At 70.1% G+C, this 51,416-nt stretch carries 45 protein-coding genes and 1 pseudogene (1 of these 46 cut by a window edge); 9 read left to right on the top strand and 37 right to left on the bottom strand.

Going from position 1 to position 51,416, the window contains the following annotated elements:
- From ABD793_RS28225 to ABD793_RS28215, 3 genes and pseudogenes are all read right to left on the bottom strand, one after another.
- Positions 1 to 233 (bottom strand): hypothetical protein (locus tag ABD793_RS28225; protein ID WP_344865362.1); only part of this gene is annotated, 233 nt, incomplete at its 3' end.
- Positions 234 to 448: 215 nt separating this feature from the next.
- Positions 449 to 1,127: pseudogene (locus tag ABD793_RS28220) on the bottom strand (transposase family protein); the annotation flags it as partial.
- On the bottom strand, positions 1,124 to 2,551 hold the full coding sequence (locus ABD793_RS28215) for a DHA2 family efflux MFS transporter permease subunit (RefSeq protein ID WP_344865360.1): 1,428 nt from the start codon (positions 2,549 to 2,551) through the stop codon (positions 1,124 to 1,126). The pseudogene ABD793_RS28220 and the gene ABD793_RS28215, both read right to left, overlap by 4 nt.
- 38 nt (positions 2,552 to 2,589) lie before the next feature.
- Here ABD793_RS28215 and ABD793_RS28210 point away from each other — a divergent pair, with 38 nt between their 5' ends.
- The gene (locus ABD793_RS28210) at positions 2,590 to 3,186 is read left to right on the top strand and encodes a TetR/AcrR family transcriptional regulator (protein WP_344865358.1); all 597 of its coding nucleotides are present in this window, start codon (positions 2,590 to 2,592) and stop codon (positions 3,184 to 3,186) included.
- 504 nt (positions 3,187 to 3,690) lie between these two features.
- Here the strand turns inward: ABD793_RS28210 and ABD793_RS28205 are convergent.
- From ABD793_RS28205 to ABD793_RS28180, 6 genes are all read right to left on the bottom strand, one after another.
- Entirely contained in the window at positions 3,691 to 3,909 is a 219-nt protein-coding gene (locus ABD793_RS28205) for a GNAT family N-acetyltransferase (RefSeq protein WP_344865356.1), read from the bottom strand.
- Positions 3,910 to 5,186: 1,277 nt separating this feature from the next.
- Positions 5,187 to 6,371, bottom strand: coding sequence for an NAD(P)/FAD-dependent oxidoreductase (locus ABD793_RS28200; protein WP_344865354.1), 1,185 nt, complete (start codon positions 6,369 to 6,371; stop codon positions 5,187 to 5,189).
- Between the two features lie 39 nt (positions 6,372 to 6,410).
- Positions 6,411 to 7,595 (bottom strand): MalY/PatB family protein, encoded by a 1,185-nt coding sequence (locus tag ABD793_RS28195; protein ID WP_344865353.1) that lies wholly within the window; start codon positions 7,593 to 7,595, stop codon positions 6,411 to 6,413.
- Positions 7,595 to 8,365, bottom strand: coding sequence for an amino acid ABC transporter ATP-binding protein (locus ABD793_RS28190; RefSeq protein ID WP_344865352.1), 771 nt, complete (start codon positions 8,363 to 8,365; stop codon positions 7,595 to 7,597). Before ABD793_RS28190 ends, ABD793_RS28195 begins: the two co-directional genes overlap by 1 nt.
- The gene (locus ABD793_RS28185; protein WP_344865350.1) at positions 8,358 to 9,296 is read right to left on the bottom strand and encodes an amino acid ABC transporter permease; all 939 of its coding nucleotides are present in this window, start codon (positions 9,294 to 9,296) and stop codon (positions 8,358 to 8,360) included. The genes ABD793_RS28190 and ABD793_RS28185 overlap by 8 nt, the downstream gene beginning before the upstream one ends.
- Entirely contained in the window at positions 9,283 to 10,218 is a 936-nt protein-coding gene (locus ABD793_RS28180; RefSeq protein WP_344865348.1) for an ABC transporter substrate-binding protein, read from the bottom strand. The genes ABD793_RS28185 and ABD793_RS28180 overlap by 14 nt, the downstream gene beginning before the upstream one ends.
- Positions 10,219 to 10,378: 160 nt before the next feature.
- Here ABD793_RS28180 and ABD793_RS28175 point away from each other — a divergent pair, with 160 nt between their 5' ends.
- Positions 10,379 to 11,275, top strand: a complete 897-nt coding sequence (locus ABD793_RS28175) for a LysR family transcriptional regulator (RefSeq protein ID WP_344865346.1) — start codon at positions 10,379 to 10,381, stop codon at positions 11,273 to 11,275.
- 118 nt (positions 11,276 to 11,393) lie between these two features.
- Here ABD793_RS28175 and ABD793_RS28170 read toward each other — a convergent pair whose 3' ends face one another.
- A complete protein-coding gene (locus ABD793_RS28170) occupies positions 11,394 to 12,482 on the bottom strand; it encodes an isopenicillin N synthase family dioxygenase (protein WP_344865343.1) in 1,089 nt (362 codons plus the stop codon).
- A 226-nt stretch (positions 12,483 to 12,708) separates the two neighbouring features.
- Between ABD793_RS28170 and ABD793_RS28165 the strand changes: the two genes are divergently transcribed.
- Positions 12,709 to 13,197, top strand: coding sequence for a beta-class carbonic anhydrase (locus ABD793_RS28165; protein WP_344865341.1), 489 nt, complete (start codon positions 12,709 to 12,711; stop codon positions 13,195 to 13,197).
- Between the two features lie 102 nt (positions 13,198 to 13,299).
- Here ABD793_RS28165 and ABD793_RS28160 read toward each other — a convergent pair whose 3' ends face one another.
- A complete protein-coding gene (locus tag ABD793_RS28160) occupies positions 13,300 to 13,869 on the bottom strand; it encodes a TetR/AcrR family transcriptional regulator (protein WP_344865339.1) in 570 nt (189 codons plus the stop codon).
- 59 nt (positions 13,870 to 13,928) lie between these two features.
- Between ABD793_RS28160 and ABD793_RS28155 the strand changes: the two genes are divergently transcribed.
- Entirely contained in the window at positions 13,929 to 14,786 is an 858-nt protein-coding gene (locus tag ABD793_RS28155) for an NAD(P)H-binding protein (protein WP_344865338.1), read from the top strand.
- Positions 14,787 to 14,850: 64 nt separating this feature from the next.
- Complete coding sequence (locus ABD793_RS28150; RefSeq protein WP_344865336.1) at positions 14,851 to 16,053, top strand: trans-sulfuration enzyme family protein; 1,203 nt, start codon at positions 14,851 to 14,853, stop codon at positions 16,051 to 16,053.
- A gap of 36 nt (positions 16,054 to 16,089) precedes the next feature.
- Here the strand turns inward: ABD793_RS28150 and ABD793_RS28145 are convergent, their stop codons facing one another.
- Genes ABD793_RS28145 through ABD793_RS28110 form a run of 8 tightly spaced genes read right to left on the bottom strand, consistent with a single transcriptional unit; the run spans position 16,090 to position 23,614 of the window.
- On the bottom strand, positions 16,090 to 17,022 hold the full coding sequence (locus ABD793_RS28145; protein ID WP_344865334.1) for an ABC transporter substrate-binding protein: 933 nt from the start codon (positions 17,020 to 17,022) through the stop codon (positions 16,090 to 16,092).
- A 12-nt stretch (positions 17,023 to 17,034) separates the two neighbouring features.
- Positions 17,035 to 17,742, bottom strand: coding sequence for a class II aldolase/adducin family protein (locus ABD793_RS28140; protein ID WP_344865332.1), 708 nt, complete (start codon positions 17,740 to 17,742; stop codon positions 17,035 to 17,037).
- 13 nt (positions 17,743 to 17,755) lie between these two features.
- Entirely contained in the window at positions 17,756 to 18,925 is a 1,170-nt protein-coding gene (locus tag ABD793_RS28135) for an LLM class flavin-dependent oxidoreductase (RefSeq protein WP_344865330.1), read from the bottom strand.
- Positions 18,922 to 19,962 (bottom strand): LLM class flavin-dependent oxidoreductase, encoded by a 1,041-nt coding sequence (locus ABD793_RS28130; RefSeq protein ID WP_344865328.1) that lies wholly within the window; start codon positions 19,960 to 19,962, stop codon positions 18,922 to 18,924. Before ABD793_RS28130 ends, ABD793_RS28135 begins: the two co-directional genes overlap by 4 nt.
- Positions 19,959 to 20,993, bottom strand: a complete 1,035-nt coding sequence (locus tag ABD793_RS28125; RefSeq protein ID WP_344865326.1) for an ABC transporter substrate-binding protein — start codon at positions 20,991 to 20,993, stop codon at positions 19,959 to 19,961. The genes ABD793_RS28130 and ABD793_RS28125 overlap by 4 nt, the downstream gene beginning before the upstream one ends.
- Complete coding sequence (locus ABD793_RS28120) at positions 20,977 to 21,723, bottom strand: ABC transporter ATP-binding protein (RefSeq protein WP_344865324.1); 747 nt, start codon at positions 21,721 to 21,723, stop codon at positions 20,977 to 20,979. Before ABD793_RS28120 ends, ABD793_RS28125 begins: the two co-directional genes overlap by 17 nt.
- On the bottom strand, positions 21,720 to 22,592 hold the full coding sequence (locus ABD793_RS28115; RefSeq protein ID WP_344865322.1) for an ABC transporter permease: 873 nt from the start codon (positions 22,590 to 22,592) through the stop codon (positions 21,720 to 21,722). The genes ABD793_RS28120 and ABD793_RS28115 overlap by 4 nt, the downstream gene beginning before the upstream one ends.
- Positions 22,589 to 23,614, bottom strand: a complete 1,026-nt coding sequence (locus ABD793_RS28110; protein ID WP_344865320.1) for an NrtA/SsuA/CpmA family ABC transporter substrate-binding protein — start codon at positions 23,612 to 23,614, stop codon at positions 22,589 to 22,591. Before ABD793_RS28110 ends, ABD793_RS28115 begins: the two co-directional genes overlap by 4 nt.
- Positions 23,615 to 23,812: 198 nt before the next feature.
- On the opposite strand from ABD793_RS28110, the gene ABD793_RS28105 reads away from it, so the two are divergent.
- Complete coding sequence (locus tag ABD793_RS28105) at positions 23,813 to 24,571, top strand: IclR family transcriptional regulator (RefSeq protein ID WP_344865318.1); 759 nt, start codon at positions 23,813 to 23,815, stop codon at positions 24,569 to 24,571.
- Between the two features lie 54 nt (positions 24,572 to 24,625).
- On the opposite strand, the gene ABD793_RS28100 is transcribed toward ABD793_RS28105, so the two are convergent.
- The 14 genes from ABD793_RS28100 to ABD793_RS28035 form a co-directional block, all read right to left on the bottom strand.
- A complete protein-coding gene (locus ABD793_RS28100) occupies positions 24,626 to 25,918 on the bottom strand; it encodes an NtaA/DmoA family FMN-dependent monooxygenase (protein ID WP_344865316.1) in 1,293 nt (430 codons plus the stop codon).
- Between the two features lie 22 nt (positions 25,919 to 25,940).
- On the bottom strand, positions 25,941 to 26,804 hold the full coding sequence (locus tag ABD793_RS28095; RefSeq protein WP_344865314.1) for an LLM class oxidoreductase: 864 nt from the start codon (positions 26,802 to 26,804) through the stop codon (positions 25,941 to 25,943).
- A 15-nt stretch (positions 26,805 to 26,819) separates the two neighbouring features.
- Positions 26,820 to 28,070: an acyl-CoA dehydrogenase family protein gene (locus ABD793_RS28090; protein ID WP_344865312.1), complete on the bottom strand. Its 1,251-nt coding sequence runs from the start codon at positions 28,068 to 28,070 to the stop codon at positions 26,820 to 26,822.
- A complete protein-coding gene (locus ABD793_RS28085) occupies positions 28,067 to 29,728 on the bottom strand; it encodes an ATP-binding cassette domain-containing protein (RefSeq protein WP_344865310.1) in 1,662 nt (553 codons plus the stop codon). Before ABD793_RS28085 ends, ABD793_RS28090 begins: the two co-directional genes overlap by 4 nt.
- 17 nt (positions 29,729 to 29,745) lie before the next feature.
- Complete coding sequence (locus ABD793_RS28080) at positions 29,746 to 30,603, bottom strand: ABC transporter permease (RefSeq protein WP_344865308.1); 858 nt, start codon at positions 30,601 to 30,603, stop codon at positions 29,746 to 29,748.
- Positions 30,600 to 31,556, bottom strand: a complete 957-nt coding sequence (locus ABD793_RS28075; RefSeq protein ID WP_344865306.1) for an ABC transporter permease — start codon at positions 31,554 to 31,556, stop codon at positions 30,600 to 30,602. Before ABD793_RS28075 ends, ABD793_RS28080 begins: the two co-directional genes overlap by 4 nt.
- A gap of 1 nt (position 31,557) precedes the next feature.
- Positions 31,558 to 33,150 carry an ABC transporter substrate-binding protein gene (locus tag ABD793_RS28070; RefSeq protein ID WP_344865304.1) on the bottom strand — a complete coding sequence of 531 codons (1,593 nt, stop codon included), beginning with the start codon at positions 33,148 to 33,150 and terminating at the stop codon, positions 31,558 to 31,560.
- A gap of 139 nt (positions 33,151 to 33,289) precedes the next feature.
- Complete coding sequence (locus ABD793_RS28065; protein ID WP_344865302.1) at positions 33,290 to 34,594, bottom strand: NtaA/DmoA family FMN-dependent monooxygenase; 1,305 nt, start codon at positions 34,592 to 34,594, stop codon at positions 33,290 to 33,292.
- 17 nt (positions 34,595 to 34,611) lie between these two features.
- Entirely contained in the window at positions 34,612 to 35,823 is a 1,212-nt protein-coding gene (locus tag ABD793_RS28060; protein WP_344865300.1) for a GNAT family N-acetyltransferase, read from the bottom strand.
- Positions 35,820 to 36,947, bottom strand: coding sequence for an LLM class flavin-dependent oxidoreductase (locus tag ABD793_RS28055; protein WP_344865298.1), 1,128 nt, complete (start codon positions 36,945 to 36,947; stop codon positions 35,820 to 35,822). Before ABD793_RS28055 ends, ABD793_RS28060 begins: the two co-directional genes overlap by 4 nt.
- Before the next feature lie 21 nt (positions 36,948 to 36,968).
- On the bottom strand, positions 36,969 to 38,474 hold the full coding sequence (locus tag ABD793_RS28050; protein WP_344865296.1) for an APC family permease: 1,506 nt from the start codon (positions 38,472 to 38,474) through the stop codon (positions 36,969 to 36,971).
- A gap of 627 nt (positions 38,475 to 39,101) precedes the next feature.
- The gene (locus tag ABD793_RS28045) at positions 39,102 to 39,917 is read right to left on the bottom strand and encodes an ABC transporter permease (RefSeq protein WP_344865294.1); all 816 of its coding nucleotides are present in this window, start codon (positions 39,915 to 39,917) and stop codon (positions 39,102 to 39,104) included.
- Positions 39,907 to 40,806, bottom strand: a complete 900-nt coding sequence (locus ABD793_RS28040) for an ABC transporter ATP-binding protein (protein WP_344865292.1) — start codon at positions 40,804 to 40,806, stop codon at positions 39,907 to 39,909. Before ABD793_RS28040 ends, ABD793_RS28045 begins: the two co-directional genes overlap by 11 nt.
- Positions 40,803 to 41,354, bottom strand: a complete 552-nt coding sequence (locus ABD793_RS28035; protein WP_344865290.1) for a hypothetical protein — start codon at positions 41,352 to 41,354, stop codon at positions 40,803 to 40,805. The genes ABD793_RS28040 and ABD793_RS28035 overlap by 4 nt, the downstream gene beginning before the upstream one ends.
- Positions 41,355 to 41,475: 121 nt before the next feature.
- Here ABD793_RS28035 and ABD793_RS28030 point away from each other — a divergent pair, with 121 nt between their 5' ends.
- Both ABD793_RS28030 and ABD793_RS28025 read left to right on the top strand, forming a co-directional pair.
- The gene (locus tag ABD793_RS28030; RefSeq protein WP_344865288.1) at positions 41,476 to 43,329 is read left to right on the top strand and encodes a S9 family peptidase; all 1,854 of its coding nucleotides are present in this window, start codon (positions 41,476 to 41,478) and stop codon (positions 43,327 to 43,329) included.
- A 307-nt stretch (positions 43,330 to 43,636) separates the two neighbouring features.
- Positions 43,637 to 44,362: a hypothetical protein gene (locus ABD793_RS28025; protein ID WP_344865286.1), complete on the top strand. Its 726-nt coding sequence runs from the start codon at positions 43,637 to 43,639 to the stop codon at positions 44,360 to 44,362.
- Between the two features lie 6 nt (positions 44,363 to 44,368).
- Here ABD793_RS28025 and ABD793_RS28020 read toward each other — a convergent pair whose 3' ends face one another.
- Positions 44,369 to 47,992 (bottom strand): discoidin domain-containing protein, encoded by a 3,624-nt coding sequence (locus tag ABD793_RS28020; protein ID WP_344865284.1) that lies wholly within the window; start codon positions 47,990 to 47,992, stop codon positions 44,369 to 44,371.
- Positions 47,993 to 48,170: 178 nt separating this feature from the next.
- Complete coding sequence (locus ABD793_RS28015) at positions 48,171 to 49,079, bottom strand: LysR family transcriptional regulator (RefSeq protein WP_344865282.1); 909 nt, start codon at positions 49,077 to 49,079, stop codon at positions 48,171 to 48,173.
- 74 nt (positions 49,080 to 49,153) lie between these two features.
- Here ABD793_RS28015 and ABD793_RS28010 point away from each other — a divergent pair, with 74 nt between their 5' ends.
- Positions 49,154 to 50,071: a DMT family transporter gene (locus ABD793_RS28010; protein ID WP_344865280.1), complete on the top strand. Its 918-nt coding sequence runs from the start codon at positions 49,154 to 49,156 to the stop codon at positions 50,069 to 50,071.
- Between the two features lie 95 nt (positions 50,072 to 50,166).
- On the opposite strand, the gene ABD793_RS28005 is transcribed toward ABD793_RS28010, so the two are convergent.
- Complete coding sequence (locus ABD793_RS28005) at positions 50,167 to 51,297, bottom strand: hypothetical protein (RefSeq protein WP_344865278.1); 1,131 nt, start codon at positions 51,295 to 51,297, stop codon at positions 50,167 to 50,169.
- Between the two features lie 54 nt (positions 51,298 to 51,351).
- Positions 51,352 to 51,416, bottom strand: partial view of an alpha/beta fold hydrolase gene (locus ABD793_RS28000; protein ID WP_344865276.1) — the end only. 805 nt of this gene lie beyond the right edge of the window; 65 of the gene's 870 nt are visible here — the last part of the coding sequence; the start codon falls outside the window, past its right edge; the stop codon is at positions 51,352 to 51,354.

Here is a 51,416-nt window from a genome sequence, read left to right as displayed (position 1 = left end):
ATGTCGTCGTCGATCAATCGCCGGGTCAATGGCCGGCCCAGGCCGTTGCTGGCCTCGATCGCCCAGCAGATGCCCGGAAACCGTCGTGCCAGACGACGCAGCTCACGATAGCCGCAGCGGCCTGCCGCCCCCCTGAGTTCTTCGAGCAGCCCATGACGACGCGATGGTCCATGCCGGTCAGATTTCCCTTCGCTCAACGGAAAAAGCGAGGAGTGCAGCCTGACGTCCCGCATCGCAGACCTCTCTTGAGCCACTCCACGCAGCCAGACCACGGCGGGCGCAAGCTATCAAGGAGCCAACCACCAGGCGGCAAGTAGTAGTCGAGCGAACCCAGCCGCGGTCTCTTGACCCCAGACTGCAGCACCGAGGCCCGCCCCACACCACCACGTCAGTTGTAGTGCACGTTCCACACCATCAATGCCTCGTTGCGGTGTTGTTCGCCGGTTCAGGTGCGGGCGTAGACGAATTCCTCGGCCAGGATGCGGTTATAGCGTTCGATTCTCCCATTGTGGCGCGGGGTGCAGGGCGTGATGTGTTGGTGGCGGGCGCCGCGCAGGACGGAGCCCGGCCAAACGCGTCGGCGCGGCAGCAGGCACCGTTGTCGGTGACGAGTTTCTCGATATGGGTGATTCCGTGCGCGGCGAACCAGGCGCGGGGTCGGTGCATGAACGCGACTGCTGTCGCAGCCTTCTCATCCGGCAATGCTCCGTCTTGGTTTGTGATCGTTCCGCGCCGCGGGCTTGTTCGGAGTCGCTGCCGTGGGCGCGCCAGCCGCCGCCGTCGGGGATGCGCCCGACCTTCTTCACATCGACGTGGACCAGGTGGCCGGGCCGTTTGGCGACGATCACGCGGGGAGCGCGGTTGGAGTCGCCGTCCGGGTCAATGAAGCGACGACGGTTCAAGCCTATTTGCGCCAACAATCGCGTGACCGTTCGACGGTCGATCATGGCTCCGGTTTCGTTGAGTTCGAACGCAATCCGTGATGTGGACCACTTGTGCTCGCGCCGCATCATCTCGATTTGCTGGACGATATCCAGTGGTGTCGCGGCCGGCTGACCGCGGGTCCGGCAACGTCCGACAAGGCGTCCCCGACCTTTGACGTTGAGCGGCGCGTTGCGGTGGGTCATCGCAAATCCGCTCGTTCGGCGGCCGTGGGCTTTGTACTGGGTCGTGCGGGGATCCCAAGACATGGAATGAGAGCCACCACGGTCAGACCGATGCTCCAGAAGAATGCAGCGTGGAAACCGTCTACGCCTGCTGCTCCGGCTGCAACACTCGCGAACAGCGCAGTGCCTGCGGCTCCGCCGAGCTGCTGGATGAGACGGATGATGGCTGAGCCAGCGGGGATCTGCTGATGGGTGAGATTCGCGAAGGCTCCGACGGTAATGGCGATGTTGACCGCGCTGAGCGCACCGCCACGCACGATCAGGGCCGCGCCTAAGAGAACCCAGTCGGTTCGCGTGGTCGCGAGTGCGAACGGAACGGTGGCTGCGGCACACACAACAACGCCGGTGACAGCGATCGAGCGGGCTCCGATGCGATCGACGACGCTGCCGACCCATCGCGTCAGCAACGAGCCGACGCCCTGCAAAGCGAGCACCGCACCCGCGGCCAAAGCGGTGAGGCCGCGTTGTTGCTGAAAGTAGAGCGGTATCAGAAACAGCGCCCCATAGAGGGCGAGGCCGGTAAGGAACAAGGTGGCGGTGGCTGAGCCGAACGTCTTCTGCGCAAGAAGCGCCACCGAGATCGCCGCATGCGTCTTGCGCGCCAGACTCCACGCTACGAATCCCGTCATAAGGGCTGCGCCACAGATCAGTGGCATCCAGATGTGCACGGCAGCGTTGCCATCCCGAATCGAGGCGTTACTGAGGGCGTACAGCCAGGCCGCGGTTCCGATTCCGAGTAGGAGTACGCCGGGGAGATCGAGGCGCTTCGCGATCTGTGGAGAGGTCCGGGGTACGAAGCGCGTGGCGAGAAGGATCGCGGCGGCGCAGATGGGGAGGTTGATCACGAAGACCCATCGCCAGCTGCCTGCGTCCACGATTGCGCCACCGACGAGCGGACCAGCGATCGGCGCAATAGTCGTGACCAGCATCACGACTGTGAGCACGCGACCGGTCCTGGCCGGCCCGGCCGCCCGAACAAGGATCGTCTGCAGGACCGGCAGCATGATCCCCGCCCCGGCCCCTTGCAGCGCACGGAACGTGACAAGCGATCCGAAGCCCCATGCCAGGGCGCACAGGCTAGAGCCGGTCAGGAACAGTGCGAGTCCGGCAATCCATAGACGCTTTGCTCCGAAACGGTCCGAGGCCCACGCAGTGATGGGCACCGTGACGGCCAAGGCGAGCAAATATGCGGTCGTCACCCACTGAATCGCCGCTGTCCCGGCATGGAGCTCGGTACTCATCCTGGGCAGTGCGACATTGATCACCGTGGTGTCCACTAAGGGGGCTACACCACCAACAACCATCACCAGGGCTAGCCGGATCAGTGGCCAGCCCAACGGCTCCAGCTTCCCTGTGTCCTTCAACCCGAACTCCTTAAGATACATGCGTCTCTTAAGGTAAGATACACGTGTACCCTCAGCGTATGGAAACGCAGAGTGAAGCCGGCCAGGATCACCCATCCCGGCGTCGCCGCGGAGCCGAGCTCGACGATGCTCTGCTCACGGCAGCATGGGAGCAGCTCCAGCGCGACGGCTATGCGGCTTTCACCATCGACGGCGTAGCCCGAGCTGCGGGAACCAGCCGAGCAGTGATATACCGCCGCTGGCCCGGCCGCGCCGCTCTCGTACATGCGGCCGTGCGTGCTCACACAGGCACGGTCATTGAGCACGTGCCCAACACTGGGAGTCTCGCCGGTGACGTGCTCGCTCTCATACACGACCTCGCCAACCGGATCGAGCAGATCGGCATCGACGTCGCGATCGGGTTGCTCGGCGAGCTCGACGACATCCCCGAGGACGCAAAAGCAATCGTCCCCACAGCCTTCCGGGAGGTGACCGACCACGCGCGAGCCCGTGGGGAGCTCGGCGACTCACCGATCCCGGACGCCGTGCTCTCGATGCCCGGCACACTGATCCGATACAACATGATCACCGAGCGGATAGCACCCTCCGACCAGATGCTCGACGACATCACCAATCAGCTGTTCCTACCCCTCGTTCGCTACCACGCGTCGCGCTGACCGGTGGACTCGACGAGACTCCACACTGTCAGCAACGTCCTTACCCGCAACAGCAGCAGCCTTGGGGGACCAACGGTCGCGACTCGGTCGCACTGCCCTGGAATGTCCAGCGTTGGCTCCCGTGGACCACCACAAGCCTCAGTGGTCGCTACAGCAGGAACCGCATCCAAGTCGGCAACCTCACCACGTCACCAACCCTCCGGTGATCCGAGGACTTCCTCACCACAGAAGGACGCGCAGTTGCGCTGTCGCCAAACAGTGCACGAGCCCTGCAAAGCTGACAACAAGACCCTACGTGGAAGCATCTTCGTTCAGTGCAGGTATTACCCTGCGAAGCTCAGATGCAATATATTTGATACCTTGCCTCGTGTTTCGGTAGTCAAACCGCATATATTGCAACCTGGAAATCCTGGCAACGTCGACTGGCAAGTTGCCCGAATCCATGCGCGATACCCCCGACAGCAAGATCGGTACCACTGCGATTTTTTTTATCTAGCGCCTTGACTATCTCAGCGTGCCGACGGCTTTGCCGTCGACCTCGGCCACGAACGTCGCCCGGCGTGGCGCTTCCATGGCGTACCACTGAGCAAACTGTTCCTCGAAGACGTCGTCCTCGAGTGGATGTCCCGCCTGCTCTTCTGACCACGCTCGCCGCAAGGTCGGCAGTCCCGTGACGTCGTGCTCGTCAGCCCGCCGTATCGACACCGTGCATGGAGATGTCATGGTCGGCTCCTCCTCGTTGTCTTGGTGCTGATGGCTGTTTCAGCGGCGGTGCGGACGCCGAGGTTACGGGCGAGGATCACGGCGGGAACTTCGAGGGCCAGTTGGAGGAGCGCGGTGCTGCGGGCCTGGCCGGACCGGATTCCGAGGTTGTTCTGCCGGTGGGTCAGTTGTGTGGTGCTGATCGGCCGTCCGGGTCGGCCGCCGGGAAGCAGCAAGGTCGAGGGCGCCGAGGCGCCAATGTAGAGCAGAAGAAGCAGTCCGGCGACGCAGTCCTCGGGTTTGACGCCGTCGTCGTGGAGGAGTCGGTGCTCGTGCTGGCGAGTGCCGACAGATTGTTGCGGTGTGGCGGGTCGGCTGTTGGTGCGGGTGCGCCAGGGGCTGAGCTTGGGGCAGTTCGTCGAGGCCTTCGTGGGTGAGCGGCAGGCGGCCGGTAGTCAGGACGGGGCTCCCGGGAGCACAGGTGGCATCCGACGGATCAAGCTGAATCTGGGCGCGGCCCACCGTGCCGAGCTCATCGTCACCGGTGTCGAAAAGCTTCGCGCGGTTCCAGAAACGATCAGGTGGCCGGTACTCAGGACACCGAACCGAGTGGCTGCACCGGAGGACAGCGGCGTGGACTAGGTTCCGGTTCACCGGTGCCGCCTGTCGCTCAAGTCCCGTCGTCTCGCCCTGCCACGGGATCGAGCGGCCTTTCGCGCCGACGATCTCCAGCGGCCGGTCGGGATGGCGCCCGACCCGCGGGCCACCTGCTGACCTCCCACGTGTGGCGCCAGGATCACTGGTCGTCGACGGGAACTGAGCACATGCGTGGCGTGGGGACGGGAGCTCGCCGGCAGAAGCACGGTTTCCGGCAGCTCGGTGGCCGTTACCCGGGGCGGACCCGGTCAGTTCGCGGGCCGCGTTTCTCGACGGCCATTGGACTCGCTCACCGGCATCGTGTACCGGCTGATGGGCGTGCAGGCGAAGGTGAAGTGAGCCAGCTGCACGATCTGACCGCGGTGGAACAGCGCCGGGCGGTGCAGCGCCGGGAGACAACCCAGCCGTGCTGTGCACAGGGCCGGCCGAGCCGGTAGCCGTCGCAGGCAACGGCTACCGGCTCGCTGAAGCAGGCGCGTTTCCCGCGTCCGTCCAGGACGTCCGGGCGGCGGTGCGCCGGCTGCGCGCAAGAGCGGCAGCCGCGGGCCGCACCTGCTGGTGCTCGGCCCCGGCGGGCAGACGGCGGTTGTCACCGACAACGTGCTGCTGATCCGCCGGGGCGGAGGCCGGCGCGCCGCGGGCTACTGCGCTGCCGGGAAATGCAAGGTCGCGAACTTCGGGAAATCGTTGATGGTCTTGCCGATCAGCCGGTCCGGTGCGTAGTCCGCCAGCAGCGGGGAACGGGTTCCCGCCAGCAGTTCCCCGCTGACCAGCTTGCCCAGCAGCGGAGCCAGCGTGATCCCGCTGTGGGTGGCCACCAGGTACACGCGAGCCGGGTCGGTGACGAACCCGACGGCGGGCAGGCCGTCGGCGGGCCGTGCGCGCTGGCCGACCTTGATCTTCTCCATCTTCGCGCCCGCGGTGTTGTCGAACAGGCGATTGAGCCTGCGCAGCATCTCCTCGCCGATCAGCGCGGTGGTGTCCGCGTGGTAGGCGGGGTCGGCCCGGTGGTCGAGATCCGGGGTTTGCAGCAGGAGCCTGCCGCCGCCGTCCGGGCGCACGTTCATCTCCGGCGTGATGAGGTTCGAGCTCACCTGGACGTACTGCGGGTCGGTATAGCCGAGGAAGCCGCACGCGAACTTGTTCGGCTGGTCCGGATCGATCATCGCGAACTGTTTGCCCAGCACCTTCATGACCGATTCGCTCCAGCGGCCGACGGCGCTGACGACGTAATCACCACGCCAGCTCTCGCCGGTGCTCAGCTCGAGCGTGACCCCGCTGCCGTCTTCAGTGATGTCGAGGACGTCCACCGGCACCCGCAACCGCGCACCGTTGGCGGCGGCCTCCGACCACAGCCGGGCGAGCAGCACGCTGGGCACGACGTAGCCCTCGCTCGGGAAGTGGACGATCTCCGAGGAACGCGGGTGCACGCGCAGCTCCGGGATCCGCGTCCGCAGCTCCTCGGCCGTCACCTTGCGGACCGGGTAGCCGAGGTCGGTCAGCCGCTGGACCCGCGCCTGCAGCCGTTCCTCCACCGCCGGATTCGTGGTCCATTCGTAGGTGCCGGTCTGCTGGTACCAGTGCGCCTCGCCGGCCGAGGTCCGTTGCAGCTGCTCGTGTTCCCGCATCCCGGCCAGGTTCAGCTCGTAGTAGGAGTCCGGCGACTTGCCGTTCGAGTTGACCCACGCGAACGTGCCGGAGCTGGTGCCGGCTCCGATCCGGTCGCGTTCGAAGATCGTGACCTCGGCGCCTGCCGCCGACAGGGAGCGGGCGACGGACAGGCCCACGACCCCGGCCCCGATGACGGCGATCGACGGTCGGCTCATGGTGGTACTCGCTTTCTCGTTGGTAGTGGTGCTGCGGGCTCAGGAAAGTGCCCACGCCTTGCCCATTGCGACGAGCAGGGTTTCGAGAATGTGCGCCGGCGTCGCGAAGTTGAGGCGCACGAAGCCTTCGCCCGCCGCGCCGCAGAGCGCGCCTTCGGCGACCGAGACCCCCGCTTGTTCGAGGAAGTACTCCCCCGGCGGAGTTCTCCGGCCGAGTTCCCGGCAGTCGAGCCACGCCAGATACGTGCCTTCGGGCGGGCCGAAGCGCACTCCGGGCAGGTGCTCGTCGACGAGCTTTCCGAGCAGGCGGCGGTTGCTTTCCAGGTACCGCAGTACTTCCGCCAGCCACGGTCCGCCTTCGCGATACGCTGCGATCGTCGCCTCCGCACCGAGGTTCGAGGCGCCTCGGGACGCGCTGTGCCGGACCTGCTGCCAGGTCCGGTGATCCTCGCTGCCGAGGATCAGCTGAGCGCATTTCAGACCGGGGATGTTCCACGCTTTCGACGCCGAAGTGGCCGTGATCGCGTGCCGGTCGGTGTCCTCGCCGAGTGCCGCATAACACTGATGCCGGGCACCGGGGTAGATCAGCGGTGCGTGGATCTCGTCCGCGAAAACCCTGGCCCCGTACCGTTCCACGACCTCGGCGAGCGCGCGCAGCTCCGAGTGCCGGTACACTTTCCCGACGGGGTTGTGCGGGTTGCACAGCACCACGAGACCGGCCCCGGCGGCGAGAGCTTCGCCGATCCCGTCCAGGTCGAGCTGCCAGCCGTCGGCTTCTTCCCGCATCGCCACCTCGATCACGCGACGGCCCAGCCGGACGGGTGCGGTCAAGAACGGCATGTACGCGGGAGTCGGCACGACGATCGGCGAGCCGGCGGCGGTGAACCGCTCGATCACCGTCTCCAGCCCCACGATGACGTCGCCGACCGCCTCGACCCGCTCCGGGGAGACCGGCCAGCCGTAGTGTTCGGCCTGGTAGTCCGCACAGGCCTGGCCGAGGCGCCGCACGAGACCGGGCGGGTGATAGCCGAACTCGGCCTCCCGGACCGCAGCGGCCAGCCGGTCGGTGATCACCGGCGCCAGGCCGAAGTCCATTTCCGCGACCGAAGCGCCGAGCGCGCCGGGCACCCGGCACCACTTCGCGCTGCCGCGCCGGGTCAGTTCGGCCGGTGTGAGGCCACTGAGCCTTTCCTTGTCCAGCAAGGCAATCCCGTTCCCCCGCATCAGCGGCTCACGCTCGCGAAGAACTTCTGGGCCCGCTCCGTCGCGGGGTGGAGCAGGATCCGCTCCGGCGGGCCCGACTCGATGATCCTGCCGTTGTCCATCATCACCACCTCGTCCGCGATGTCGCGGGCGAAGGCCAGCTCGTGAGTCACGATCAGCATCGTGTAGCCCTCGCGCGCCAGCTCCTGGATGACGGCGAGCACTTCGGCAACCAGCTCCGCGTCGAGCGCACTGGTGGGCTCGTCGAACAACAGGACACTCGGCTTCATCGCCAGCGCCCTGGCAATCGCGACCCGCTGCTGCTGCCCGCCGGAAAGCTCGGCGGGATAGTGGTCGAACCGGTCGGCGAGCCCGACCCTGGTCAGCAGCTCGTGCGCCTGTTCGCCGGCTGCGGTCCGGTCCGCGCCGAGCACCTGGACCGGCCCGAGCATCACGTTCTCGGTCGCGGTCAGGTGCGGAATCAGGTTGAAGCTCTGGAACACCATGCCGAAGTTCGCTGCCTGGCGGCGCGCCGCCTTCTTCCGGACCGGTCGGCGATGGTCGCCGTTGACGGTGAAGCCGAGCATCTCACCGCGCAGGTAGATCCCGCCGCCGTCGATCGGCTCGAGCAGGTTGACCGTGCGCAGCAGGGTGCTCTTGCCGGAGCCGGAGGGACCGACGAGACAGGTCACGCTTCCGGCCCGCAGGGTCAGGCTGACACCGTTCAGCGCGACGAACTCCCCGAAGCGCTTCTCGACCTCCTGCAGCCGCAGCAGTGGTTCCTCAGACATGCCGCGCCTCCTGTTCCGGGATTTCGCCGGCATCCGGGACCTGGACGACGCGGCGGGCGAACCCGCGGCCGAACCGCTTCTCCAGTTTCGACTGCCCGAACATCGCCAGGCTGGTCAGCACCAGGTACCACACCACCGCGACGGTCAGCATCGGGATCGTCTTGAAGTTCTGCGAGTAGACGAGCTGTACGGTGGTCAGCAGTTCCACGTAACCGATGACCGACACCAGCGAGGTGTTCTTGAACATCGTCACGACCTCGTTGGCCAGCGACGGGGTGATCACGCGGACGATCTGCGGACCCACGACTTTCGTGTAGGTCCGCCAGGTCGACATGCCGAGCGAGTGGCACGCCTCGAACTGTCCGGGGTGGATGGACAGCACGCCACCGCGGAAGATCTCCGCGGAGTAGGCGCCGAGATAGGCGGAGAGTCCGATGACGGCCGCCGAGAATTGCGAGATGACGTGGTTGGTCGGCACTTCCACGAAGGGGTCCGCGAACGGCAGGCCGAGGCTCAGCGTCGGGACGAGAGCGGCGAAGAAGTAGACGAACAGGATGAGCACGAGTCCTGGCGTGGCGCGGATGACCCACACGTACGCGGCCGCCATCGTGCGCAGCACCTTCAGCTGGGAGAGCCGGAAGGCAGCGACGACCAGTCCCAGCAGCAGACCGGCCACAGTGGACACGATGGTGATCAGGACGGTGTTCAGCAGTCCGGAAAGGACACGCCGGCTGAAGAGCCACGCCCCGACCGTCGACCACTCCCAGTGCGGGTTGAAGACGAAGAACCGCACCGCAACCGCGAGCACGACCAGCCCGAGAACGTAGCTGGCCCAATGGGCGAATCTCTTCGGATTCCGGATCGGCTTCTCGTGCGGCGCGCCGCCGGCCGGCGCGCCGGTCACGGGACGGACAGCGTCATTCAGAGTCATCGGCAGGCCCCGTGTTCAACGGCATTTCCGCGAGTGTGTAGTCGGTGAGCCCGTAGTCCTCCAGCAGCCGCCGGTAGATGCCCTCCCGCACGCACTTGACCAGAGCGGCGCGCAGGGCGTCCCGCAATGCGTGCTGCTGTTTGTTGACGCCGACCCCGTAGGGTCCGGAGATCTCCCGGTACAGCACCTTGTAGCCGGTGGGGTTCTTCTCGGCGTTGTACGAGATCGACGGCGCGTCTCCCCACGCGGTGTCCATCTGTCCGCTTTGGACAGCCAGGATGGCCGCGTTGATGTCCTGGAAGGCCGATCCGGACACCGGCTTGCCACCGGCTTTGACACAGGTGCGGCTGGCGGCGGCGACGAGGTTCTGCTGCACGTTGCCCCGGACGTAACCGACCGAGAGCCCGCACAGCGTCTCCGGGGTGAGCTTGTCCTGCGGCAGCTTGGCGGAACCGAGGATGGCAGTACCAGTCTGGAGGTAGTCGATGAAGTCGGTCTTCTCCCGGCGCGAGGCGAGGTCGTTGATGGACAGGATGACGTCGAAACGGCCGGCTTCGAGGCCGGGGATCAGCGCGTCGAACGACGTCTGCTGCATCGTGACGTCCAGTCCCATCATCTTGCCCGCGGCCGACACCAGCTGAGGCGTGAACCCGGTGATCCGGCCGTTGCCGTCGATGAACTTCACCGGGGGCGAGGACGGGTTCACCGCCGCCGTGATCGAACCCCGCCGCGCGAGGTCGGCAGGGACCATCGCGGCGATCGCCGGGTCGCGGACCACCCCGGAAAGGAGGTCCTGGGTGTGCTGGCCGACGGAGCCTTCGGCACCGTCGTCCGGGTTGGCGCACGCGGTGACCAAGCACGCGCACACCACGCCGACGGCCAGTGTTCGCCGTGCCGGCGCGGGTCGCAGCGGTGTTCTCATCGAAATGCCTCCTGCCTGGTGAAGAGGAACTCGGGTCAGCCGTTGTCCTTTCGGGATGTCTCGATCGGCGGCTCGGTCCGCCTGGTGTCCCCACAGCTTCGGCGAGCGACGAGCATTTCGGTAGGCCGAATCCTGCTACCGCTGGCGTTAGCCTGTAGCTATGCCTACGTCGCAGCTGGAGACAATGGACCTCGAGGTGTTCGCCGCGATCGCCCGGCTCGGCAGCTTCAGCGCCGCAGCCGCTGAGCTGCGGCTCGCCGCCCCGTCGGTGAGCAACCGGATAGCCGGGCTGGAACGCCGGCTGGGCACGACGCTGTTCGTGCGCGGTGCGCGCGGCAGCAAGCTCACCCCCGCGGGACAGCGACTGGCGGGTTACGCACGACGATGCCTCGACCTCCTGGACGAGGCCGTGCGCGGGCTCGACACCGGCACCCCGGAAAGGCTCGTGCTCGCCGCGCCGAACAGCTTCGCCGCGACCGTCTTCCCCCTGGCCTTCAGCGCACTCGCCGGACTGCCGGTCGCTGCGCACGGGCGGGTCGCGCACAGTCGGGAGGTGGTCGAGCAGGTGCGCGACGGCAGCGCCCACGGCGGATTCCTGCTGACGCAAGTCGCGACGGGCTCGCTGCGCTCGGAACGGCTCGGCGCCTCCCCGATGGTCGCCGTCTGCCGCACCGGCCACCAACTGTGCGGTGAAACAGAACTGCAGCCCGACGATCTGGTCCGCACCACGCTCGTGGTGTACCACTGGGACGCCGAGGGCGAGCCGCTGGCCGCTGCTTTCGACCATCCCGAGAGACGGCGAGACGAGCCCGTGCACACGACCGGCTCGCCCGAAACGGCCATCTCGCTCGCGCTGCGCTCCGACCACGTCGCCGTGGTCCCGCGGTTCGCCGTACGGAGCTTCCTGCGCTCCGGGCAGGTCCAGCTGCTGCCAGTCCGGCTGCCACGGTGGAGCGTCGAGCTGAGGTTCGTCTACCTCGCGGCCAACGCGGACCGCCCGGGGATCACCGCACTGCTCAACGCACTGCCCCGGCTGCGCGAAGAACTGGGCAGCTGATCCCCGCCGGCCGCACGGCACCGAGCTCTCTGCAGGCACCCCGGGCCCGGCGGGCAACGTGGCCGGCCGACTCGCCGCGATCCGGCTGGGCTGATCCGCACCGGGTGTGTGTGAGGCGTCAGTCCCGGGTGGCCGGAGTGCGGTTGCTTTCGGTGGCGAACCCTGTGTCTGCCGAGGTTTCCGCGAGAACGTCGGACCACCAGCGTTCGGCTACCTTGGGGTGTGAGCGCAGCCAGCCGACCAGTGCGTTCTCCCCGTAGGCTGCGTGCAGTGGGTTGTGTTCCTCTTCGCTGATTCCGCGTGCCCCGGCGGCCAGTTCGGCCGGGAGTTCCAATGGCTCCACCACTGCGTCCAGGCGGGGGGCGAGGAAGAACGGGACCGAGAAGCGCTCGACGCCTGCCGGTGGGCTGACCACGCGGTGGCGGGTTGCGACCAGGTATCCCTGCGTCGCGATCTCCAGCATCTCGCCGATGTTGACCACGAAGCTGCCCGGCACCGGCACCGCGTCGATCCAGCTGCCGTCCGACGCCTGCACCTGGAGACCGCCGATCTCGTCCTGTTGCAGCAGCGCGAGGTAACCGTAGTCCTTGTGTGCGCCCACGCCCTGCTCGACGTCGTCCGACGGGCGGCCGGGGTAGCGGATGATCTTCAGGTGGGTCGCAGCCTCCTCGTCGAACCAGGTGTCGAAGTAACCTTCGTCCTGTCCCAGTGCGGCGGCGAGCGCCCGCAGCACCTCCCGGCTGACGCGCAACGCTTCCCGCTGCCATTCGAGGGTCGTGTTCCGCAGCTCGGGCAGCTCCGCGGGCCACTGGTTCGGGCCGATCAGCCGCTGCCACGCCGGGGCGCCCGGCACCGGCTCGACGGCGTCGCGCTCCGGGCCGACGTCGATCTGCTCGCGCCAGTCCGGCGAGCCGAGCGTGTACTCGTGGCCGGTGCGGGTGTAGCCGCGGAACTGCGGCGAGTGCACGTTCTCGATCGCCAGCCGCTGCTCGATCGGCGAGGCGAAGAACCGCCGGGAGACCTCGAAGATCCCGCTCGTCAGCTCCGGTGCCACGCCGTGTCCGACGACGTAGAAGAAGCCCACCTCGTGTGCCGCGCGGCGCAGCTCGGCGAGGAACGTCTCCCGGTCCGCCGCGGGATCCCGGAAGCGCGAAATGTCGATCACGGGCAGTGCGATCGACCCGGAGGCTTGGTCGAGCGTCGTCACGGACTCCAGCGTAGGCCCGTTTTCCGGCCACCGGATCGTTGTCCCACATCGCGGACACCAGAGTCCACAATGGACTGCCGACGGGCGTTCGGAACCCGCCGTTCGTCGCCGTGGCACCAGCGGATTGGTCCCGCCCGGGTGACTTCCACGTCGTGGGCAAAGTTGCGCATGACTGCATGCAACGGTGTGCTCAGCCGGGTGGAAGACCGATCGAGAGGACCCACCGATGAGCGTCACCGATGAACTGCTGGCCAACAACGACCGTTACGCCGCGAACTTCACCGGCCCGCTGCCGCTGCCGCCGGCCAAGCACGTCGCCGTCGTCGCGTGCATGGACGCGCGGATCAACGTCTACGGCGTGCTCGGCCTGAACGAGGGCGAGGCGCACGTGATCCGCAATGCGGGCGGGGTGATCACCGAGGACGAGATCCGCTCGCTCGCGATCAGCCAGCGGCTGCTCGGGACCGAGGAGATCATCCTCATCCACCACACCGACTGCGGCATGCTGACCTTCACCGACGACGAGTTCAAGAAGTCCATCCAGGAGGATGTCGGCATCAAGCCCGGGTGGGCCGCGGAAGCGTTCGCCGACCTCGACGCGGACGTGCGGCAGTCGCTCACCCGGATCCGTACCAACCCCTTCATCCCGAAGAAGGACTCCGTGCGCGGGTTCGTCTTCGACGTCGCGACCGGGAAGCTGAACGAAGTCAGCTGACCCGCCGGGACTCCTGGCTGGCTGCCCGCCGTCCGGCCCGGTTCGTCATCTGCCGGCGTCCGGCCGGCGGCAGTGACCTGCCGCCTGCCCGCGAAGACGCGCCTACCGCGTGGTCATCCCGCGTACCGCGAGTGCCAGCAGCCGTTCCGCTTGACCGGGCGAGGTCTGCTCCCCCGTCCACGACACCGCGCTGATCACCGCGGTCACATCCGCGCCGGTGACGTGCGCTCCGAGGGCGCCGGCCTCGCGTGCCTGCCCGGCCAGGCGCTCGGTGATGCCGGCCAGCCGGGTGCAGTCGGCGTGCAGCTCGGAATTCTCGTCTTCGAGGCCACGGCCGAGGAACTCCGCCAGCCCGTGGTAGGCCGCCGCGTGCGCTGCAACCAGCCGCATCCACTCGGTGAGCGCGTCCAGCGCGACCCTCTCCCCCGGTAGCGAGTCGCCGCGGGCGAACAGCTCGTCGTGGCGCTCGCGCAGCAGAGCCGCGGCGAGCGCCGCACGGCTGGGAAAGTGCCCGTACAACGTGCCGATCGCCACGCCGGCGCTCCGCGCGATCTGCTCCAGCGAGGCTTCCACACCGTGCTCACCGAACGCCGCATCCGCGGTCTGCAGCAACCGCTCGCGGTTGCGCCGGGCGTCCGCGCGCAGCGGCCGGGCGGAACCGGTGGTGGACACTTCGAGGCCCCCTCACTATATTATCCCGAGTCACCCTCGATTTCCGGGAGCAGTGTGCCATGATCGTGGTCACCGGCGCCACCGGCACCATCGGACGGCCGCTCGTGGACCTGCTGTCGCGAGCGGGCACCCCGTTCACCGCACTCGTCCGGAACGAACGCCACGGCCGGGAGCTGGGCTGCCGCTACGTGCTCGGCGACTTCGCCGAACCGGACTCGCTGGCCGCGGCGTTCTCCGGTGCCGACCGGGTCTTCCTGACCAGCGCCGGGGCGGTGCCCACGGACGGCGAACAACCCATGATCGCCCAGCAGCTCGCCGCCATCACGGCCGCGCGGCGAGCCGGCGCGGAGGCCATCGTGAAGGTGTCGGTGTGGCGGGCTCGCGAAGGGGCGCTGCTGGCGGAAGGGGCCCATGCCCGGATCGAGCGGGCGCTCGCGGAGTCCGGGCTGAACTGGGCGTCGCTCCAGCCGAGTGGGTTCATGCAGAACTTCCGCACCGGTGCCGGCGCGTTCACCGACAACGGCGATCTCATCGGCGCCTACGGCTCCGGCCGGGTGTCCTACATCGGCACGCGTGACATCGCCGCCTGCGCCGCGGCCCTGCTCGCCGCCGCCGAACCGCCTGCCGGCACCCACGTCCTCACCGGGCCGGTCGCGCTCGACCACACCGAAATCGCCGCGAAGCTCAGTGCCTGGTCCGGCCGCACGGTGCGCTACATCGACCTCCCGCCGGACGAGTTCGCGGCGAAGCTGACCGGGCAGGGACTGCCTGCCGGCTTCGCCGCCGACGTCGCCGCGCTCTACGCCGAGGTCGCAGCAGGTGCGCTGGAAGCAACGACCGATACCGTCGAGCGCCTCACCGGACGCCCGCCGCGCAGCTTCGACGAGTTCCTGGCCGATCTCGTCCCGGCAGGCTGAGCACGCCGCGTCCGCGAGCCGGAACGACGCGCAGGAGCGGGCCGCGCGCAGCACACTGGCGGACATGGCATCCCGACCCGACCGGCAGGTCCCGGCCACCCTCTCCTTTCCGTCGCAAGCCGTGCACGCGGGCAACGAATCCGCAGACACCGGCCCGCTCCGCACACCGATCGTGATGGCCAACTCCTACCGTCTGCCCGCCGATCCGTCCGGACTGAGCTGGTCCGGCACCGATGTGCCGCTCTACACCCGCAATTCGGGCACCAACCAGCTCGGCCTGCAGCGCAAGCTCGCCGCGCTGGAAGGCGGCGAGGACGCCGTCGTGCTCGCCTCCGGGGTCGCCGCACTGCACGCGGTCTTCTTCGCCCACCTCCGCACCGGGGACCACATCGTGGTGTCCGACGTGACCTACGAAGCGACCTGGCGGCTGTTCGCCGAAGTCCTGCCGGAGCGCTATGGCATCGACGCCACGTTCGTCGACGTCAGCGACCTCGACGCGGTCCGCGCCGCACTGCGGCCGAACACCCGGCTGGTGCACGTCGAGACGATCGCGAACCCCACCACCAAGGTCACCGACGTCGGCGCGGTGGCCTCGATCGCGCACGACGCGGGCGCCTTGCTGGTCGTCGATGCCACGTTCACCCCGCCGCCGCTGTACCGGCCGCTCGCCGACGGAGCCGACCTCGTGGTGCATTCCCTGACCAAGTACATCAACGGCCACGGCGACGCGATGGGCGGTGCGGTGATCGGTTCCCGCGAGCTGCTGGCACCGGTGCGCTCGGATGCGATGGTCGACGTCGGCGGGGTCATCTCCCCGTTCAACGCCTGGCTGATCACCCGCGGTTCGGTCACGCTTCCGCTGCGGCTGCGGCAGCAGACCGCGTCCGCGGAGGTGGTCGCCGCCGCATTGGAGCGCGATCACCGGGTGGCCTACGTGGCCTATCCCGGACTCGTCTCCCATCCCCAGCATTCACTCGCCACCAGGCAGTTCGGCGGTCGCGGGTACGGCGCGATGCTGGCCTTCGCGGTACGCGGCGACTCCGACACGCAGAACGCCTTCGTCGCGAACCTGCGGGTGATCACGTCCGCCGTCTCGCTCGGGCACGACGAGTCCCTCATCGTGCACGTCGGAACCGAGGGCCCCCGCGTCGCGCGCTACCCGGAGGAGTTCCGCACCTGGGGGCACCTTCGGTTCTCGGTCGGGCTCGAGGATCCGGAAGACCTCGTCGCCGACCTGACCGCGGCTCTCGACGAGACCTTCGGCTGATCCCCTGGCCGCCGGGCGGGCGGCCAGGGGATCAGCTCAGCCGGCGGGCTCGGCCAGCAGTTCGTTCAGCCACGGCAGCACCGCGGCCCGCGGATCGGCCGCCCGGGGCAGCAGGCCGTTGGCCGCCAGCAGTTCGGCCGCCCTCCGCTGCTCGTCGAGGAAGTCTTCGCCGACCGGGTGCAGGCCGAACGGACGGTTCCGCAGCGCGTGTTCCCATCGGTCCACATCGGACTCCGAGGCGGCGCCCTCGTCCTCGGCGAAGTAGCGGGCCGCTTCGCGCGGATGTGCCACGATCCACGCGTCGGATTCCTGCAGCGACGCGACGATCGCGGTCAGCTCGTCGCGGTGGTGCTCGGCGAAGTCACGCCGGGTGAACCACAACGACGGATGGCTGAACAGCCCGTCGGTCTCGATCAGCGTGCGGACCGCGGTTTCCCGCTCCACCCCGCCCAGCGCCGGATAGGCACCGACCCAGGCGTCCAGCTCGCCGCCGAGGAAGGCGGCCGGCCCGTCGTGCACCGCGGTGTCCACCGGCTCGATGTCCGACCAGGACAGCCCGGCCTTGTCGAGCGCGAACAGCAGCAGCGTGGTCTGCCACGAGCCGTGCGCGATGCCGACCCGCCGGCCCCGCAGGTCGGCGACCGTCTCGATCGGCGAGCCGTCGCGGACCACCAGCCTGCCGTTTTCCACCCTCGGCCCGGAAATGCCGACGTAGACCAGGTCTCGGCCGTGCGCCAGCCCGGTGACCGGCGGGGTGAACCCGGTGCCGACGAAGTCGTAGCCGCCGGGCTCGAACAGCCAGTCCGAGTGCAGCGTGGGCAGCGCCGTCTTCACCTCGACCGGTGCGGCGGCCGGCAGGCTGCGCAGGTCGACCCATTCGACCCCGGGCAGCCGCCGTTCGAGCAAGCCGCGGTGGCGCAGGACGAACAGGGAGTTGTTGTTCGGGAAGTACCCGACACGAGTGGTCATCGGAAACGCTCCTCAGTGCTGCGGGATCAGGCCACGGCGGCGGGCCTCGTCGACGAGCCCGGACCGGCTCCACTGTGCGACGAGGTTGGTCGGGTCGAATTCCACCGAACCGCCGAGGGTTTCGGCGATGGCCTGGAACTGCGCCCCCTCTTCGAGCAGCACCACGAACTTCGCGGTCGCAAGCAGACCGTCGCGCCCGATCACGTTGACCCCGCCGTTGGCCTCGAAGATCGCGGCCAGGTCGGGATCCTGCTGCAGCCGCTCCAGGATGAAGTCGCCGGCCGGACGGCTGCGGTCGATGTGCGGTGGGATCTCGCGCGAGAGCGTCAACCGCTGCGACGCGGCGTAGCGGATGGGCAGTGTGCGGTGCGTCTGCGCCCAGCCACCGAGCCACGGCGTGTGGATGTGCACCACGGTGGTGATCTCCGGGTGTTCCAGGAACACCTTGCGGTAGTTGCCGACGAACCTGGCCGCCCCCTCGCCGGAGAGCACAGTGCCGTCGAAGGCCGCTACGACCGGGCGCACCGACCTGTCGTCGGCCCAGGGGCCGGGTTCGTTGAGTGCCACCGCGATCTCCTCGCCGGGGATGCGCTCGACGAAGTTGACGGTTCCGTTCGCGGACGTGGTGCCGGTTTCCCGGAACACCCGGAACGCCTTTTCGGCGTCCCTTCGGGCGTTCGCCACGAAGTCGGTGACGGATGGGGACAAGGTACTGGTCATGGATCCTCCGGGATCAACGGGTGGAGACGGTTTCACGGGCGGGGACGGGACGGGTGAAGCGGGCACGACCGAGCAGCGGGAGCACCTCCTCGCCGACCCGGTAGGCCTCTTCCAGATGCGGGTTGCCGGCCAGGATGAACGCGTCCACCCCGAGGTCGAGCAGTTCGTCCAGCCGCTGCGCGACCTGCTCGTAACTCCCGACGAGGCCGAACGCCGGACCGCCGCGCAGCAGGCTGAACCCGGCCCACACGTTGGGCTGCACCTCGACGTCGCGGTAACCGGTGATGGTGGCAGGCACCCAGCCCTTGATCCGGCCCGCGCCGACCGAGTCGCCCTGCGCCTGCCGGGTGGCGACCGCCGGATCGACGTACTGCCAGCCCTTTTCGATCTCCGCCCAGGCGGCTTCCTCGGTGTGCCTGGCGAGCACGTCGATGCGCACCGCGAACTTGGGCACGCGGCCGAGTTTCGCGGCGTGCTCGCGCACCCCGGCGAACTTCCGCTCGAGGTCGGCGAAGGGCTCCAGCCACGACAGGTAGTAGTCGGCGTGCAGACCGGCCGCGTTCACCGCGGCCGCCGACGAGCCGGAGAAGTAGATCTCCGGGAACGGTTCCCCGGCGAGCCGGGGCGGCAGTGCCGCACCCCCGGTGCGGAAGAACCGGCCGTCGAAGTCGTAGGGCTCGCCCTGCCAGACGCCCTTGAGCACCTCCAGGAACTCCGAGGTGCGGGCGTAGCGGTCGTCGTGCGCGACCTGGTCTCCCCACCACAGCTGCGCCGGACCGCCGCCACCGGAGATGATGTTGTACACCAGCCTGCCGCCGGTCGCCCGCTGCAGGCTGGCCGACATGCGCGCGGCCTGCAGCGGGTTCAGGAATCCCGGCTGGAAGGCGACCATGAACCGGTAGCTGGTCGTCTCCCGCGCGAGCGCCGCGGACAGCGCCCACGGGTCCTCGGTGCCGGGGAACGACGGCAACAGCCCACCGAGGAAGCCCGCGGCCTCGGACGCACGTGCCACTGCCGCCGCGTGGTCGATGTAGGCGTAGCCGTCGGACTGTCCATTGCGGACCGCGGGAGCGAGGTTGCCGGGGCCGACCCCACCCCAGTCACCGCGGTTGCGGACCTTCGGGGTGCGCAGCGAAGCGTGGTCGCCGCCCATTCCGATGCGCCAGTAGACGTCGACTGTCATGCTCGTGCTCCCGTCAGTGTGCGGCCCGCCGGATCGGCCAGGTGCAGCAGGTGTTCGCCGGCCCGGTGCACCTCTTCGATCGCCGGATGTCCGCTTAGGACGAACGTGTCGATGCCGCCTGCGACGTAGTCCGCGAGCCGCCGGGCGACCTGCCGGTAGCTGCCGACCAGCCCGATCGGGGTGCGATACCCGATCCGGTCGAACCCGTCGAACCGAAGGTCGCCGAGCCCCCTCGACCGGACTTCGTCCTCGGTGGCCGCCGGGTCGGTCTCCCGCCACAGCCGCAGCACCCTTGCCCATGCCTCGTCCTCGTCCTCGCGGGCGATCACCGGCAGTGCCAGTCCCGCGCGCACGGTGCGGCCGCGGGCCGCCGCGAGTTCGCCGAGTGCTCGCACCTGCGGCCACAGGCCGTGCTCGGATTCGGTGAACAGGTGCACGTCCCCGTGTGCGGCCGAAAGCGCGAGGGCTTCCGGCGACGTACCGGTCAGGTGCACGGTCGGGAACGGGTGGCCGTCGACAGCCTCGTCGAATCCTCCGGCGGCGACGTGGAAGTAGTCGCCGTCGTGGTCGAACTCGCCCCCGTCGAAGCCACCGGGCAGCGCTCCCCTGCCCGACCACACTCCCCTGGCGACGGTGAGGAACTCCGCAGCCCGCTCGTACCTCGCCGCGCCGATGAGGTGGTCACCGCGCCGCACCTCGTCCTCGGCGCCGGCCTCGACGTGCACCAGCCAGTCGAGCCGGTCGGCACCGAGCCGTTGCAGGGTCAGCGACATCTTCGCCGCGTACACCGGTGTGCCGAAGGCCGGGTGGAACCCCACGACCACCCTGGTGTGCCGGGTGTCGCGCAGTGCGCCGCCGGCCACGATCCACGGCTCGTCGCCGTCCGGGTCGTAGGGCACGACGACCCCGTCCAGCCCGGCCAGCTCGGCCGCACCGATTACCTGGTGCAGATGGCCGAATCCGTCGCGGTCCCACCGGTTCCGATCCGCCCGGCGGCCGTCGCCGGAGGTCGGGGTGTCCCACAGGTACCGCGTCATGCCGCCCGCTCCCCCGCGACCAATGCCCTTGCCTGCGCGAGCGGTTCACCGGCCACCCACGACTCCAGGTCGAAGTCGGCGTCGAGGAACCCGTGGGTGTAGAGGAACTGCTTCTGCACCCCGATCAGCTCGACCCGTTCGTCGGAGAGGTCCGGGTGCAGACCGCGGTGGAAGTCGGCGCCGTAGGCGGCGGCGACCCCTTCCGGCCCGGAGAACGTCTCGCGTGCCAGTACGGCACGGACTTCGTCGAGGTGCCCGGCGGCCCAGTCCGCCGCGCGCAGGCTGGCGGCGAGGAACCCGACCACCAGTTCCGGCCGGTGTTCGAGGAGGTCCGCGTGCACGGTCAGCGGCCGCGGGGTGCCGTTGTTGACCCGGTCTCCGCGCTTCGCGGTGGCGTCGAGGTCGACCAGGACCCGCAATCCCTTTTCCCGCGCCACTTCCGCGGCACGCGCGCCCTTGACGTAGATCGCGTCGACCTCTCCCGCGAGCAGTTCGGCCACTCCCCACGTGGTGCGCCGCGCTCCCTCGGCGCGCACCTCGGGATTGCGGTTGACGCCGATCTCGGCCGCGGTCACGTCGGCCAGGGTCAGGCCCGCGGTCCGCAACGCGGCGGCGAAGCCGTGCAACGCCATCGCCCGTGGGAAGCTGCGGGGCCGGTCGGCCGCCCACGCCGGGATCCCGATCCGCCGTCCGGCCAGCTCGCGCGCGTCGGCGATCGGCGAATCCCCGGCGACGAGCACCGCCTGCGCCTCGTCGATCCAGGTCAGCCCGATCAACCGGGTCGGCGAGCCCTGTGCCCTCGCCGCGATGGCCGGGACGTTGCCGCCCTCGCGGATCAGGCCGGGCAGCAGGTGGTCGAAATGGTGCACCGCGATCTCCGGTCCGGCGTCCTGCAGGACTTCCAGGGACAGTCCGTGACCGGTGGCGTCCTCGGCCAGCCACCCGAGGCTGTGCGCCAGCCCGCTGGCGGTGGGCACCGGGCAGCGGGTGTACCACAGCGTGTCGAGAGCCGGTTCAGTCGTGCCGGACATGGGATTCCTCCGAAGGGTTCGAGCGGACGCCGAGTTCGGCGAGGAGTGTCGTGCGGTGGCGCAGCGTGGCCGGGTCGGTGCGATCGCGCGGGCGGGGCAGGTCGATGCCGAGGTCGCGGGTGAACCGCCCGTCGCGCAGGACCAGCACGCGATCGGCCAGCCGGACCGCCTCGTCCACGTCGTGCGTCACGAGCAGCACGGCCGGGCGGTGCCGTGCGACGAGCTCGCCGACCAGGTCCTGCATGCGCAGCCGGGTCAGCGCGTCGAGCGCGGCGAACGGCTCGTCGAGCAGGAGCAGCTCCGGTTCGCGGACCAGGGCACGGGCGAGCGCGACCCGCTGCGCCTCCCCGCCGGACAGCGTCGCAGGCCAGGCCCGGTGTTTGTCGGCGAGGTCCACTTCGTCGAGCGCCCGGCGGCCGTCCTCGGTGACCTGCCGGGTCCGCGGCTGTCCGAGGACCACATTGGACAGTGCCCGCTTCGACGGGACCAGCCGCGGCTCCTGGTAGACGACGGTGCGCTGCCGGGGCACCAGGATTTCGCCGTCGTCCGGCCGTTCCTGCCCGAGCAGCAGCCGCAGCAGGGTGGTCTTGCCGGTGCCGCTCGGTCCGAGCAGGACCACGAATTCGCCGCGGCGGATCTCCAGGTCGACGCGGTCGAGCACGGTCTTGTCACCGAAACTCTTGCGCACGCCGGAAAGCGAGACCGCGAGCAGGGAATCGGTGGCGGTCATCGGGCCGCCACCCCCGCCCGCCACGGCATCGCGAACCGTTCCAGCACGCGCACCGCGGCATCGAACAGCAGCCCCAGCACGGCGTAGAGGACCACGCACAGCACCATGTAGTCGGTGCGGTTGTACTCCTGCGCGAGGCTCACCAGATACCCGATGCCTTCCCGTGTGCCGACCTGCTCGGCCGCGATCAGCCCGGTGATGCTGATCGACAGGCAGATCCGCAGCGCCATCAGCAACGACGGCAACGCGGTCGGCAGCACTGTGCCGAAGACCAGCCGGGCCCCGCGGAGGCCGAAACTGCGGGCGGCCTCCAGCAGCTTCCGGTCCACGTTGCGGACCCCGAGGTAGGTGTAGGCGTACATCGGCGCGACGGTGGCGACCGCGATCAGCAGCACCTTGAACTTCTCGTCGATGCCGAACCACGCGATGAACAGCGGCACCAGCGCGAGGAACGGGATCGCGCGGTTGATCTGCATGGTCGCGTCGATCAGTTCCTCGCCGAGCGCGGTCAGCCCGGACAGCACGCCGAAGACCAGCCCGACCGCCACGCCGAGCGCGACCCCGGCTGCCGCGCGCTGCAGCGAGACGAGCGTGTAGTCCGCGAGCTGGCCGGTCTGCAGGAGCTCGGTGAAGGCGGACCACACCTTCGGCGGTCCGGGCAGTACCTGTGCGGAGAACCAGCCCGTCGCCGAACCCAGCCACCACACCGCGATCAGCAGCAGCGGCACGGAAAACCGCAGCGGAACCGATCGCCGGCGGGATCTGCGCCCGGTGCCCCGGTAGACCGGGCGCACGAGGTCCGAGCCGGCCGTGCGGGCCGGGCCGGGCACTGCCACGCGGCGCACTTCGGTGCTCGTTTCGGTGCTCATTTACCGGCCTTCCGGTACTCGGCGAGCTTGGCCGGAAGGTCGTAGAACACGTCCGCGGCGGTGATCTTGTGCTGGATCACGTGGTACTGCGAGAACAGTTCCGCGACCGACTCCAGGTCACGCGCGTCCTGCGGGGTCGGGTACCGCGGAACAGCGGCCTGCGCGTCCAGTGCGACCGCGCGGTCCAGCCGGGCGCCGGACAGCGCCCGTGGACCGGCCTTGTCGAAGACGTTCTCGAAATCCGCCGGATGCGCCCGCTGCTGCCGGGTGAGCTCCTGCACCGTCTCCAGGTACTTCGCGGCCACGTCCGGCCTGGCGTCGAGCACCTCGGTGCGGAAGGCGGTGATCGTGTTGTCCACCGAGCCGATGCTCTGCTCGGTCGCGATCTCCACCCCGCCGGCCGCCTTGGCTTCCTGGTAGGGATCGTTGAACGACGCCCACGCGTCGACCTTGCCGGTGGAAAACGCCGAGGTCGCGTCGGCCTGCTGCAGCGGTACCCGTTCCACCCGGTCCACCGGGACACCGGCCTGGGTGAGCGCCTTGAGCGTGATGTACTCGCCCTTGCCCGCCGGGTTGACCGCGATCCGCTTGCCTGCCAGGTCCCGTACCGAGTGGATGCCCGACTGCGGCGTGGCGAGGATGCCGTTCTGGTCCTTGCCCACCGGGTCGGCCACCGAGACGATCCGCACCCCCACGTCCTTCGACAACGCGCCGACCACCGGGCTGTAGGCACCGTCGGAAACGTCGAGCTGCTTGGTGTTGAACAGCTTCAGGTTGGAGCTGAAGCCGGGCGTGCTCTCCACCCACTCGATGCGGGCGCCCAGCGGCGCGAGCGCCTTGTCGAACGTGCCGTCGCGCTTGCCGACCGCGAGCGGGCCCGCGTTGCCGGGATCGGTGACTTTCAGGACGAACGACGCGTCGCTGTCCGCCTCGGTGGCGGCGCCGGTGCCGCCGCACGCGGCGGCCAGTGCGAGCAGGGGGACCACGGCGAGCGCGTGGCTGAGTTTCGGGGTCCGGGGCATGGAGCTGACTCCTGACGAAGAGGATCCGGCGCGACGGCGCGGTGATGCTGCGGGCCGACGATAACCAGGCGGTTCCCGGAGGCCCAGAAGTTCCAGATAATGGAAGATTTTCGCGGCTGCGCGCTACAAAGTTCCGATATAGCTGGGCCTGATCCGCGACTGGCTTCCGATATTCGGAATGGGTTAGGCTCCCTCGTCATGACCGGAAGAACCGGCGAGGGCACCAAGACCGTCGCGAAGGCGCTCGCCGTACTGGGCTGTTTCCGCGGCGGTGGCGAGCTCGGCGTCACCGAGGTCGCCCGGCGGATGGAGCTCGCGGTGAGCACCACCCACCGGCTGGTGACCGCGCTGGTCGACGCCGGCTTCCTGGAGAAGAGCCCGGTCTCCAGCCGCTACCGGCTCGGCGGGGCGCTCGCCGAGTACGGCCAGATCGCTTACCGCCAGCACAAGATCTACCTCGTGGAACCGCATCTCGAACAGCTCGCGACCACCACCGGCGCATCCGCCTCGGTGGCCGTCCGGCACGGCAACGACGCGGTACTGCTCGGCACCAGCCGGTGGCGCGAGGCCGACGGCCACCAGCTCCAGGGCGTGCGGCTTCCGTTGCACGCCAGCGCTCTCGGCAAGGCACTGCTCGCGTGGTCGGAGCCGTCCGAGGACGAGCTGGCACGTCTGCCCTTCACCGACGGCACCGACCGCGCGCCCACCGACCCGGCCGAACTGGCCAAGGAACTGGCCCGCACCCGCGAGCGCGGCTGGGCGTTCAACGACGAGGAACTCGCCGCGGGATTCCGCACGATCGGCATCCCGATCCGCACCGCGGAGGGCACCGCCCGGTTCGCACTCGGCCTCCGCGGCACGACCGGCCTGATGATCCCGGAGCGGGTGCCGTTCTTCGCCGACCTGGCCAAGGTCACCGCCACGGAGATCGCCGCCGTGCTGTTCGCGCACGAGTGACCGCAACGGTGTGGTATCGCGGCCCACGGCCCGCATCGTCGTGCGGCCGCCGGGTCAGCCGAGACCGTGGCTCGGCGAACCGGCCCGGAAGTGGCCGCGCAACGTGTCGGTCTCGTACTCGTGCCGGTACAGCCCGCGCCGCCGCAGGATCGGCACCAGCTCGTCGGTGATCACCTCCAGTCCGTCGGCGAGCACGTCGGGCTGGAGGTTGAAGCCGTCGACGGCTCCCGCCTGGAACCAGTCCTCGATGTGGTCGGCCAGTTGTTCCGGCGTGCCCACGAACCCGGAGTGCCCGGAGCCGGTGTAGCGGGTCTGCTTCAGGTATTCGCGCACGGTCGGGCCGGTGCGGCGGATCTGCGCCACGATCGATTCGCGGAACCCCATGCTGCCCTGGAACGTCTGCGGGTCCGCCGGTGCGGCCAGCACCTCCTCCGGGAACGGTTCGTCCAGCTCCAGTTTCGAGGCGTCGTACCCGATCGACTGGGAAAGCCACTGGACCGAGTAGGACGCGGGACCGGCGTCGTGGAGTTCGTCGCTGCGCCGTCGTGCCTCCTGCTCGGTGCTGCCCAGGCTCAGCAGCAGACCGGGCAGGATCTTGACGTCGTCGGGCGAGCGGCCGTGCTCGCGCGCCAGCCGTTTGACCAGACGGTAGTGCTCGACCGCACCGTCCCGGGTCAGCTCGGCGGAGAAGACGCCCTCGGCCACCCGGCCGGCCAGTGCGCGGCCCTTCGGTGAGCCGCCCGCCTGCAGCAGCACCGGTCTCCCCTGCTTCGACGGCGGCACCCGCAGCCGGCCCTGCATCCGGAACAGCTCGCCGTGGTGGCGGACCTCCCGCCCGGTCTCCGCCGAATCCCACAGCGCACGCACCACGTCGGCGAACTCCGCCGCGCGGTCGTACCGGTCGTCCCGCAGCGGCACGTCGGGCAGCCCGAAGTTCCGCGCCGCCGCGGCACCGCGGGTGGTCACGATGTTCCAGCCCGCGCGGCCGCCGGACAGGTGGTCCCAGGACAGCAGCCGCTCGGCCAGTTCGAAGGGATCGTTGAAGGTGGTGGACGCGGTGGCCACCAGCCCGATCCGCTCGGTGACGGCGGCGACGTGCCCCCAGTTCACCGTGGGCTCGAGGCGGATCGGGTTCGCGTCGTACGCCGGATCGCCCAGCACCGGCCCGTCGGCGAGGAAGATCGCGTCCAGCGTTCCCCTTTCGGCGGTCCGCCCGATGGCCTCCCAGTACCGGGGGTCCACAAAGGAATCCTTCGCCAGCAGCGGTGACTGCCAGGCGGCCGGAAGGTAGCCCAGTACGAGCACGTTGACGCCGAGGAGCACGTGCCCGGTGCGCCGGTCGGTCATCGGATTTTCCTCCTGGCAGGCTTCACAGCGACGGATACGGCTGAGGCTCGGGAAAGGCCGCGCGACCGGCCACCGCGCGGGAGGCCGGCGCCAGGCCGAGCGCCGTCCGCAGTGGCCCGGCCGGAACCGGGCGGAAACCGGCTGCCAGCAACCCTTCCGCAGCGCCGAGCAGCTCGCCGAGGGACTGTTCCGCGGCGGCCTGCAGCAGCACGCCGGTGACGTCCCGGGGCGGCTGCGCACCCAACGGCGTGACCACCACGGACGCACCGCCGAGCACCAGATCGACCGGTCCCGAACCAGGGCCCCACCCGGCCAGCACCGACGCGCCGGTGGGCGGTTCCGGCGCGGTGAGCGGACCCGCGATCGGGAACGCCCCGCCGATGTCGGCGTGCACGATCTCGTGCGAACGCACCAGGATCCCGGTCTCGCGGTCACCGATGATCGACTCATGGGGCCAGCTCTGTTCCAGCTTCCGCACTGCATCGGCGACCGCGGCAGCCGTCTCCGCGGTGAGCGGCGGTCCCCACGCGCTCGCACCGTCGGGGGTGCGCGCCGAGTAGCCGTCCCGGGCGCCGATCAGCAGGCCGCTGCGGCCGCGTGACAGATGCCCGAGCGAGACGGTCCGGCGGGCGAGGTTGTACGGGTGATCGCGTTGCGGGCTCGCGACGACCAGGAACCGCCCGTTGTCCGTGCGGGCGGCCAGCACGGCGCCGACCGCGCTGCTGTCCAAGGTCTGCGACGCCGGTGCACTGCCGTCGATCCGGTCCAGGCCGAGCACGGTGAACGCAACCGGCAGCCGGTCCCACCGGGCGAGCAGTCCGGGGTCACCGGTCAGCTCGACGAGCTGGGGCCCGGCAAGGCCGAGCGCGAGGTACGGGGCGGTCATTTCGCTCCTTCTCGGTCAGTCGCCCTGGCCGCCGCGGCCGAGTGCCGCCAGGTTCGGCACCGGATCCGTCCCGTTGACCAGCCAGTCCCCGAGAATTCGTGCCTTGTAGACGCGGGGGTTGTGCGAGGCCAGCGTGCGCGCGTTCCGCCAGTGCCGGTCCAGCAGCACCTTCTCGGACACACCCGAGGCGCCGAGCGCGTCGAAGACGGTCGTGGTGGCCTGCAACGCCGCCTCGATGATCACCAGCTGTGCCTGTGCCGTGGCCACTTCGGCCTCCAGCACCCGCTGCTTCCGTTGCGCCTCATCGCCTGCCGCGTGCGCCGCGGCAACCAGGTCGAGGGTGCTCGACGACGCGCGCAGCGCCGCCCCTGCCGAGAAGGCGTGCGCCGAGACCTGGCCGACGACCTGGAGCAGCTGCGCGTCGGAAGCCGGTTCCGGGTCCAGCGCCTGCGGGTAGTTGCGACCGCGCGCCTTGAGCGCGGCCACCCCGTCCCGCAGCACCGCACGGGTGATCCCGGCCAGTACCGAAAGCATTGCGGTCTGGTAGAAGTGCCCCTGGTAGACGAACCGCTCCGCGGCGGGAAACACGTCCCCCTGCACGGCCGGTACGTCGCGGTAGTTCGCACTGCCGCTCGCCGTGGTGCGCTGTCCGAAACCGGTCCAGTCGTCGATCAGCTCCACCCCCGGATCGTCGCGGCGCACCAGCGCGGTCACCACACTGCCGTCCTCGCCCTTGCCGATGACGTCGAGCCAGTCGGCGTACAGGCTGCCGGTGCCGTAGAACTTGGCGCCGTTCACCAGCCACCGGTCGCCGTCCTTGCGCACCACGGTCTTGAGGTTGGCGAACGTGCCGTTGTTGGCCTCGGTCCACCCGCCGCCCACGAACTCGCCGTCGAGGAACCGCCGGATCCACCGGTCGTTGGACTCCGCGGGTGCGGCGTTGAGCCGGTCTTCCACGAACGCCAGGTGGTTGCGCCAGATGTGCGCGACGTTGGCGTCCGCCTCGGCCAGGTCGGCCAGCAATCCGAAGGTCTGCTCCAGCGAAGCGCCGAATCCGCCGTGCTCGACCGGGATCCGGACGCGGCCGAGTCCCGCCTCCTTGAGCCATCGGACCTGTTCGTGCGGGAAGATCCGGTTCTTCTCGCGCTCCAGGTTGCCCTCCGCGACCCGGTCGAACACCGGGTGGAAACGGTCGGACAGTTCGGCGCCGGACGCGGTCGCGGGGCGCAGGTAGGTCAGTGCGGTCTGCTCGTCGGTGACGGTCATGAGGCCTCTCTTTCTCTTCCGGAGCTGTCTCGCCCGGTACCGGCTCGTCCGGAGTGGATCGGGAGCACCGCGTCGAGCAGCGCCCTGGTCTGCGGGTGCCGCTGCGGCGAGAACAGCTCGTCCGTCTCGAAGGTCTCCACCAGCGAGCCCCGGCTCAGCACGCCGATGCGGTCGGACAGGGATTCGATGATCGCCAGGTCGTGCCCGATCACCACGTACGTCAGATCCAGCTCCGCCTTGAGCTCCAGCAGCAGCCGGAGCACGGCCGCCTGCGTCGACACGTCGAGTGCGGAGGTCGGCTCGTCCAGGATCAGCAGGTCCGGTTCCAGTGCGATCGCCCGCGCGATCCCGACCCGCTGGCGCTGCCCGCCGGAAAACTCGCGGGGATAACGGCCGGCGTGGCCTGCGTCGAGCCCGACCAGCTCGAGTGCCCGCAGTGCCCGCTCCCGGGCGTCCTTCCGGCCGGCCGCCTTGCCCAGCCGGGACAGCGGACGGGCGATCTGCTCCCCCGCGGTCAGCCGTGGGTTGAGCGCGGTGGCCGCGTCCTGGAACACGTACTGGAACCGCCGGCGCAGTTCTCGCGTGCCGGATTCGCCGATCTCGGTGCCGTCGAAGGCCACCGTCCCCGCGGTGCGCGGGATCAGCCCGCCGGCCAGCCGCGCGAGGGTCGACTTCCCGGATCCGGATTCGCCGATCAGCCCGAAGATCTCGCCACGGTGCACGCTCAGCGAGACGTCCTGCACCGCCCGGACCACCGACTTCTGCCGTCCGGTGCCGAACCCGCCGAGGTCGAAGTCCTTGCCCACGTGCCGCAGTTCGAGGATCGGCTCGTCCACCGGCGCCGGCCGCGGCGACGCGCGGGCGGAGCGGCCGCCGATCTCCGGGACCGAGTCGATCAAAGTGCGCGTGTACGGGTGCTCCGGCGCGGTGAGGACCTGCGCGGTGCTCCCTTCCTCCACGATCGTGCCTTCTCGCATCACCGCGACACGTGAGCTGGTGTGGGAGACCACGCCGAAGTCGTGGGTGATGAGCAGTACCGCCGTGCCGGTCTCGGCGGCCAGTCCCAGCAGCAGATCCAGCACCTGCCGCTGCACGGTGGCGTCGAGCGCCGTGGTCGGCTCGTCGGCGATCAGCAGTTCGGGCCCGGACAGGCTCGCCAGCGCGATCATCACCCGCTGGCGCATCCCGCCGCTCAGCTCGTGCGGATAAGCACGCAGCACCCGGTCCGCGTCCTGGATGCCGACCCGCGCCAGCCACGTGCGCGCGACCCCGCGGGCCTGCGCCCGCGACACCCGCAGGTGCAGCCGGGCGGTGTCGCCGAGCTGGCTGCCGATCGGGAACGAGGGGTCCAGCGACGTGACCGGATTCTGGAAGATCATCCCGATCCCGGCGCCGCGGTACACGTTGAGCTGCCGGTCCTGCAGGCCGACCAGCTCGGTGCCGCCGAACCGGATGCTGCCGCCGGTGATCCGCGCCGCACGCGGCAGCAGGCCGAGGACGGCCGCGGCGGTCACGCTCTTGCCGGACCCGGATTCGCCCACGAGCGCGACGACTTCCCCTTGTCCCACCGAGAGTTCCGCGCCGCGCACGGCGTGCACCACCGCACCGGGCAGCGCGAATTCGACGCTCAGGCCGGAAATGCCGAGTACCGCTGTCATCTCATCACCTGCCACACTCACGGATCGAGGACGTCGCGCAGCCCGTCGCCCAGCCAGTTGAACGACAACGCGACGAGAAGGACGGCGACCGCGGGGAACGTCGCGACCCCCGGATTTCCGGTCACCAGCACCGCGGCGCCCTCGGAGATCATCCGGCCCCAGTCCGCCGCCGGAGGCTGGATACCGAGCCCGAGCGCACTGAGGCTCGCGGTGAACACGATGTTGACGCCGACGAGGCTGGTTCCGTAGATCACCACGGACGAGACCAGGTTCGGCAGCACTTCGCCGAACAGGATGCCGGTGCCCGAAGCACCCAGCGCCCGCGCGGCTTCCACGTACTCCTTCTCCCGCTCGATCTTCGCCTCGGCGAACACGACGCGCGTCACGTACGGCACCGCACCGAACACCACGGTCCCGATCAGCACCCACACCCCGGGCTGGACGATCGCCGCGAGCGACAACGCGACCAGGATCACCGGGAACGCGAACAGCAGGTCCACCACCCGCATCAGCAGTCCGGACACACGCCTGCCGGCAAACGCACCGAACAAGCCGAGCGCCGTGCCGAGCACCACCGCGACCGCCACCGAGGAAACCGAGACCGCCAGTGCGCCCCGGCCGCCGTGGAGCACCCGGCTGAGCACGTCCCGACCCTGCGCGTCCGTGCCGAGCAGGTGCCCCGGTGCGCCGATCGGGGCCAGTACGTCGGCCGGGTCGCCGGTGGTCGGGTCGGCCGGCGCCAGCAACGGTGCCGCCAGCGAAACGAGGACGACCACCGCCAGCACCAGCAGCCCGAGCATCGCCTCGCGGTTGCGCACGAACCGGGCGACCGCGGACCTGCGCAGCCGCGGCGGGTTCGCCGTTGCCGTGGTCATGCGCCACCTCGGCGAAGCCGGGGGTTCAGCAGATCCAGCAGCACGTCGGTGATCAGGTTGACCAGCACGAACGTGGTGGCCACCAGCAGGATGCCGGACTGGATCACCGGGTAGTCCGATCCGGCGATCGCGTTCAGCAGCACACTGCCGATACCCGGCCAGGAGAAGATCGTCTCCACGAACACCACCCCGGTGAGCACCGAGCCGACGGTGAGCCCGGTGATGTTCACGATCGGCGAGAGGATGTTGCGCCCGATGTGCTTGCCGAGGATCGCCGCCCGGCCGAATCCCTGCGACCGGTAGGTCCTGAGGTAGTCCGACTGCGCGCTTTCGATCACTGCCGCGCGCACGAACCTGGCGATGATCAGCATGGACACCAAAGACGCCGCGAACGCCGGCGCGATCAGGTGCAGCAGCAGGTCACCGGCCCCGCCCTCGCCGCGCAGGTCGTGCATTCCGCCCGGCGGCAGCCATTTCCACTGCACCGCGGTGAGCCAGATGACGACCAGCCCGAACCAGTAGACCGGCAGGTTGCTGCCGATCTGGACACCCAGCATGACGATCCGGTCGGTCAGCTTCCCGTGCCGGATGCCCGACAGGTAGCCGATCCCGGCACCGAGCACGACCGTCGCCGCGGTCGCCCCTGCGATCAGGATCAGCGTGTTGCCGAATGCGGGGAGCACAATTTCCGAGACCGGGCTGCGGACGCTGAGCGAAAGCCCGCCACCGTGGGTGAACACGTCCTTGAGCCAGTTCAGGTACTGCGCCCAAGCCGGCCGGTCGAGCCCGTAGGCCGCGCGGATCTGCTCGATCTGTTCCGGGGACATCTTCTGGCTCAGCGCGTCCTTGATCGGGTCCGCCGGACCCGCCTGCGCGATGAAGAACACCAGCAGGCTGATCACGAACAGCAGCGGGACGAGCCCGGCCAGCCGCCACAGGATCCGTTGCAGCACGTCAGTTCGCCACCCAGACTCGCGAGAGGTCGTAGTGGTCCTGCTGCGGCCACACGAACCCGCCGACCCGCGGTGCGATCGCGTAGTAGCGGTTGAACGACAGCAGCGGGAAGATCGTCGCGTCCTTCGCCCAGGTCCTGGCCGCCGTCTGCCAGAGCGAGGCGGACTTCGCCTGGTCGGAGTTGTGTGCCGCGGCATCGATCGCCTGCACGGTCGCGGCGCTGGTGTCGGAGTACTTGTCCCCGTCGTGGGCCACCACGCTGTTCTGGTGCGCGATCCGGACCCAGTCGGGTGCCACGTATCCCCACTCGCCGAGGTACAGGCCGTCGTCCGGCTTGAGGTTCGCGGTACGGGTCCCGTAGGTGATCCATTCGAACGACTGCACCGCGGCGTCGATCCCGATCGCCTTCAGCGACTGCTGCAGGTATTCCGCCGTCGGCTGCCCGGTCGTGTCGGACAGGATGGTGAACTTCACCTCGCCCGGCCGGTAACCCGCCTCGGCGAGCAGCTTCTTCGCCGCCGCCGGATCGTAGGGGTAGTCCACCGCCGATCCGTCGTACGCCTCGTTGCCCTGGTTGACGATCGAAGTGGCGGCTTCGGCGTGGCCCCGGTAAATGCTTGCGGCCAGCTGTGTGCGGTCCACGGCCTCGATGATCGCCTGCCGCACGCGCTTGTCCTGCAGGTACCGGTTGGCGAAGTTGTAACTGTAGTAGACGATCTGCGGCACACCCTTGTTCTCCGGCACCGAGAATCCGCCGTTTTCCAGCGTGGCCACGGAATCCGGCGGCACCCGGCTGATCAGGTCGACCGCACCGGTCTGCAGCGCGGCGACCCGGCTCTGGTCGTCGCCGATCGGTTTGAAGATCACCTTGTCCAGATGCGGGCGCTGTCCCCAGTAGCCCGGGTTGCGCACCAGCGTGGTGTGGTCGCCGCGGACGCGTTCGGCGAAGGTGAACGGCCCGGTGCCGACCGGGTGGTCGGCCAGCCCGTCCTGGCCGTACTTCTCCAGCGCCGCCGGGCTGAAGATGCCCGACGCCGCGTTCCCGCTGTTCGGGATCTGGCGGAGGAAATCGAGGAACGGGTGCTTGAAGGTGTAGCGCACGGTGTGGTCGCCGAGCACGGTGAACGAGGCCAGGTCCTGGTAGACCAGCGACATCGTCGCCGCGCTCACCTGGTCGTAGTAGCGGAATCCCGGATCGGTGAAGCGGCGGACGTTGAACTGCACGGCCTTGGCGTCGAACGGCGTGCCGTCGCTGAACTTGACCCCCTTGCGCAGCTGGAAGGTGTAGGTCGTCGCGTCCGGGCTGACCGTCCACGACGTGGCGAGCTTGGGCACGATCTTCGGTGTCCCCGAAGGGGCCGACAGGTCCTCGTCCACGAGGGTTTCGTAGATGTTGCGGTCGACCCGCCAGGTCTCCCACGAGTACTGCCGGTTCGGGTCGAACTGCGTCACTTCCTGGTACTGGCCGATGATCAGGCCGCCGCCGTCGCGTGGCTGCGAACCGGCGACCGCATCGGTGCCGCCGCGGCACCCGGCGAGCAGCAGCACGAGGCCCGCGGCCACCGCGTACGGTCTGCGCTTCGGTGAAGTCATGGCTGGTGGGGTTCCTTCTCGAGGAGAAGCCGGTGGCACGGTCCACAACGGACGCAGCATCCGATACCGCCCGGCCGGCCACGCGGGCCCGGTCCTGTCTGCGAAATCTAGCCGCTCGCACCGTTTTCCCGGAATCCGTTCACCCCGTGGGAAAATCCGGTGCCGGAAGACCGAGATTCGCGCGCAGGGTCTGCCCCGGGTACGCGCGGCGGAACAGCCCGCGACGGCGCAGGATCGGCACCACGTGGTCGACGAACCCTTCCAGCTGCCCGGGAATCCCGGACGGGCCGAGGATGAACCCGTCCGCGGCGCCACCGCGGAACCAGCGTTCGATCTCGTCCGCGATCGCTTCCGGGGAGCCCACCACCCGGGCTCCGAACGCGGTCACCGTGCGGAAGAGGAACTCACGCAGTGTCGGATTCCCGCGAGTGGCGAGAACCCGGTACCCGGCGAGCGCGGTCCGGTGGGTCTCCGTCGATTCGGCGAACGCGGCGATCGGCACCGGCGCATCGAGATCGGCGCCGGTCAGGTCGATGTCGACCTCCTGGAGCCAGCCGATCTGGTACTCCGGGATGAAGTGCTCGAAGAGGGTCTGCTCGTGTGCTTTCGCCTCCGCGTCGGTGGACCCGAGGACGAACCCGAGCGACGGCGTCACCAGCGGCGGTCGCGCACGGCCGGCCGAACGGGCCTGTCCGCGGATCGACTCCGCGAACTCCCGTCCGCGGTCGAAGTCGCCCTGCCCGGTGAAGACCACTTCGGCGTGCCGCGCCGCGAAGGCCCGTCCCGCGGTGGACGATCCCGCTTGGAAGAGCACCGGGCGCCGCTGCGGCGAGGGTGCCGCGCCCAGCGGGCCCCGCACGCGGAAGAACTCGCCGTCGTGCCCGGGAACGCGGATCCTGCCGGGATCGTTGTAGATCCCGGCGGCATGGTCTTCGACGATCGTGTCCGGACCCCAGGAATCCCAGAGCTTCAGCACGACTTCCAGCGCTTCGGCGGCCACCCGGTACCGCTCGTCGTGTGCGCGCACCCCGGCACCGCCGAAGTTGTCCGCGGCAGCCCGCGCGAAACTCGTGACGACGTTCCACCCCGCACGGCCACCGCTGAGGTGGTCGAGGGAGATCAGTTGCCGGGCCAGGTGGTAGGGCGCCTGGAACGTCGCCGACCCGGTCACGACGAGTCCCAGCCGTTCGGTCTCCCGGGACAGCGCCGCCACCGTGGTGAACGGCTCGAAGTCCTCGGTGGACTTGTGCGGCCAGGCCGCGTCCGGACCATAGTTCAGGGTGTCGGCGAAGAAGATCGCGTCGAAAGTGCCCCGTTCGGCCGTCTTCGCGGCCTCGATCACCGACCGCAGCACGGCAGCGGGCCCGTTCACCACCCCCGGATAGCGCCAGGAACTGCCGGAGCGGGGATTGCCCAGCAGCAACAGGTGCAGCTCACGGCTCATCGATGCTCTCCTGTCGTTCAGAACACGGTTCCGGCGAACGGCAGTGCCGTGGTGGCGAACAGTTCGTCGGCACGCCGCACCGCATCCGGATCGTGGACGGTGACCCGCCCGGCCGCGGCCAGGTGCCGCCACCGGGTGCCGCCGAGGTAGGCGGCGGCCAGTGTCGCGACGTCGACGCCGAGGTCCGCCGCAGCGTCCGTGCGCCGCACGGTTTTCGGTCCCAGTTCGAAGGTGCCGTTGTTGCCGTCCAGGATCGGATCGCGCACCTCCAGCACGACCGGATCCGCGTCGCCCCAGGCGCGTTCGCGCAACGCCGCCTCGACGTCGACGAGGCGGAGCCAGGTCTCGTCGCGAGCGGAGCCGAGGTGCACCGCCCTGCGGTCGGTGACCGCGAGCGGCAGCGGATCGTCGAGCGCCAGCGCGTCGAATGCGAGCACGTCGACCAGGTCCAGCGACAGCAGGTGCCGCCACAACCCGGCTTGCGCGGAATCGGTGAGCGAGACGAAATCGGTCACGGTCACGGTCTTGTCTCTGCTGGTGAACCAGTCGTCGGCCGGTACCGGGTGGTACACCGCGTAGCCGTCGTCGACGCCGTCGGTGCTGTGCACGACGACGTAGTGCGGAACGGAACCGGCCGCGCGTGTGATCTCCTGCAGCCGCCACCACCCTGCCGGGCGGCCGATCGCGCCCGTCCGCCGCACCCGGTCGTAGATCTCGGCGAGCGCCCCGGTGGTCACCGCCCGATCGACCAGCCGGACCGTGCCGCCCGCCGGAACCTCCGGACGGAGCCCCGCACGGTGCAGATCCACTCGCACCGGCCGCGCCGAACTCGCGACCCCGTATCCGAAGCGTTCGTAGATGACCGCCTCCGAAGCACGCAACGACGCGACTGCCTCGCCGCGCCCGGCGACGTCCCGCAACTGGTGGGTCAGGAGCCTGGTGACGATGCCGCGCCGCCGATGCGTCGGCAGCACGCCGACGTGGGTGACCGCGGCGTGCGGCACCCGCGCGCCACCGGGCACGGCCAGCCAGCTGCGGTAGGAGTCCGCGCTGCCGACGACCTGCGCACCTTCCAGCGCGCCGAGGAAGCGGCCCGGATCGGTCACCTCGGTGGCGTCCACGTCCCGCAACGGCAGCCCGATCATCGCGCGGAGGAACACCCGGAACCCCGCGCCGACCTCGTCCCGGGTGGTCAGTGTGCGGATCTCGATCGGGTCCGCTCCGGTCATCGCTGCGCTCCGTCCTCGACCGGGGTGGTGAGGCCGCGGCGGCGCAGTTCGGCCCCTGCGCCCTCGGCGAAGTAGTACGCCTCTTCCAGATGCGGCTGCCCGGAGAGGATGAAGTGGTCGACGCCGAGCCGGTGGTACTCCTCGATCCGGTCGGCGACCTCGTCGTGGCTGCCCACGAGCGCCGTCCCGGCACCACCGCGCACGAGGCCGTAGCCTGCCCACACGTTGGGGTACACCTCCAGATTCCGCCGATCCCCGCCGTGCAGCGCCACCATCCGCTGCTGCCCGACCGATTCGCTGGCCGCGAGCACCCGCTGCGCCTCGGCGATCCGGTCGTCGCCGATCCGGTCGAGCAGCCGGTCCGCCTCCGCCCAGGCCGCGGCCGCAGTGTCCCGGCCCAGCACGTGGAAGCGGACACCGAACGACACCGTCCGTCCGGCCGCCGCGGCCAGTGCACGGACCCGGGCGATCCGCTCCTCGATCTGCGGTGGTGTTTCGCCCCAGGCGAGGTAGGTGTCGACCGTCCGCGCGGCCACCTGCTGCGCGGCCGGGCTGGCTCCGCCGAAGAAGATCTCCGGCGGCGCATACGGGGTGAACGGGATGGCCGCCTGTTCGATGTCGTAGTACTGCCCGTGGAAGTCGTACGGCGTCGTCGCGTCGCTGACGCCGCGCAGCACAGTGAGGAATTCCTCGGTCCGCGCGTACCGCTCGTCGTGGCCGAGGCGGTCGCCGAACCGCCGTTGCTCGACGGGATCTCCCCCGGTGACGATATTGAGCAGCAGCCGCCCCCGTGAAACCCGCTGGAACGTCGCGGCCTGGTGGGCCGCCAATGTCGGCGAGAGGAAACCGGGACGGAAGGCGACCAGGAACTTCAGCCGGGTCGTGACCGCGGACAGCGCGGCCGTGGTGACCCAGGCGTCCTCGCACCAGGTTCCGGTGGGGGTGAGCACGGCCTCGAACCCCAGCTGCTCGGCGGCGCGCGCGATGCCGCCGAGGTAGTCGACGGTGGGTGCGCGAAATCCCGAGCGCACTGCGGCGAGGCCTTTCTGCGAACCGTCTCCCGACCCGACGACGTCGCGGTTGTCGCCATTGGTCGGCAGGTACCAGTGCAGGTGAATCGGCATGGTGCGGGTTCTCCGATGTCCTCAGTGGACCGACGGGCGGCGGATCGTGTCGAGCAGGCCGAGTTCGGCGAGCCGGTGTTGTTCGGCGTCCGAGAGGGTCTGGATCGATCCCACCCGCGCGGCGACGGCAGGCCGGGTGACCCGCAACCACAGGAAACGCGCGAGACCGGCCAGCACCAGTACCGCGAAAACGTAGGGCAGGTAGCGGTAGGCGCCGTCCGGGGCCGGAATGAGGTTCTGGTAGATCACGTAACCGATCCCGGCGACGGCGAGCACCGAGACCAGCAGGCTGCCCGTGGACAGCGCCTTGATCCGGCGCAGCCACAACGGGGTCGCGATCGCCACCAGCAGGTAGGCGAACAGGTAGGCGTAGCTGGACACGATGCCGACGTAGACGTCCCACTGGAACCGCCCCACCGAGTTCACCGTGCCGATCAGCCCGACCACGAACCCGGCGAGCCCGACGAACGCGATCGCCACGTACGGGGTGCGGAAGCGCGGGTGCACCCGCGCGAGCGGCCGTGGCAGCGCGCCTTCCCTGGCAAGGGTGAACAGGCTGCGGGCGCCGGAGTTGACGACGGCCGAAGAGAACACGATCATCGCGGTGCCGAGTGAGAGGTCGACCAGGTAGGTCACCCAGCCGACGCCGGCGTTGCGCGCCACCACCGGCAGCGGGGTGCTGTCCGTGCCGAGCTGTTCGGCCCCCTGGAATCCGAGCACTTCGGGGTAGGTCGCCAGCAGGTACAGCACGGCCAGCCCGAGCACCAGCCGCAGGATCGCCCGCGGCACTGTGCGGTGCGCGTCGCGCGCCTCGTGGCCCAGCGAGGCAGCGCTTTCGAACCCGGCGTACGAGCCGACCGCGGTCACTGCGGCGATCAGCGTGCCGTTCTGCCCCAAGTGGCCAAGGTCGAGCTGGGCGCTGTCGAAGTGCGCGCCGTAGGTGACATACGACGCCACCAGGATCACCGCGATCGCCAGCAGTGACACCACTTCGAAGCCCAGGCCCAGTTTCACCGAGACGTTCACGCCGCGGAACGGGATGGCCAGTGCAGCGGCGGTGGCCAGCACCAGCAGCACGATCTTGATCGCCAGGTGGTCGGTGTGCAGGCCGATCTGCTGGAGGAAGGAATTGAAGTACAGCACCGCACCGAGCACCCCGCCCGCGGCGAAGCCGAGGTAACCGATCACCAACGCCCACCCGGTCACGAACGCCGCGACCGGTCCCAGCCCGTTGCCCGCGTACGTCCCGAGCGACCCCGAAGACACCGTTCGCCGGGCCTGCAACGCGATCACGGTGGCGACGAAGGCCACCAGCACCGCACCGATGATCGCCGCCCAGAGGGAGCCCGTGCCCGCGACGAGGAACAGCGAACCCGGCACACTCGCGATCGCCACGCTGGGTGCCGCCGCGGCCAGCCCTTGGGCGAAGACACCGAGACCGGACACCGCACCGGCCCGCAGCGTCGCGTCCGGCCCGGCTTGTGCCGCCGGTTGTTCGCGCACCGGAACGGATCGTTCTGCAGTCATGACGGTTTCGCTGGACCTTTCGGTGCCCGGGGACGGGGAAACGACCCGGCGGTGGTCGTCGGGTACGGCCGGATGCCCCGGCGAAATCCGCTCGGGGCCCACGAGAATCGGCGGAACGTGCTCCGGGGAGCGGGCGCCCGGCCGCCGGTCGTTCAGCGACAGAGGGCGCCGAAGAGCCGGCACAGATCGAGGTACCGCCTGCCGGCGAAGGCAAGTGCCTGGGACATGCCGGCGACCCTAGTTCACCGCACCACGGCTCGACCAGCGTTCGCCGCCGGTGACCACCTGCTGAAACGCGGCCCATTGTTCGGGTGCTGCTCCCACGCGCTGGACGTGGTGGACTTTTCCTTCGCTGCGCCGGCTTCCCGGAATCCGGCGCGGCAGGCGAGTTCGGGGTTCGTGGCGCCGACCACCCGGATTTCGCGCCATGGCAAGCCACAGCTGCCCGGTGAAGTGGCCGCCGGTCCGGTCGCCGGCCCGGGAGGATGCCCTCTCCCCTGTGCTCGGGCGGGGAATGCAGCACTGGAAGGGTCGCTCTGCGCCGTGGCACCTTCCGGCAACGTACGCCGGGACAGTCCCTTCTGTCCCGGCGTACGCCCGTCCGGTCCGCATCAACGTCATCGGCAGTCAGCTGATGTCCCTTCGCCGCAGCAGCCAGCCGCCCGCGGCGGCGAATGCCACCAGGTACCCGGTGACCACGAGTGCGGCCTGTCCGGAGCCCACCAGCGCGGTGACCCCCGGAGCGCTCTCCAGCCCGCCCAGTCCGGCGACCAGCGAGCCGGCGTTCGGGCCGGGCAGTCCCCGCTGCGCTGTCGCGACCCAGTCCAGCAGCGGTGCGGCGACCGATGCGAGCAGGTTCTGCACGGCGAGCATCCACACCAGCCCGAGCCCGATCGGCAACGCCACCGAACGGAACACGATCGCCAGCGCGACCCCCAGCGTTGCCCACATCATCGTGATGAGCCAGCCCGCGCCCAGTCCGCGCACGATCGTGGCGAAGCCCGGCCAGTGCGCCGGTTGGTCCAGCAGTGCCGCGACCAATGCACTCGCCCCGGCCGCCATCGCGAACAACGCCAGCACCAGCACCAGTGCCCCGGTCGCGACGGCCACCAGCTTCGCGCCGTACACGGTGGCCCGCGAAGGCCCCTGTGCGAACACGGTTTTCCAGGTCTCCCAACCGTATTCGCTGCCGGCCACGAGAACCCCGTAGATCAGGGCCAGCGCGCCGACGAACACCGGCAGCCCGCCGAGCGCACTGCCGGCAAACTGCTCCGGCAGCATCGCGGCCGGCCCGCGGCCGCCGGCCGGACCGGTCCCGGACAGCCCGGCGTACGGCACGATGTAGCCGAACGTCAGGCTCAGCACCACGCCGACCGCCAGCAGCAGCCAGCTCGCCGGGCGGCGCGCCTGCTTGGCCAGTTCCGCTCTGAGCTCACCCGGCACTTCGATCACCTCCGGTCAGTTCGAGGAAGGTCTCCTCCAGCCCGCGCTCCGGCCGGCTCAGTTCACTCACCGCGATCCCGGCGGCCACCAGTTCGGCATTGACCCGGCTCGCCGGCTCGTCCGCCACATCGACCTCGAGCGCGGCCCCGTCGATCCGCACCGCGTCCGCGCCGAACCGCGCGCCGAGCCGGGCCGCGGCCTGCTCGATCGGCGTGGCGACGATACGCAGCGCCCGGCCGGTGCGCAGCTCGGCGACGGTGGTCTCCACGACGAGCCTGCCGCCGGCGATCATGCCGACGCGATCGCAGATCTGTTCCACTTCGGACAGCACGTGGCTGGAAAGCAGCACCGTGACCCCACGGTCGGCGAGCTCGCGGATCAGCACCCGCAGGTCCGCCATCCCGGCCGGGTCCAGCCCGTTGGCGGGCTCGTCCAGGATCAACAGCCGCGGGTCCTTGACCAGCGCCGCGGCGAGGCCGAGCCGCTGCTTCATCCCGAGCGAATAGGTCCGGTAGCGGTCCTTCGCCCTGGCGGTCAGGTCCACGGTCTCCAGCACGGCGTCCACCCGGGAGCGCAAGACACCCGCGTGCCCTGCCATCACCAGCAGGTTCTGCCGTCCGGACAGGTACGGGTAGAAGGCGGGGCCCTCGATCAGCGCGCCGACCCGGGCCAGCGACCCGGCACCGGGTGGGCGGCCGAACAACCGCAGGCTGCCCGCGCTCGGCCGGGTGAGCCCGAGCAGCATCCGCAGGGTCGTGGTCTTGCCCGCACCGTTCGGGCCGAGGAATCCGTACACCTCGCCGGGCAGCACGGTCAGGTCCAGTCCGTCGACCGCGGCGATCCGGCCGTAGCGCTTCGTCAGCCGTTCGGTCTCCACCGGAGCGCTCATGCCTTCTTCACCCGCCCCCACGGCTTGTACACCGACAGCAGCACTGCGGCCAGCAGGCAGGCAGGCGAGACGATCGGTGGCACGGTCAGGTCCGGCAACGCGGGCAGCGGGCCGCCGGCCGCCAGCGCACGGCCGTAGTCCACGGCCTCGTTGGCCACCAGCCGCAGCGCGAGCACACCGAGCACGACCAGCACGATGTTCAGCACCAGCTTGACCGCGACCCACCAGTACCGGACCACGCCGTACTTGCTGCCCAGGCCCAGTACGATCCCGCTCGCCAGGCAGACCAGCCCGGTGATCAGCAACGGCCAGACGGCAAACAGCTGCAGTGCTTGGTAACAGGTCGCGGCCACGATCCGGTCGTCGGTCAGCGTCGCGGTGAACACCAGCACGGCCAGCACCACGTCGATGCCGATCCACGCGGCCGACGACACGATGTGCGTCACCAGCCACGCCTTGCGCGCCCGCCCGCCCAGCCGTCGCCTGCGTGGTGACGCCGGTTCGGCGGCGCGGGACGGCGGTGGCAGAACACTCGGCGTCTCTGTCATTGCTCCGCTCCTTTCGGTACCGGCTCATCGTCGGCAATCGGGCCGGCCGCGTCGTCCGTTCAAACGCGGGAATCCACGTACGAAAATCTGCGTACGCCGCCGCCAACGGCACACTGGCGAGATGACGAAGTTGACTGCCGAACTGATCGTCGATGGCCGGATACCGCAGACCCCGGCGCTCGCACCCGACGGACGTACGGTCTGTTACGTACTCACCCCGGCCAGCCGCAGCGGTGCGCACCTCGACACCGAACTGTGGCTCGTCGGCGACGACGGCTCCCGGCGGCTGACCGAGGGCACTGCTACGGAGTCCCAGCCGCACTGGTCCCCGGACGGGGCCACGCTGTTCTTCCTGTCCGACCGGAGTGATCGCGGTACCCCGCAACTGCAGCGCTGCACGCCGACCGACGGCGTGGTGAGCACGCTGACGTCCTGGCCCGCGGGCATCGCGGACCACCTCCCGCTCGCCGATTCCACAACCGCCGTTCTCCTCGCCGAGGACGCCGTCGTCCGCGATCCCGTCGTGGTGGGCGAGGACGAACCGGCGGCCCGCATCCGGCTGCTGGACCTGCGCTCCGGACACCTCTCCACGCCGGATGTGTTCGCCGGGCGGCACGTCACCGAGGTACGGCAACGGCCGGACGGCGGCCCGCTCGCCGTGCTGACCCAGGCCCGCGCCGATCAGGATTGCGGTCCCTGCACTGTCCACTTGCACCTCTTCGATCCGAAGACCGGTGCGGTGGGCGATCTCGGCCCGGTCGAACCGGACGCGCACGCGCTGACCTGGTGGCTGGCACCCGACGGCTGGCACCTCGGCTACCTCGCTCTGACCCCGCCGTTGCTGCAAGCCGGCCTGGCGGTGTTCGATCTCGCGCTGAGTACCGGGCTCCGGACCAACCGCACTGCCGGGTTCTCGCGGTGCCCGGTCGAGCTGCAGGAGACCGACGGTGCTCCGCTGGTGCTGTTCGCCGAGGGTTTGCGCACCACCGTGGCCCGGCTCGATCCCACCGGGCCCACTACGCTCGTCGAGCACCCGGGGCTGCTCTCCGGACTGAGCGTGTCCGGCGCGCAGCTCGCCGTCGTCGCAGGCACCCGGTACGAGGGCGCGAACGTCCACATCGGACCGATCGGCGGGCCGCTGCGCCGGGTCACCGACACCCGCCCGGAACTACGCGACGTCACTTTCGGGCAGCAGCGGCCACTTTCCCACCGCGGCGCAGACGGTCTCGAGCTGGACGGACTTCTCGTCCTGCCGACCGGGAAACGCGCCGCCGAGGGGCCGTTCCCGACCGTCGTCGCCCCGCACGGCGGGCCGTACGGGCGGTACGCCGACAACTGCCAGCTGTTCTGGTATCCCAGTGCGCAGTGGCTCGCGGCGGGCGGCTACGCGGTTTTTCTGCCCAATCCGCGCGGCGGGCAGGGCCACGGGCACGAGTTCGCGGCCTGCGTCGCGGGCCGGGTGGGCCAGGAGGAGTGGACCGACATTCTCACCGGAGTCGACCGGCTCGTCGCCGAGGGGATCGCCGATCCGGACCGGCTCGGCATCGCAGGCTGGAGCCACGGCGGGTTCCTGGCGGAGTGGGCGGTCGGGCACACGGGCCGGTTCCGCGCGGCGCTGGCGGGCGCGGGGGTCGCCGACTGGGGCATGCTCGCCGCGACCGGCGAGAACGGCCGGTTCGAGTCCGCGCTCGGCGGCAGCACCGGCTGGTCCGGCATCGGCCCGCACCCGCATGACGCGCTCAGCCCGGTCTCCTACGCGAGCCGCATCCGCACCCCGATGCTGCTCCTGCACGGCGCCGACGACACCAACGTCCCGCTCGGACAGTCCGACTACTTTCACCGCGCGCTGCAGCACTTCGGCGTGGAGCACGAGTACGTGATCTATCCGGGTGAAGGCCACTCGATCCGGGAACGCGGGCACCAGCTCGACGTGCTCCGCCGCACCCGGGCGTGGTTCGACCGGTGGCTGGGCTGATCCGGGCGTCCCGGCACGACTGGCCGATCACCACGATCTCGTACAGCGCAGGCTCGACGGAGACCTCGGTCGCCGGACCCGCTCCCGGAATCCCGGAACGGCGGTCGCTGCGTGCCAGTCTTGCCCGCAGCACCCGCGTCTCGCGCACGCCCGCGCGGTGGCGAAGGGCTACGTGGCGATCCGGGCGGCACCCCGCGCGGGTGCTCGACAGTCTCTCACCGCGCGGTCAATCCAGGGCGCGCCCGGCTCGGAGGCAACCCGGGAGCCGCCGGTGGCGTGTTCCCGTCGAAGAGAGGGAGGCACGCAGATGACCGGAACACTCACGACGGCGGTGGCAGTGGCCGCGCTCGGGATCGCGTTCGCGCCGGCGGCCCGCGCCGAGGACGCGCCGTCCTTGACGGTCTACCCCGATTCGCTCCGGCCCGGCTCGGTGCTCGGCACGGGCATCACCGGCGGATGCGACAGCTATTCGGCCGTCACCTCGCCCGGTTTCGCCGCGCCGGTCGACCTGGTCCCGGTCGGCGGCGACCGGGAGAATCTCCGGGGCAACGGCACTGCCGTCTCCGTTCCGGGCACCTACACCGCGACCGCGACCTGCGACGGCACGACACTCACCAGCACCTTCACCGTGCTGCCGCACCAGCCCCCGTCGTGGTCGCTGAGCCCGGTCGAGGTCCGGCCGGGCGGCGAGATCACCGGCGGTTCCGACACCATCACCGGCTGCCCCGGCGGTCCGGCCGGGCCCGCCACCTCACCCGGTTTCGCGGCACCGCTGCAGTTCACCGAAGGCGGCAACTTCGGCCGGTTCAGCGGGCACACCACGGTGATCGCCACCCCGGGGAAGTACACCGCGACCCTCCGGTGTGCCGGGACTCCCCTCGCGGGCACGCTCGGGTTCACCATCCTCGGCACCCCACCGGGAACCGGGACACCGCCGTCGGACAACCGTCCGCCGAGCACGACCGGCCACCACCGGAGCACCGTGATTCCGTTCGGAGCACCGGAAACCGGCGGCGGTGCCACCGCGGGCTGACCCCGCTCAGGTGAGCTTCGCCGGGCAGTTGTAGGCCTCCACCGACAAGCGGGGACTCCGCACTGTCCGCCGCGGGGACACGCTCACCGTCCGGGATTCCCCTGGCAGCAGCCACAAGTAGTTGTCGCCATACAGGGTCGGCAGGACCCTGGTGGCACCGTCGTGCTCGCGCAGGGACAGCCGGACCATGGCGGCCACCGTCTTCCCGGTGTTCTGGATGGTCGCGGTGTAGCCGTCCTTTCCGGACTCTTGCCACCGGACCGAAAGTGAGGTCCTGGCCAGCTGGTTGAGCCCCCGCATGGCCGTATCGCCGGAATAGCGCCAGTAGGTGTTCTCCGAAACCACCGTGCCCCGGTCATTGCTCAGCGTCAGCCGGAGCAGATGCAGTGCAGGCAGGTCGGCACCGAACGGGACGGTGAACGCCGCGGTGGCCGAGGACGCCGCCACGTCGATCTTCTGCTGTTTCGGCGAGCCGATCTTCTTACCGTCCACATCGTAGAGTTGCGCGAGCACCGTGCCGGACAACGGCGCGGGCGTGTGGTTGATCGCGCGCACCTGCCAGTCCGTCAGATCCGCCTGCACGTGCTGCGCTTCGCAGCCCTTGCGCGCGCCGTAGTAGCTGCCGTTCACGTCGAAGTCGTAGTCGTAGGTCTGCCACACCGTGCTGTGCCACGCGGGGTGGGACATCCACAGCAGCACCCCGGTCGCGTCGTTCCACAGCTTCGCGTTCCACGCCTCGAAGATCGCGCGCATGCTCTCGTAGTTCACGAACTGGGCCTTGCGGCAGAACTCGGCGAGACTCGACGACGGGGCGAGCCGGGCGTCGATCGCCGCCATATAGGTCTGCGGTGCCTGGTTTCCCTGGGTCGACCAGTCGTGCAGGAACCACGGTGCGCCGATCGGCCAGCCCGGATCACCGTCCCCGACGAGCGTGCGCATGCTTTCCTCGACCGAGACGGTCGGGATGCCGATCTCACTCCAGAAGCCGGATTTGCCCTTGGTCGCCTCGCCGGTGAAGTACTGTTTCGGGTCCAGCCAGAAGTACGGGCCGTCGCCGGTGATCGGGCCGCCGATCGAATTGCTCTGGTACAGCAGGTCGGTGTTGTCCGTGACGATCTTGCGCAGTCCCTCGTCGAGCTCGGCCGGCGGGGCTCCCTCGTTGCAGCCGAACCACACCGCCACACTCGGGTGCGCGCGGTAGCGAAGCACGGTGTCCTGCGCCTGCGCGAGGAAGATGTCGTGGTTTGCCGGATCGTTGGAAAAGCCGTCCCAGAACTCCGTCCACACCAGAATGCCGTACCGGTCGCAGGCGGCGAAGAGTTCCTCCCGGTAGCAGGAGCCGATCCAGTTGCGCAGCATGGTGAAGTTCATGTCGCGGTGCATCGCGACCGCCGCGTCCATCCGTTCCGGCGGCATCCGGCGCAGCAGCTCGTCCCAGCCCCAGCTGCCGCCGCGGCAGAACACCTTCACCCCGTTGACCAGGAACGTCAGCGGCTTGGCCGAGTTGTCCACCGACGCCGCGTCCGTCCAGTTCTGCCCGTCCGGGGAGACCTGGACGCGGAACTTCTGCGCGAACGCGGTTTCCCACGAGATCACCACTCGGTCGAATCCCACGGTCGAGCCCAGATCCACCTGCAGCCACTGGTCGTCGGCGTAGGCAGAGGTCCACCGGGTCTTCGGATCGCCGTCCACCGCGTTCTCCGGCGAATTGCCGTCGGCCACCGAAGAACTGGTCGCCGTTTTCCCGCGCGCCAGGTCGGTGTCCGGTGCGGCACTGTCCAGCACGGACAGTGTCCAGAGCGAAAAGCCCCAGCTGGTGGCCCGTTGGTCGCCCTGCATTCGGACGTAGCGGGCCTGCTGTGGCGGCAGGTCGACCTGCTGCTCGGCCACCCCGTTCACCGGCGAGACCGGAATGTCGTAGTGGTAGGTGAGCTGCCGGATGCCGAACTGCACGGTACGGCGGTCGCTCACCGCGGAGCCGATCGCCGCGGTGAGGGTGAGCTCGTGCAGTGCCGGCTCACCGTATCCGTTGGGCCACCAGAGCTTCGGGTTCTTCACCGGCACCTTCGGGAAGACCGCCGACGCCTGTTCGCCGGGGGCGACGGTGACCGTGCCGGAAACGCTGATCCCGTCGAACGCAGCGGTCACCTTGACCCGCTGGGCCACGTTCCCCGCGTTGCGCACCGGCACGGTGATGGCGACTTCGGCGAGATCGAGCGCAGGCAGGTTCGGCAGTTTCGTGTCCACCCGCGCATCGCCGAGCACGACCGCGCCGGTGGACCGCAGCCGGACGTGGTTCCAGATCCCGGAAACGCGGTCACGCACCGCGGGCATCCAGTCCCATCCGGTCACCGCGACATAAGTGGGCGAATTGGCGAACACCGTCCCACCGGCATCCACATAGGACTTTCCGTCCGGTCCCTTGTCGCCGGGACTGCCCGGCAACGGCATCGGCGAGATCTTCACCGCCACCGTCTGCGCACCGGACCCCCGCAACGCCGTGGTCACGTCCAGTGCGGCCCGGCCGAACGGATGTGCGAGCGATCCGACGTGCTTGCCGTTGAGCCAGATGTCCGCCTCGTGGTTGACCCCGTCGAACTCCAGCCACACCCGACGGCCCGGCGAGGTGTCCAGCCCCCGCGGCAGCGAGAAGGCCCGGCGGTACCACCACTCGTGCCGCGACAGCGCTTCGGGGATGTGCATGTTGTTCATCCCGGACACCGGATCCGGCAGCTGTCCCTGCTCGACCAGTGAACCGAGCACGGTGCCCGGCACGGTCGCGGGCAGCCAGCCCCGGGTGTCCACATCGGACCCGGAAAGCACCTCGCCGTCGTCACTGGGCGACCAGTCCGCCATCGTGAGCACCCAGCCGGATTCGAGCGGCACCGTGCCGTCGGCGGCCACCTGCAGCGCAGGCGGACGGGAGTGCTCGCGCACCGGGAACGACGTCCAGCCCCGCACTGCGGGACGGTGCTCGCGGCTCGTGCCGTAGACCTGGAACCCGTTCAACCCCAGCGGATTCGTCGTCGACCGGGCGGAACTGCGCAGCCGCACCCAGCGCGCGTTCACCACCGGCGAAAGCGGGATGGACACCACCGCACCGGTGCCGTCGGTGGTGTGGTGGACGGTGCGCCACTGCTCGCCGTCCGCCGAGACGTCGAGGTCGAAGGCCGTCGCGTAGCTGGACTGCACCTCGTCGCCTCGGGTGTTGCTGCGCGAGGCGCCCGCATCGAACGCGGGATCCCCCGGCTTGGCTTCGAAGGTCAGCACCACGGAGCTGATCTCGCAGGATCCCTGGAGATCCACGACGATCCACTGCGCATCGCCCGCTGCGGCCCGCCAGCCCGAGCCGCCCACACCGACCTGCGCGAGGCCGTCGACCGCGAACTCCGCGGGCGTCGCGGCGTATGCCGTGGACGACACGCGGACCGGGCGGAACAACGCGAGGTCCGGCTGCCCGGCAACGGGGCCGGGCTGCCCGGCCGCGGTATCCGCCCACGCCGTCCCCGGCAGGACCCCGGCCAGCCCGAACCCCGCCAGCAGCCCGGTTCCGGCGGTGAGCGCCTGCCGCCGGGACCAGCCCGGCGCCTGCCGCTCGGTGGACGCTCCGCCGTTGCGATCGTGGGTCATCGAAGCTCCCGTCGAGACATGCCCGTCGCCTGCTGACCCGGCGGTCAGCCGTCGACGTTGACAACGTTGCCAATCCCAGCGTCCCGTCAGCCGCGTCCGAGCGTCAAGAAGACAAGGGAGACAAGAACTCCCCGCCGGTGCTGCCGAGCACTGCGCCGCTGGTCGGAACCGCGGACGGTCAGCGTGCGGTGAATCGCGCCGAGGCCTCGCGCAAGGCGTCCAGTGCGGCCCGGACCCCGCCGTGGGATTCCTCGCCCGCCCGGCACGCCGCGATGATCGTGCGGTTCAGCGCCGGACGGGTGGCGACAATGCGGACGCCGTCCGGGACCGGGCCGCGGGCGAGCCGCGGCACCAGCGCGGCGCCCGCGTTGCCTGCCACGAGCGCCAGCTGGGTCGGGTATCCGCCGACGGTGCAGCTGATCCGCGGCTCCACCTCTTGTGCGCGCAGCACCTGCACGAGCCATTCGTGACATCCGGTACCGGCCGTCCACGCGATCCACGGCAGGTCGCCGACCTCGGCGAGGTCGACCACCCGCCGATGCGCGAGCCGGTGCCCGGCAGGCAGCGCCAGGTCCGCCACGTCGGAGAACAGCGTGACGTGCGTGGTCGCGGACGGCAGCGCGACCGGCCGGTCCGCCCAGTTCTCCACCACGACCACGTCGAGATCGCCGGCGACCACCTGCGGCAGCGTGTCCTCGGCCTCGCCCTCGCGCAGGGTCACCTCGAGCCGCGGGTGCTGCTCGCCGAGCACGGCCAGCGCCGGCGGCAGCAACGCGTGCACACAGGTGGGGATCGCGCCGATCCGCAACGGGCCCAGCACGTCCTCGCGCAGCAGCTCCAGATCGGTTCGGGCCTGCGCCAGCTGCGCGAGCACCCGTTCGGCGTGCCTGGCCAGCAGCTGCCCGGCCCGCGTCAGCCGCACCCCCCGTCCGCGCGGCACCAGCAGCTCGTGGCCCGCCTCGCGTTCGAGCTTGGCCAGCTGCTGCGAGACGCCCGACGGGGTGACGTGCAGTGCCGCGGCCGCGGCGGCCACCGAGCCGTGCTGCGCCACGGCGTTCAGCGCACGCAGGCGATCCAGGGTGAACACAGTAGTGATGCTACCGAATTCTGCGCACGAACATTCGCTTGTCCTTGACAGTCCGGACGACCAGGCTGGTGCTCGTGACCGCCACCGAACTCCCCTCCGCCCCTCCGGCCGGGCCGATCGCCGCCTTCACCGCACGGTTCAACCCGCGGCTGCTCGCCGCGGCAGGCGGGCTGTGCATCGCGTTGTCGTCGGTGTTCATCAAGGTGTCCGGCGCCAGTGGGGCGACGAGCTCGTTCTGGCGCTGTCTTTTCGCGCTCCCGGTGCTGGCCGTGCTGGCGCGCACCGAAGCACGGCGCACCGGCGTGCGGACGAAGGTCGTGCCACCGCTGCTGGCCGGTCTCGGTCTCGGCCTTGACTTCGTGCTGTGGGGCGAAGCGATCCCGCGGGTCGGGGCGGGCATCGCCACTGTGCTGCTCGCGGTTCAGGTGGTGATCGTGCCGGTGCTCGCGTTCCTGTTCCTGACCGAACGGCCGGACCGCCGGTTCCTGGTCACCGCACCGGTGCTGATCGCCGGCATCGTGCTGGCGGGCGGCTTCATCGGCGCCACGATGACCGGGCCGGACCCGCTGCTGGGCGCACTCGCCGCGCTCGCCGCCGGCGCCGGCTATTCGGTCTACCTGCTGCTGATCCGGCTCAGCAGCGGTCCCTCGACGCAGGTGCGTTCGCTGCTGCTGGCGACGCTGTCCGCGGGTGCCGTGGCGGTGGCGCTCGGCGTGCCGTTCGGCCGGCTCGACTTCGCGCCGGGCTGGCCCGCGCTCGGCTGGCTCGTGGCGCTGAGCCTGATCGGCCAGGTCGCCGGCTGGCTGCTGATCGCCGGGGCGCTGCCGCGCATGCCGTCCGCGACCGGCGCGGCGCTCATGCTGCTGCAGCCGGTCGGCGCGGTGGTGTTCGGGATCGTCCTGCTCGGCGAGCAGCCGAGCGTGCTGCAGCTGGTGGGCTGTGCGGTGGTGCTCGCCGCGGTGTGCTTCGCCGGACGGGGTGCGCGGCGCTGATCGGCACTGCTCGCACAGGCGTTCACGAACTCCGGCGCCGCAAGCGAGCGGATCGCGCCCGTCTCTTCACACCGCGGAACCGGGCGGGCGGCGGCTCAGCTCTCCGGGAGGCTCAGCCCGGCTCGGCGCAGGATTCCGCTTGCCAGGTCCCGGAATTCGTCGCGCCGGTGCTCGACCAGGTCGGCGGTACCCAGCAGTTCCGCGGCCAGCTCGTCCACCGGCCAGCACACCAGGGTGCCGTGCCGCGCGAGCAGCAGCCCCACGTCCCGGATGCGGTAGAGGTCCCCGGTGTCGAGCCAGGCGTAGAGCAGGATCTGCCACAGCCATCGCGCGACGCGTCCCGGATCGCGCACGGTGACCACGGTCTTCACGTCGACGAGCGTGGCCGTGCCGTCACCGATGCCTGCTTCCGGGTCGATCCGGCCGAGCAGCAGGTCACCGTCGGCCCAGCCGGGGACGATCGTCGGGCCCGCGATGCCCAGCTGGGTGCCCTCCGGTGGCACACCCGCGAGCCGGCGCAGCTCCCACAGCACACCACGTTCGTGCAGGCGCCGGGCCAGGCCGGTCAGCTCGGTCACCACCTCGTCGCCGGGGAGCGCGCGCAACTGGTCGATCGTGCCGCCGCCGTCGACGACCCGGCCGAGCCGCGGATCCGTCTCGCCGGAGCGGTAGATGTCCTCGCACGCCGAAAGCACCCACGCGGTCCGGGCGAGCCCGGCCTCCGCGCCGGGCTCGCCGAGCAGCCCCGGCGGGGCGTGCCGGGCCTGGTAGCGGCGGGCACGGGCGAGGAAATCCGCCCACAGCAGCGGCGCGCCGGGGACCGGGTCGATGTCCGGGAATCCGTCCCCGAGGTCCAACCAGGTGGTGGCGGCCGGCCGGATGTTCAGCGCCCGTGCCCGGTATTCCCCGGGAAGCCCGGCGTGGGTCGGGTAGGCCGCGGCTTGATCGTGCGCCCAGGCAGCGCCGCCCCACTGCGCCCGCAGCATGCCCAGCAGCGCGTAGTACGGCGGGGCGGCCTGGACGAGGTCCGCGACTCGCTGCCCGAACGCTCCGCCGACCTGGGCCCAATGCTGCCGCGGCGGTCGCGCGAGCGCCGGGCGGACCGGATGCACGCCGTGGACGGCTTCTTCCACCCGTCGCGCGGCCAGCGGCGTGCCGGTGAACACGCGCGCGCACCACCGCGAAAGGAGGCCCGCAGGGTCGGCCAGCTCGGACGTCAGCGACATGCCTGTTCCCGCTTCACTCCGGCAGTATGGCTCTTGGCCGCCAGAGCGCGAGCGTCAGCCGTTTCCGGACTCGAGGAACGGCAGCAACAGGCTGACCAGCTCGCGCGGGCGGTCCAGCG

It is taken from the genome of Amycolatopsis ultiminotia, assembly GCF_039536925.1.
Lineage (GTDB): Bacteria > Actinomycetota > Actinomycetes > Mycobacteriales > Pseudonocardiaceae > Amycolatopsis > Amycolatopsis ultiminotia.
The sequence above is the reverse complement of the archived record's forward strand: the minus strand, read 5'-3'. Positions and strand labels throughout refer to the sequence as shown.

Coding starts and splice junctions, on each gene's coding strand:
- ABD793_RS28215 (WP_344865360.1), bottom strand. CDS start 2,551: ATGTATCTTAAGGAGTTCGGGTTGAAGGACACAGGGAAGCTGGAGCCG.
- ABD793_RS28210 (WP_344865358.1), top strand. CDS start 2,590: ATGGAAACGCAGAGTGAAGCCGGCCAGGATCACCCATCCCGGCGTCGC.
- ABD793_RS28205 (WP_344865356.1), bottom strand. CDS start 3,909: ATGACATCTCCATGCACGGTGTCGATACGGCGGGCTGACGAGCACGAC.
- ABD793_RS28200 (WP_344865354.1), bottom strand. CDS start 6,371: ATGAGCCGACCGTCGATCGCCGTCATCGGGGCCGGGGTCGTGGGCCTG.
- ABD793_RS28195 (WP_344865353.1), bottom strand. CDS start 7,595: ATGCGGGGGAACGGGATTGCCTTGCTGGACAAGGAAAGGCTCAGTGGC.
- ABD793_RS28190 (WP_344865352.1), bottom strand. CDS start 8,365: ATGTCTGAGGAACCACTGCTGCGGCTGCAGGAGGTCGAGAAGCGCTTC.
- ABD793_RS28185 (WP_344865350.1), bottom strand. CDS start 9,296: ATGACTCTGAATGACGCTGTCCGTCCCGTGACCGGCGCGCCGGCCGGC.
- ABD793_RS28180 (WP_344865348.1), bottom strand. CDS start 10,218: ATGAGAACACCGCTGCGACCCGCGCCGGCACGGCGAACACTGGCCGTC.
- ABD793_RS28175 (WP_344865346.1), top strand. CDS start 10,379: ATGCCTACGTCGCAGCTGGAGACAATGGACCTCGAGGTGTTCGCCGCG.
- ABD793_RS28165 (WP_344865341.1), top strand. CDS start 12,709: ATGAGCGTCACCGATGAACTGCTGGCCAACAACGACCGTTACGCCGCG.
- ABD793_RS28155 (WP_344865338.1), top strand. CDS start 13,929: ATGATCGTGGTCACCGGCGCCACCGGCACCATCGGACGGCCGCTCGTG.
- ABD793_RS28150 (WP_344865336.1), top strand. CDS start 14,851: ATGGCATCCCGACCCGACCGGCAGGTCCCGGCCACCCTCTCCTTTCCG.
- ABD793_RS28145 (WP_344865334.1), bottom strand. CDS start 17,022: ATGACCACTCGTGTCGGGTACTTCCCGAACAACAACTCCCTGTTCGTC.
- ABD793_RS28140 (WP_344865332.1), bottom strand. CDS start 17,742: ATGACCAGTACCTTGTCCCCATCCGTCACCGACTTCGTGGCGAACGCC.
- ABD793_RS28135 (WP_344865330.1), bottom strand. CDS start 18,925: ATGACAGTCGACGTCTACTGGCGCATCGGAATGGGCGGCGACCACGCT.
- ABD793_RS28130 (WP_344865328.1), bottom strand. CDS start 19,962: ATGACGCGGTACCTGTGGGACACCCCGACCTCCGGCGACGGCCGCCGG.
- ABD793_RS28125 (WP_344865326.1), bottom strand. CDS start 20,993: ATGTCCGGCACGACTGAACCGGCTCTCGACACGCTGTGGTACACCCGC.
- ABD793_RS28120 (WP_344865324.1), bottom strand. CDS start 21,723: ATGACCGCCACCGATTCCCTGCTCGCGGTCTCGCTTTCCGGCGTGCGC.
- ABD793_RS28115 (WP_344865322.1), bottom strand. CDS start 22,592: ATGAGCACCGAAACGAGCACCGAAGTGCGCCGCGTGGCAGTGCCCGGC.
- ABD793_RS28110 (WP_344865320.1), bottom strand. CDS start 23,614: ATGCCCCGGACCCCGAAACTCAGCCACGCGCTCGCCGTGGTCCCCCTG.
- ABD793_RS28105 (WP_344865318.1), top strand. CDS start 23,813: ATGACCGGAAGAACCGGCGAGGGCACCAAGACCGTCGCGAAGGCGCTC.
- ABD793_RS28100 (WP_344865316.1), bottom strand. CDS start 25,918: ATGACCGACCGGCGCACCGGGCACGTGCTCCTCGGCGTCAACGTGCTC.
- ABD793_RS28095 (WP_344865314.1), bottom strand. CDS start 26,804: ATGACCGCCCCGTACCTCGCGCTCGGCCTTGCCGGGCCCCAGCTCGTC.
- ABD793_RS28090 (WP_344865312.1), bottom strand. CDS start 28,070: ATGACCGTCACCGACGAGCAGACCGCACTGACCTACCTGCGCCCCGCG.
- ABD793_RS28085 (WP_344865310.1), bottom strand. CDS start 29,728: ATGACAGCGGTACTCGGCATTTCCGGCCTGAGCGTCGAATTCGCGCTG.
- ABD793_RS28080 (WP_344865308.1), bottom strand. CDS start 30,603: ATGACCACGGCAACGGCGAACCCGCCGCGGCTGCGCAGGTCCGCGGTC.
- ABD793_RS28070 (WP_344865304.1), bottom strand. CDS start 33,150: ATGACTTCACCGAAGCGCAGACCGTACGCGGTGGCCGCGGGCCTCGTG.
- ABD793_RS28065 (WP_344865302.1), bottom strand. CDS start 34,594: ATGAGCCGTGAGCTGCACCTGTTGCTGCTGGGCAATCCCCGCTCCGGC.
- ABD793_RS28060 (WP_344865300.1), bottom strand. CDS start 35,823: ATGACCGGAGCGGACCCGATCGAGATCCGCACACTGACCACCCGGGAC.
- ABD793_RS28055 (WP_344865298.1), bottom strand. CDS start 36,947: ATGCCGATTCACCTGCACTGGTACCTGCCGACCAATGGCGACAACCGC.
- ABD793_RS28050 (WP_344865296.1), bottom strand. CDS start 38,474: ATGACTGCAGAACGATCCGTTCCGGTGCGCGAACAACCGGCGGCACAA.
- ABD793_RS28040 (WP_344865292.1), bottom strand. CDS start 40,806: ATGAGCGCTCCGGTGGAGACCGAACGGCTGACGAAGCGCTACGGCCGG.
- ABD793_RS28035 (WP_344865290.1), bottom strand. CDS start 41,354: ATGACAGAGACGCCGAGTGTTCTGCCACCGCCGTCCCGCGCCGCCGAA.
- ABD793_RS28030 (WP_344865288.1), top strand. CDS start 41,476: ATGACGAAGTTGACTGCCGAACTGATCGTCGATGGCCGGATACCGCAG.
- ABD793_RS28025 (WP_344865286.1), top strand. CDS start 43,637: ATGACCGGAACACTCACGACGGCGGTGGCAGTGGCCGCGCTCGGGATC.
- ABD793_RS28020 (WP_344865284.1), bottom strand. CDS start 47,992: ATGACCCACGATCGCAACGGCGGAGCGTCCACCGAGCGGCAGGCGCCG.
- ABD793_RS28005 (WP_344865278.1), bottom strand. CDS start 51,297: ATGTCGCTGACGTCCGAGCTGGCCGACCCTGCGGGCCTCCTTTCGCGG.